This window comes from Rhodococcus sp. G-MC3 (assembly GCF_030063335.1).
Classification (GTDB): Bacteria; Actinomycetota; Actinomycetes; order Mycobacteriales; family Mycobacteriaceae; genus Rhodococcoides.
Genome location: NZ_JASISW010000003.1, coordinates 56731 through 111974 on the forward strand (window position 1 = coordinate 56731; position 55244 = coordinate 111974).

At 63.3% G+C, this 55244-nt stretch carries 58 protein-coding genes and 2 pseudogenes (2 of these 60 only partly in view); 31 read left to right on the forward strand and 29 right to left on the reverse strand.

What is annotated here, in order from left to right:
• Nucleotides 1-399: the final stretch of a low temperature requirement protein A gene (locus QMK17_RS03730; RefSeq protein ID WP_283507097.1), read on the forward strand. It extends 861 nt beyond the left edge of the window; the window shows 399 of its 1260 coding nt (coding positions 862-1260); its start codon lies off the left edge, out of view; the stop codon is at nucleotides 397-399.
• A 126-nt stretch (nucleotides 400-525) separates the two neighbouring features.
• Here QMK17_RS03730 and QMK17_RS03735 read toward each other — a convergent pair whose 3' ends face one another.
• Together QMK17_RS03735 and QMK17_RS03740 are read right to left on the reverse strand one after the other, a co-directional pair.
• Nucleotides 526-1065: an FAS1-like dehydratase domain-containing protein gene (locus QMK17_RS03735; RefSeq protein WP_283507098.1), complete on the reverse strand. Its 540-nt coding sequence runs from the start codon at nucleotides 1063-1065 to the stop codon at nucleotides 526-528.
• A gap of 141 nt (nucleotides 1066-1206) precedes the next feature.
• Nucleotides 1207-1656 carry an SRPBCC family protein gene (locus QMK17_RS03740; protein WP_283507099.1) on the reverse strand — a complete coding sequence of 150 codons (450 nt, stop codon included), beginning with the start codon at nucleotides 1654-1656 and terminating at the stop codon, nucleotides 1207-1209.
• 401 nt (nucleotides 1657-2057) lie between these two features.
• Here QMK17_RS03740 and QMK17_RS03745 point away from each other — a divergent pair, with 401 nt between their 5' ends.
• Nucleotides 2058-3233 carry a sensor histidine kinase gene (locus tag QMK17_RS03745; protein ID WP_283507100.1) on the forward strand — a complete coding sequence of 392 codons (1176 nt, stop codon included), beginning with the start codon at nucleotides 2058-2060 and terminating at the stop codon, nucleotides 3231-3233.
• The gene (locus tag QMK17_RS03750; RefSeq protein WP_283507101.1) at nucleotides 3230-3868 is read left to right on the forward strand and encodes a response regulator; all 639 of its coding nucleotides are present in this window, start codon (nucleotides 3230-3232) and stop codon (nucleotides 3866-3868) included. The genes QMK17_RS03745 and QMK17_RS03750 overlap by 4 nt, the downstream gene beginning before the upstream one ends.
• On the opposite strand, the gene QMK17_RS03755 is transcribed toward QMK17_RS03750, so the two are convergent.
• The 7 genes from QMK17_RS03755 to QMK17_RS03785 form a co-directional block, all read right to left on the reverse strand.
• Nucleotides 3865-5382, reverse strand: a complete 1518-nt coding sequence (locus tag QMK17_RS03755) for a multicopper oxidase family protein (protein WP_283507102.1) — start codon at nucleotides 5380-5382, stop codon at nucleotides 3865-3867. The genes QMK17_RS03750 and QMK17_RS03755 overlap by 4 nt on opposite strands.
• A 227-nt stretch (nucleotides 5383-5609) precedes the next feature.
• Complete coding sequence (locus QMK17_RS03760) at nucleotides 5610-6941, reverse strand: alpha/beta fold hydrolase (protein ID WP_283507103.1); 1332 nt, start codon at nucleotides 6939-6941, stop codon at nucleotides 5610-5612.
• Nucleotides 6942-7102: 161 nt separating this feature from the next.
• Complete coding sequence (locus tag QMK17_RS03765; RefSeq protein WP_442972690.1) at nucleotides 7103-8533, reverse strand: flavin-containing monooxygenase; 1431 nt, start codon at nucleotides 8531-8533, stop codon at nucleotides 7103-7105.
• Between the two features lie 56 nt (nucleotides 8534-8589).
• Entirely contained in the window at nucleotides 8590-9528 is a 939-nt protein-coding gene (locus tag QMK17_RS03770) for a patatin-like phospholipase family protein (protein WP_283507105.1), read from the reverse strand.
• Nucleotides 9525-10412 carry an SDR family oxidoreductase gene (locus tag QMK17_RS03775; protein WP_283507106.1) on the reverse strand — a complete coding sequence of 296 codons (888 nt, stop codon included), beginning with the start codon at nucleotides 10410-10412 and terminating at the stop codon, nucleotides 9525-9527. The genes QMK17_RS03770 and QMK17_RS03775 overlap by 4 nt, the downstream gene beginning before the upstream one ends.
• Entirely contained in the window at nucleotides 10409-12064 is a 1656-nt protein-coding gene (locus QMK17_RS03780; RefSeq protein ID WP_283507107.1) for an AMP-binding protein, read from the reverse strand. Before QMK17_RS03780 ends, QMK17_RS03775 begins: the two co-directional genes overlap by 4 nt.
• On the reverse strand, nucleotides 12064-13032 hold the full coding sequence (locus QMK17_RS03785) for an SDR family NAD(P)-dependent oxidoreductase (RefSeq protein ID WP_283507108.1): 969 nt from the start codon (nucleotides 13030-13032) through the stop codon (nucleotides 12064-12066). Before QMK17_RS03785 ends, QMK17_RS03780 begins: the two co-directional genes overlap by 1 nt.
• Nucleotides 13033-13095: 63 nt before the next feature.
• Between QMK17_RS03785 and QMK17_RS03790 the strand changes: the two genes are divergently transcribed.
• Nucleotides 13096-13710 (forward strand): TetR/AcrR family transcriptional regulator, encoded by a 615-nt coding sequence (locus tag QMK17_RS03790; protein ID WP_283507109.1) that lies wholly within the window; start codon nucleotides 13096-13098, stop codon nucleotides 13708-13710.
• Between the two features lie 30 nt (nucleotides 13711-13740).
• On the opposite strand, the gene QMK17_RS03795 is transcribed toward QMK17_RS03790, so the two are convergent.
• The 5 genes from QMK17_RS03795 to QMK17_RS03815 are packed head-to-tail and all read right to left on the reverse strand — an operon-like array spanning nucleotide 13741 to nucleotide 18880.
• Nucleotides 13741-14496: a MerR family transcriptional regulator gene (locus tag QMK17_RS03795; RefSeq protein WP_283507110.1), complete on the reverse strand. Its 756-nt coding sequence runs from the start codon at nucleotides 14494-14496 to the stop codon at nucleotides 13741-13743.
• Between the two features lie 51 nt (nucleotides 14497-14547).
• The gene (locus QMK17_RS03800; protein ID WP_283507111.1) at nucleotides 14548-16053 is read right to left on the reverse strand and encodes a flavin-containing monooxygenase; all 1506 of its coding nucleotides are present in this window, start codon (nucleotides 16051-16053) and stop codon (nucleotides 14548-14550) included.
• On the reverse strand, nucleotides 16050-16976 hold the full coding sequence (locus QMK17_RS03805; RefSeq protein ID WP_283507112.1) for a ferritin-like domain-containing protein: 927 nt from the start codon (nucleotides 16974-16976) through the stop codon (nucleotides 16050-16052). Before QMK17_RS03805 ends, QMK17_RS03800 begins: the two co-directional genes overlap by 4 nt.
• A gap of 2 nt (nucleotides 16977-16978) precedes the next feature.
• Nucleotides 16979-17851, reverse strand: coding sequence for an SDR family NAD(P)-dependent oxidoreductase (locus tag QMK17_RS03810; protein WP_283507113.1), 873 nt, complete (start codon nucleotides 17849-17851; stop codon nucleotides 16979-16981).
• A 21-nt stretch (nucleotides 17852-17872) separates the two neighbouring features.
• Entirely contained in the window at nucleotides 17873-18880 is a 1008-nt protein-coding gene (locus QMK17_RS03815) for an alpha/beta hydrolase (protein ID WP_283507114.1), read from the reverse strand.
• A gap of 141 nt (nucleotides 18881-19021) precedes the next feature.
• Between QMK17_RS03815 and QMK17_RS03820 the strand changes: the two genes are divergently transcribed.
• The 5 genes and pseudogenes from QMK17_RS03820 (at nucleotide 19022) to QMK17_RS03840 (ending at nucleotide 25195) form a co-directional block, all read left to right on the forward strand.
• Nucleotides 19022-20089: a ferredoxin--NADP reductase gene (locus QMK17_RS03820; RefSeq protein ID WP_283507115.1), complete on the forward strand. Its 1068-nt coding sequence runs from the start codon at nucleotides 19022-19024 to the stop codon at nucleotides 20087-20089.
• 161 nt (nucleotides 20090-20250) lie between these two features.
• Complete coding sequence (locus QMK17_RS03825; RefSeq protein ID WP_283507116.1) at nucleotides 20251-21609, forward strand: MCE family protein; 1359 nt, start codon at nucleotides 20251-20253, stop codon at nucleotides 21607-21609.
• 66 nt (nucleotides 21610-21675) lie between these two features.
• Nucleotides 21676-22383 (forward strand): TetR/AcrR family transcriptional regulator, encoded by a 708-nt coding sequence (locus tag QMK17_RS03830; RefSeq protein WP_283507117.1) that lies wholly within the window; start codon nucleotides 21676-21678, stop codon nucleotides 22381-22383.
• 182 nt (nucleotides 22384-22565) lie between these two features.
• Nucleotides 22566-23537: an AurF N-oxygenase family protein gene (locus QMK17_RS03835; RefSeq protein ID WP_283507118.1), complete on the forward strand. Its 972-nt coding sequence runs from the start codon at nucleotides 22566-22568 to the stop codon at nucleotides 23535-23537.
• An 8-nt stretch (nucleotides 23538-23545) separates the two neighbouring features.
• A pseudogene (locus tag QMK17_RS03840) lies at nucleotides 23546-25195 on the forward strand (FAD-dependent oxidoreductase).
• A 139-nt stretch (nucleotides 25196-25334) separates the two neighbouring features.
• Here QMK17_RS03840 and QMK17_RS03845 read toward each other — a convergent pair.
• The gene (locus QMK17_RS03845; RefSeq protein ID WP_283507119.1) at nucleotides 25335-26294 is read right to left on the reverse strand and encodes a ferritin-like domain-containing protein; all 960 of its coding nucleotides are present in this window, start codon (nucleotides 26292-26294) and stop codon (nucleotides 25335-25337) included.
• A 91-nt stretch (nucleotides 26295-26385) separates the two neighbouring features.
• Here QMK17_RS03845 and QMK17_RS03850 point away from each other — a divergent pair, with 91 nt between their 5' ends.
• The 4 genes from QMK17_RS03850 to QMK17_RS03865 all read left to right on the forward strand — a co-directional run bounded on the left by QMK17_RS03850 (nucleotide 26386) and on the right by QMK17_RS03865 (nucleotide 29419).
• Complete coding sequence (locus QMK17_RS03850) at nucleotides 26386-26514, forward strand: hypothetical protein (RefSeq protein ID WP_283507120.1); 129 nt, start codon at nucleotides 26386-26388, stop codon at nucleotides 26512-26514.
• A gap of 47 nt (nucleotides 26515-26561) precedes the next feature.
• Nucleotides 26562-27266, forward strand: a complete 705-nt coding sequence (locus QMK17_RS03855) for a hypothetical protein (protein WP_283507121.1) — start codon at nucleotides 26562-26564, stop codon at nucleotides 27264-27266.
• A gap of 413 nt (nucleotides 27267-27679) precedes the next feature.
• On the forward strand, nucleotides 27680-28429 hold the full coding sequence (locus QMK17_RS03860; protein WP_283507122.1) for a class I SAM-dependent methyltransferase: 750 nt from the start codon (nucleotides 27680-27682) through the stop codon (nucleotides 28427-28429).
• Between the two features lie 207 nt (nucleotides 28430-28636).
• A complete protein-coding gene (locus tag QMK17_RS03865; RefSeq protein WP_283507123.1) occupies nucleotides 28637-29419 on the forward strand; it encodes an anti-sigma factor in 783 nt (260 codons plus the stop codon).
• 41 nt (nucleotides 29420-29460) lie between these two features.
• Here the strand turns inward: QMK17_RS03865 and QMK17_RS03870 are convergent, their stop codons facing one another.
• The 5 genes from QMK17_RS03870 to QMK17_RS03890 are packed head-to-tail and all read right to left on the reverse strand — an operon-like array spanning nucleotide 29461 to nucleotide 34140.
• Nucleotides 29461-30489 carry a zinc-binding dehydrogenase gene (locus QMK17_RS03870; RefSeq protein ID WP_283507124.1) on the reverse strand — a complete coding sequence of 343 codons (1029 nt, stop codon included), beginning with the start codon at nucleotides 30487-30489 and terminating at the stop codon, nucleotides 29461-29463.
• Entirely contained in the window at nucleotides 30486-31307 is an 822-nt protein-coding gene (phnE, locus tag QMK17_RS03875; RefSeq protein ID WP_283507125.1) for a phosphonate ABC transporter, permease protein PhnE, read from the reverse strand. Before phnE ends, QMK17_RS03870 begins: the two co-directional genes overlap by 4 nt.
• A complete protein-coding gene (locus QMK17_RS03880) occupies nucleotides 31304-32110 on the reverse strand; it encodes a phosphonate ABC transporter ATP-binding protein (protein WP_283507126.1) in 807 nt (268 codons plus the stop codon). The genes phnE and QMK17_RS03880 overlap by 4 nt, the downstream gene beginning before the upstream one ends.
• Nucleotides 32107-33015, reverse strand: coding sequence for a phosphate/phosphite/phosphonate ABC transporter substrate-binding protein (locus tag QMK17_RS03885; protein WP_283507127.1), 909 nt, complete (start codon nucleotides 33013-33015; stop codon nucleotides 32107-32109). The genes QMK17_RS03880 and QMK17_RS03885 overlap by 4 nt, the downstream gene beginning before the upstream one ends.
• A gap of 15 nt (nucleotides 33016-33030) precedes the next feature.
• The gene (locus QMK17_RS03890) at nucleotides 33031-34140 is read right to left on the reverse strand and encodes a TIGR03364 family FAD-dependent oxidoreductase (RefSeq protein WP_283507128.1); all 1110 of its coding nucleotides are present in this window, start codon (nucleotides 34138-34140) and stop codon (nucleotides 33031-33033) included.
• 170 nt (nucleotides 34141-34310) lie between these two features.
• On the opposite strand from QMK17_RS03890, the gene QMK17_RS03895 reads away from it, so the two are divergent.
• Both QMK17_RS03895 and QMK17_RS03900 read left to right on the forward strand, forming a co-directional pair.
• Nucleotides 34311-35054: a GntR family transcriptional regulator gene (locus QMK17_RS03895; RefSeq protein WP_283507129.1), complete on the forward strand. Its 744-nt coding sequence runs from the start codon at nucleotides 34311-34313 to the stop codon at nucleotides 35052-35054.
• Entirely contained in the window at nucleotides 35051-35746 is a 696-nt protein-coding gene (locus QMK17_RS03900) for a phosphonatase-like hydrolase (RefSeq protein ID WP_283507130.1), read from the forward strand. Before QMK17_RS03895 ends, QMK17_RS03900 begins: the two co-directional genes overlap by 4 nt.
• A gap of 204 nt (nucleotides 35747-35950) precedes the next feature.
• On the opposite strand, the gene QMK17_RS03905 is transcribed toward QMK17_RS03900, so the two are convergent.
• The 3 genes from QMK17_RS03905 to QMK17_RS03915 all read right to left on the reverse strand — a co-directional run bounded on the left by QMK17_RS03905 (nucleotide 35951) and on the right by QMK17_RS03915 (nucleotide 38202).
• Nucleotides 35951-36772, reverse strand: a complete 822-nt coding sequence (locus QMK17_RS03905; protein WP_283507131.1) for a transglutaminase-like domain-containing protein — start codon at nucleotides 36770-36772, stop codon at nucleotides 35951-35953.
• Nucleotides 36773-37021: 249 nt separating this feature from the next.
• A complete protein-coding gene (locus QMK17_RS03910; protein WP_336620127.1) occupies nucleotides 37022-37336 on the reverse strand; it encodes an MFS transporter in 315 nt (104 codons plus the stop codon).
• The gene (locus QMK17_RS03915) at nucleotides 37300-38202 is read right to left on the reverse strand and encodes an MFS transporter (RefSeq protein WP_283507133.1); all 903 of its coding nucleotides are present in this window, start codon (nucleotides 38200-38202) and stop codon (nucleotides 37300-37302) included. The genes QMK17_RS03910 and QMK17_RS03915 overlap by 37 nt, the downstream gene beginning before the upstream one ends.
• Before the next feature lie 299 nt (nucleotides 38203-38501).
• Here QMK17_RS03915 and QMK17_RS03920 point away from each other — a divergent pair, with 299 nt between their 5' ends.
• The 3 genes from QMK17_RS03920 to QMK17_RS03930 all read left to right on the forward strand — a co-directional run bounded on the left by QMK17_RS03920 (nucleotide 38502) and on the right by QMK17_RS03930 (nucleotide 40657).
• A complete protein-coding gene (locus QMK17_RS03920) occupies nucleotides 38502-39509 on the forward strand; it encodes a fumarylacetoacetate hydrolase family protein (RefSeq protein WP_283507134.1) in 1008 nt (335 codons plus the stop codon).
• Nucleotides 39510-39539: 30 nt separating this feature from the next.
• Nucleotides 39540-40217, forward strand: coding sequence for an FAD-dependent monooxygenase (locus QMK17_RS03925; protein ID WP_283507135.1), 678 nt, complete (start codon nucleotides 39540-39542; stop codon nucleotides 40215-40217).
• A 71-nt stretch (nucleotides 40218-40288) separates the two neighbouring features.
• Nucleotides 40289-40657: a hypothetical protein gene (locus tag QMK17_RS03930; RefSeq protein ID WP_283507136.1), complete on the forward strand. Its 369-nt coding sequence runs from the start codon at nucleotides 40289-40291 to the stop codon at nucleotides 40655-40657.
• A 392-nt stretch (nucleotides 40658-41049) separates the two neighbouring features.
• On the opposite strand, the gene QMK17_RS03935 is transcribed toward QMK17_RS03930, so the two are convergent.
• Complete coding sequence (locus QMK17_RS03935; RefSeq protein WP_283507137.1) at nucleotides 41050-41985, reverse strand: NADP-dependent oxidoreductase; 936 nt, start codon at nucleotides 41983-41985, stop codon at nucleotides 41050-41052.
• 122 nt (nucleotides 41986-42107) lie between these two features.
• On the opposite strand from QMK17_RS03935, the gene QMK17_RS03940 reads away from it, so the two are divergent.
• From QMK17_RS03940 to QMK17_RS03950, 3 genes are all read left to right on the forward strand, one after another.
• On the forward strand, nucleotides 42108-42581 hold the full coding sequence (locus QMK17_RS03940; RefSeq protein ID WP_283507138.1) for a MarR family winged helix-turn-helix transcriptional regulator: 474 nt from the start codon (nucleotides 42108-42110) through the stop codon (nucleotides 42579-42581).
• Between the two features lie 271 nt (nucleotides 42582-42852).
• On the forward strand, nucleotides 42853-43020 hold the full coding sequence (locus tag QMK17_RS03945; RefSeq protein ID WP_283507139.1) for a hypothetical protein: 168 nt from the start codon (nucleotides 42853-42855) through the stop codon (nucleotides 43018-43020).
• Nucleotides 43021-43114: 94 nt separating this feature from the next.
• On the forward strand, nucleotides 43115-43342 hold the full coding sequence (locus QMK17_RS03950; RefSeq protein WP_283507140.1) for a hypothetical protein: 228 nt from the start codon (nucleotides 43115-43117) through the stop codon (nucleotides 43340-43342).
• Nucleotides 43343-43804: 462 nt separating this feature from the next.
• Here QMK17_RS03950 and QMK17_RS03955 read toward each other — a convergent pair whose 3' ends face one another.
• Nucleotides 43805-43963 (reverse strand): hypothetical protein, encoded by a 159-nt coding sequence (locus QMK17_RS03955; protein ID WP_283507141.1) that lies wholly within the window; start codon nucleotides 43961-43963, stop codon nucleotides 43805-43807.
• Between QMK17_RS03955 and QMK17_RS03960 the strand changes: the two genes are divergently transcribed.
• Nucleotides 43962-44942 carry a sigma-70 family RNA polymerase sigma factor gene (locus QMK17_RS03960; RefSeq protein ID WP_283507142.1) on the forward strand — a complete coding sequence of 327 codons (981 nt, stop codon included), beginning with the start codon at nucleotides 43962-43964 and terminating at the stop codon, nucleotides 44940-44942. The genes QMK17_RS03955 and QMK17_RS03960 overlap by 2 nt on opposite strands.
• 46 nt (nucleotides 44943-44988) lie before the next feature.
• Here the strand turns inward: QMK17_RS03960 and QMK17_RS03965 are convergent, their stop codons facing one another.
• On the reverse strand, nucleotides 44989-45459 hold the full coding sequence (locus QMK17_RS03965) for a YkgB family protein (RefSeq protein WP_336620123.1): 471 nt from the start codon (nucleotides 45457-45459) through the stop codon (nucleotides 44989-44991).
• Between the two features lie 459 nt (nucleotides 45460-45918).
• On the opposite strand from QMK17_RS03965, the gene QMK17_RS03970 reads away from it, so the two are divergent.
• Both QMK17_RS03970 and QMK17_RS03975 read left to right on the forward strand, forming a co-directional pair.
• Complete coding sequence (locus QMK17_RS03970; protein WP_283507144.1) at nucleotides 45919-46371, forward strand: hypothetical protein; 453 nt, start codon at nucleotides 45919-45921, stop codon at nucleotides 46369-46371.
• A gap of 2 nt (nucleotides 46372-46373) precedes the next feature.
• Nucleotides 46374-47156: a cyclase family protein gene (locus QMK17_RS03975; RefSeq protein ID WP_283507145.1), complete on the forward strand. Its 783-nt coding sequence runs from the start codon at nucleotides 46374-46376 to the stop codon at nucleotides 47154-47156.
• Nucleotides 47157-47171: 15 nt separating this feature from the next.
• Here QMK17_RS03975 and QMK17_RS03980 read toward each other — a convergent pair whose 3' ends face one another.
• On the reverse strand, nucleotides 47172-48101 hold the full coding sequence (locus tag QMK17_RS03980; protein WP_283507146.1) for a LysR family transcriptional regulator: 930 nt from the start codon (nucleotides 48099-48101) through the stop codon (nucleotides 47172-47174).
• 222 nt (nucleotides 48102-48323) lie between these two features.
• Between QMK17_RS03980 and QMK17_RS03985 the strand changes: the two genes are divergently transcribed.
• From QMK17_RS03985 to QMK17_RS04010, 6 genes and pseudogenes are all read left to right on the forward strand, one after another.
• Nucleotides 48324-49085, forward strand: a complete 762-nt coding sequence (locus tag QMK17_RS03985) for an SDR family oxidoreductase (protein WP_283507147.1) — start codon at nucleotides 48324-48326, stop codon at nucleotides 49083-49085.
• A gap of 43 nt (nucleotides 49086-49128) precedes the next feature.
• Nucleotides 49129-49404, forward strand: a complete 276-nt coding sequence (locus QMK17_RS03990; protein ID WP_283507148.1) for a hypothetical protein — start codon at nucleotides 49129-49131, stop codon at nucleotides 49402-49404.
• A 265-nt stretch (nucleotides 49405-49669) separates the two neighbouring features.
• A complete protein-coding gene (locus tag QMK17_RS03995) occupies nucleotides 49670-50236 on the forward strand; it encodes a CsbD family protein (protein WP_283507149.1) in 567 nt (188 codons plus the stop codon).
• Nucleotides 50237-50344: 108 nt separating this feature from the next.
• Nucleotides 50345-51292, forward strand: a complete 948-nt coding sequence (locus tag QMK17_RS04000) for a YihY/virulence factor BrkB family protein (RefSeq protein WP_283507318.1) — start codon at nucleotides 50345-50347, stop codon at nucleotides 51290-51292.
• Nucleotides 51293-51393: 101 nt separating this feature from the next.
• Complete coding sequence (locus tag QMK17_RS04005; RefSeq protein ID WP_283507150.1) at nucleotides 51394-51801, forward strand: YciI family protein; 408 nt, start codon at nucleotides 51394-51396, stop codon at nucleotides 51799-51801.
• A pseudogene (locus tag QMK17_RS04010) lies at nucleotides 51802-52939 on the forward strand (RNA polymerase sigma factor).
• Between the two features lie 46 nt (nucleotides 52940-52985).
• Here the strand turns inward: QMK17_RS04010 and QMK17_RS04015 are convergent.
• Nucleotides 52986-53540, reverse strand: a complete 555-nt coding sequence (locus QMK17_RS04015; protein WP_283507151.1) for a TetR/AcrR family transcriptional regulator — start codon at nucleotides 53538-53540, stop codon at nucleotides 52986-52988.
• A 93-nt stretch (nucleotides 53541-53633) separates the two neighbouring features.
• Between QMK17_RS04015 and QMK17_RS04020 the strand changes: the two genes are divergently transcribed.
• Complete coding sequence (locus QMK17_RS04020) at nucleotides 53634-55073, forward strand: FAD-dependent monooxygenase (protein ID WP_283507152.1); 1440 nt, start codon at nucleotides 53634-53636, stop codon at nucleotides 55071-55073.
• Between the two features lie 8 nt (nucleotides 55074-55081).
• Here QMK17_RS04020 and QMK17_RS04025 read toward each other — a convergent pair whose 3' ends face one another.
• Nucleotides 55082-55244 carry the end of a MarR family winged helix-turn-helix transcriptional regulator gene (locus tag QMK17_RS04025; protein ID WP_283507153.1) on the reverse strand. The gene runs 299 nt beyond the window's last position, so only the last 163 of its 462 coding nucleotides appear in the window; its start codon lies off the right edge, out of view — the gene reads right to left on this strand; it ends in the stop codon at nucleotides 55082-55084.

Sequence of the window (55244 nt, forward strand, 5' to 3'; positions counted from 1 at the left end):
ATTCAGGGGGACGACCGCGCCGTCGAGAGCGGGCGCGCCGACGGTTACGTCTACGGCCACCTGCCGATCACCATGGGTGTTGCTTTGCTGGGTGTGGGGATCGAGCAGTACGTTCTGCATCCGGTTGGGGAGCTGACCGCTGCCGGGCGGTGGGTCCTCTGCGCCGGGGTGGCGGTGTTCGTCGCCGGAGTGTGCGCCATCCTCGGGTCGAGTTCGAGCAACTGGAAGACCATCGTTCCGTGGCCCGCATTGGCCATACCCGTAGTCCTGATCGTCGGGCTCGTCGACAGTGCAGCGCCATTCGCGTCGGCGATCGTTCTCGCAGTCGGTTCCGTATTCGCCGTTGCCACCGGTATCGTCCGGCGTCGCCGTAGTGCCGTCGACACGACCGAGACCTGACACGCCTACTCCCACAATGCACGCGGGTCCACGACAGCCTCAGGCGAGCTGAACTGAAACGCCGGGCGCACAGGCTCTCGCTATGAAGGCCTTTCTCGTCCATCTCCCGGAGATTTCGGTGGATGCTTACCCGGGTGGGTTCGGGGGTGGGCTAGCCATCATGATGCGATCGACGACGTCCATGAACCCGTCGGGCATGGACGTTTCGATGGAGGCAACGAGTGTGGTCGTCGCTTTGAGGATCGGCTGATTGTGTTGATCGAAGATGTCGTTTTCGACGATCATCAGATCTGCACCGGATGCTCGGCGTGCCGAGACGAGGGTGACTTCGCAGCTGAGCCGGTCACCGGCCTGCAGTGGTCGGTGGAATGCGAATCGTTGATCGACTTGGAGGACCTGCGGTAGCGCGTAGCAGTTCAATGCCTCTTCGAACATGCGGCGCTGGGCGACGAATGCGACGAGGGACATGAATGTGGGCGGTGCGACGAGCGCGGGATGACCGAGCGCTTTGGCAGCGTCGATGTCGAAGTGTGCTGGGTGGAAGTTCTGCACCGCTTTCGCGAACTCGGAGACTTTGGCTGCGCCCACGTCGTAGACATCGTCGATGCGGTAGCTGTGGCCGACCATGGAACGGACTTGTGCGGGCACGTCGTCGACCTCGTTCATGCTTCCTCCACGTACGCGTAGGACGGCACCCGCTTCGAGCGTGTCGGTGTCAGCTCGGGCGTCATGTGCTCTCTTCTGTATATCGGTGCGGTACTGGTGCTTCGGCACCAATGGGTCGAACTGAAGCTGACTCACAATCTGTCAGGAGTTCTGGCGAGTCTCCACACGTTCGCGCAGTGTGCGGTCCGTCAACGAGATTCCCTGGTTGATGAACGGCTCGACAACCTTTGCCAGAGCCTTGCCGGTGAACCCTCCGGGGAATTCGTACCCGAATTCGACGTTGGCGGTGCAGTGGCCGTCGTCGATCGCGGTGACGCTCCAGCGCGAACTGGTCTCGAATCCAGCGACCGAGGACAGGGAGAACACCGATCCGTCGACCCACTCGACGATGTCGACGGTGGACTTCAGAGTTTTCGGGCCGAGCTTCATCACGGCGTCGAAGCGGTCACCGACGGCACGGTTCACTTGCCCGACAGGCGTGAACGAGGTGACACCGAACATCCAGTCCGGGACGTTTTCGTGAGCGGCGAGGTAATCGAACGTCTCGGCCGCTGAGGCTGCAATGTCGATGTTCCTGGTGATGATAGGCATGCGATTCCTTCTGTTTCGGTGGGCTGATCACTCGAGGTGGGAACCGTGCAGCCAGTTGGCTGCGAGGCTTCCCGCGGTTCCTCCACCGAAATGGCGGGCGGTCGTCGGTGGCTGGACTGCTCGACAACGAGTAGCAACGCGCGCCCGGCCGTGCGGACGGCAACGCCCACGGAGTCGATCGTCACTGCTCGAATTCCCTTCGATGGAGTTCACCGGCTCAACCGACCAAACTATACGCCATTTGCTACTGGCACAGTATTCGATGATGATTCAGGTTTGCCGTCGAAGCAGGTGGACTACCGACTCGCACAAGAACACTAGTGCCCTGTCCGGCGAGTACTCCTGCGACTACGATGACACCCCTATTCTTCCAGCTCACGGTGGGTCCTTACTGTGGTGTGATGATGGACATTCGGCTGCGCAGGGTGATTCGCTTTGCTCCTGTGGTGCTGGTTCCGCTTCTGCTGCTCAGCAGCACCTTCCCCGGTGAGTTTCGGGTGTCGCTGAGTTACTGGCTTCTGGGGTGCGTGTCGGCGGCAATGTTCATCGTCGGTGATCGGGCGCCGCTGGCCGTGTCGATCACGTTGTCGGTGCTGTCGGTTCCCATGTTCGGTGCACAGGCCTGGGGAGTCTCGGAGCTTGTTCCGTATTTGGGTGCGGTGTCTCTTGGCGAAGTTGCGATTCGAGCCTCCCTCGGATCCCGAGTGATCGCGGCTGCGGTCTGGTCTGCTGCGTTTGTTCTCGGGACATGGCTCGACGACCCCGGTCTCTTCTGGCGCTGGGCTACGGTCGTCTCAACTGTGCTGTTCGTCGGGCTACCGTTGATACTCGGCCTCTACATTCGGTCGCAGCGCGAGCTGGCGGCGACCTATCGGGAACGCGCCGCAGACGCAGAAGCTCGGACTGCAACCGCGGCGGCCGGTGCACGTTCAGCTGAGCGGACGGCCGTCGCAAGAGAATTGCATGATCTTGTCGCGCACCACATGGCTTCGATCGTGCTGCGGATAAACGTGGCACGACACGTGCTCGGAGGTGCTGACCCACGGGTCGATGCAGTCTTCGATGACGTTTATCTCACGGCGTCCCACGCGTTGGCCGACATCCGCCGACTCCTTACCGCGCTCCGCGATCCGTCCCTGCACGAAGTGCCTCTTGTAAACTCAGGGGCCGTGCGATCCGAAATCTTTGCGGCCATAGAACGCACCAGGCGCGGCGGGTACGAGGTGATGGCACACGTCGACGCGGATATCAGCGAACTCGATGCGATCAGCAGACTCTCGCTGCTCAGGGTTGTCCAGGAGTCGTTGACCAATGTCATGAAGCACGCGGCCAGCGGGTCGACGGTGAACGTGGAGACGATTCGTAGGGGCGCAGGATTTGCGGTCCGAATCGTCAACAACGGAGTTGAGACCAATCGGCTGATCGGCGAAGGTTACGGAATTATCGGGATGAAGGAGCGCATCACACTGGTGGGCGGGCAACTTGCTACAGCGGCAACAACTGACGGGTGGGAACTCGATGCGTGGATCCCTGCCCGGGCCGAGGCCTCTGCCGGTTTGCCCGGGTACGAGCTGTGATTCGGCTGACGATCATCGACGATCAGCGGTTGGTCCGAGCCGGCCTGCGCATGCTGTGCGAGTCGACACCGGATCTGAGAGTGGTGGGCGAGGGATCCAATGGTGTGGAGGCAATTCGGCTGGCTGCCGAACTTTCACCCGATGTGATCCTGATGGATCTCGGCATGCCCGGTCTAGGGGGCGTAGAGGCGACGGGGCAGATCGTCGCGTCGTACCCTCGGTCGAAAGTTCTGGTGCTGACAACTTTCGACGACGACGAGCATCTCTATCCGGCATTGGCCGCGGGGGCCGCCGGATTCCTGGTCAAAGACACTGCGCCGGAGGACTTGTTGGACGCTATCCGGCGAACGGCCGACGGCGAGTTCCTGTTCTCGCCACAGCTCATGCGTCGAATCGTCGACCGCGCCCTCGCCGCCGCCCCCGATGATTCCACCACGGCATTCGCGCCAGTTTCACTGACCGCGCGCGAGCACGATGTCCTGGAGCTCGTAAGCGAAGGTCTGAGCAATCAAGAAATTGGAGATCGATTGCACATCGGCGTGACCACGGTGAAATCACACGTTTCGAATCTGATGGAGAAGACCGGGTGCGACAACCGGGTTCGTCTCGCTATCTTCGCGCAACGCACTGGTTAGCTGTGCATGTCGACGTGATTCGGCATGGTTCCCGTGCTGAGCGGAATGGTCTGCGCGGGTTGTGCACCGGGCTCGACCACCACGAACTGTCCCATCATTCCCTGGTCTTCGTGCATGAGTAGATGACAGTGGTACATGTAGGGCTGTGTCGAGTCGGCGTAACGGCCGAATGTGAGCGCTAACCGAATCCGTTGACCCGGCGGTGTGTACACGGTGTCCTTCCATCCGCTGAGCTCGGGCGGCGGAGGCGTTCCGTCGATGTCGATGATCTGGAACTGGGCATCGTGTACGTGAAAGTTATGTGGCCAGTTGTCTACGTTTGTTACGGTCCACACCTCGGTGGTATCCACGACGGATGTGAAATCGATTCGGTTCATATCCATCCGTCGGCCATTGATCATGAACCATTGCAATTCGAAATCTCGTTCCGCCGCCGGGCTTTCGACCTCCAACTGCGGTAGGACCGCCAGAACCGTGGGGAGTGACGGTGAAGCTTCGAGTTGTTGTTCTGCGCGCAATTCGAGTATGTCGAAGGTGTCTTCGAAGCCGAAGGCATCTGCGGATTCCTGATCCACACCACCGCGACCATCGATTGGAAACGTCCGCAACATCGAGTCGGTCCCCGCATCGATGTGCACTAGCACCTCGACGCGTTCGCCCGGGCTGATCTGAATCCTGCTCAACGGCAGGGGTTCCGATAGAAGACCGCCGTCAGTCGCCAGAAGATGAAATTCGCGGAAGTCGTCGAATCCGAGGTTGTACAAGCGTCCAGATGATCCGTTGAGGACGCGGAGACGTATGCGCTCGGTCGTGACAGTAAGGGACGCGCCGGCTACGCCATTGGTGATGATGGTGTCACCCAGCAGACCAATATCGGTGGAGTCCGATTCGTCGAGGCTGCCGTCCGGCTCGAACCGACGGTCCTGAATGATGAGCGGCACGTCGTCCACTCCGTACTCCTGGGGGAGTCCGACGGAATCGGAACTATCGTCGTCGATGAGGAAGATCCCCGCGAGCCCTCGGTACACGTGTTTCTCCGTCGAACCGTGCGGGTGTGGGTGGTACCACAGCGTTGAGCTGGGCTGGTCGACGGTCCAGGTCGGTTCCCATAGAGCGCCGGGTTCGATGGTCTGATGGGGGCCGCCGTCGAATCGGGCCGGTACGTGCATTCCGTGCCAATGCACACTTGTCGGTTCGGGCAACAAATTCTTGACACGGAAAGCCACGGTTTCACCGCGACGAGCACGCAACGTCGGCCCCAGCACAGAGCCGTTGTATCCCCACGTGGCCGTCGTTTTACCTGCGAGCATCTCAGTTGTGCCTGCCGCCACTTCGAGGTGAAAATGGCGGGTACCGTTCGCGTCGACAACGGACTCGGCTAGGGGCGGAATCGGCAGCGGCCGATTTGTCGGCGCTCTCGCTGGTTCATTCTCGGTGACGACGCATCCGGCGAGGATCACGACCGGTGTCGCGGCAAGGCCTGTCAGAAAGTGTCTTCTCGATAGCTGGTTCACAGGGTTCCTCGTTCGAGCTGGGGTATCGGGGGTATCCCGACGTTCTCGAACCAGTCTTTGCGATTCGGACCATCGTTTCCTCCGCCCCAGGGCGGCCGCGCACCGGTCTGCATCTCCTACCCAGGTACCTGGCGCAGCGTCGAAGCTGTCAGAAACCGGGATCCCGAACGGTGATCGACGGCAACGGGATCCCGTATCAGACCGTCTGGTCGCTGGTTAACGAGCGATCAGGGGCCGGTCAGTTCGGATGTCGATCCCGCGCAGCTGTTCGCGACGGGTGCGCCGGACAGACGGTCGTTGACCCAGCCAATCGCCTCAGCCGTAATGGGTAGGAACGGGAGCAGATGGCCGATCGCCAGGCTCGGAAACACCGGTGGGATCCAACGGGTTTCCTGATACTCGACATCGGCGCCCTTGTCACACCAATCGCGTACCAATTGGCGGACCTGTCCGATAGGGATCACATCGTCACTACCTCCGGATGCCACGAGCACCGGCGCCATCGGCTTGCGGTTCCCGATGCGCTGCTCCTCGATCCGTTTCCTGAAGTTGGGGAGTACCGCGAGGAGTTGCTCACCTGAACGGCCGCCCGTGGTGTACGTCGGGAGTGACCGATAGAAAGTTCTGAGGACGGTCTCGATGATGCACGTATCGGCGACCTCCCGAAGCATGGCTTGTCCGGCCGGGTTGATGGCTGAATCGATCTCGGCGCGGGTGTCGGGATAATCGGCATAGATTCCGTTGATGACGTAGCCGACCAGCCCAATTCCCACTCCGCCGGGCATACCGTTGCCGAACGGCCCCTTGACTACCGATTGAGAATTGATCAGGGCCGCCACCAGATCAGCGGGCGGTGCCCCAGAGTACGTGCCGCGGATCGGCAGCTCCGGTGCATACTCTGCCTGCGACTCGGCTGCCGCAGCGGCGGCGCCACCGCCCTGCGAGTATCCGAACACGATCGTCGGTGTTGTCGCCGTGACTCCGGAACCGGGAAGTCGTTGTGCCGCACGGATCGAATCCAGAACGGCGTGTGCCTCGGACGCGCGATTGACGTAGTCGTGCATCGCGGGTGTGCCGAGGCCTGCGTAGTCGGTCACTACCACCGACATCCCCTGTGCCAACAGTGGATAGATCGACACCGCTTCGTACTCGGCCATCACGTCGAGGGGGAAGGTGTAGTGGATCAGCTGGCTCATCAACTTCGACGGTGCGCATTGGTCGCCCTGGCCTTGGATTCCGACCGCTACCGCGACGACGGGCCGCGGCCCTGGACCACTCCATGGCTGACTCGACTGGATATAGGTACCGGTCACCGCGTTCGGACTCCCATTGGCGTCGGTGCTCCGATACATCAACCGGGTCGCGGTGCCGGGGATCTGCCCGGTCGCGTTCGGCAACGCGAGCGCGATCGTCATCGGTTCCGACCGGATCACGTCACCCGGCTCGCCGTTCGGCAGGGGGCTGGGAGGCGTGTAGAAGGCTTCACCGACCGATGCGGCAGCGGGAACCGCGGACGCGGTGGGCGGCGAGACCAGCCCCGGGATCGCGGCCGCAACCAAGGAGGCGAGTGCTAACCAACGTGTAGCTCGAGTTCGGCGACTTCCGGTCATCGGTGTGATGCCCTTCTGATAAGTGGAGATCTGTTGACCCTTGCGAGTGAGAAGGCTCGACTTCCGCGACCACTCGGGCCTGTATTCCGGTAGCGGGCCGGCGCACGAGATCACGCCGTGGGTGACACCGTCGAGGTGATGCACTCGAAGTGGAAGTGCGCATCGTCCGGAGTTTTCAACATCGTGGTCAGCGTGGACCGGGTGAAGGGCCAGAGGTCGATGTTTCCGCCCTCGGTGAAGTACCACGAGTTGCAGCCCGTGTTCCAGACCGTAGGCACCATGGCTTCGGCCACCTGCCGGTTGAATTCGGCGGTCGCCTCCTCGGTGACCTCGACGGTATCCAGTTCGCCCCGGCGGAATCGTTCCAGCCACTCGACGATGTAGCGAGCGGTGACTTCTGCGGAGTACTGCAGGGATATGGAGCCGGTGGGGGAGTTGGGGCCCAGTACGGTGAACAAGTTCGGCAGCCCGGGAATGGCCGTCATCCGGTATGCGCGCGGCCCGTCGGCCCAGATCTGGTCGAGCCCGCGCCCGTCGCGCCCCGTTACCCGCATCGGACGCATGTAGTCGTGCGCCCGGAAACCGGTGGCCAGCACGATGACGTCGGTGGGGTGCTCGCGCCCATCGGCGGTCCGGATTCCGTTCGAAGTGATCCGATCGATCTTGTCCGTGACCAGCTCTGCGTTGGCCGCACGCACCGCGCGGTAGTAGGTGCCGGATATGACCTGCCGCTTACAAAGCGGCTGGTAATCGGGTGTGAGATCCTCGCGCAGTCGCCGGTTCCGGATCTGTCCGCGCAGGGACAGGCGGGCGTACAGCTGGGCCGTGCGCCGCCGCCAGGTGTCGTGTATGACCAGGTCGGGCAAGATCGCCGAGCCCCACAACATCATGTCGTACAACCGGTTCTGTAGGCCAGGCATTCGAGTGAACGCCGCGGCAACGATGCGCGGTTGCCGCAGTTTCATGGGTGCCCACAGCACCCACTGCGGCGAACGTACGAAGTGAGTCAGAGACTGCGCGGCCGGTTGCAGAGCCGAGACCACCTGGACCCCAGTCGATCCGGTGCCGATGACGGCTATTCGCTTACCGTCGGTCTCGAGTGCGTCGTCCCAGCGGGCGGTGTGCACCACCTCGCCGCCGAACTCGTCGAGGCCCGGGATGTCGGGCGTCGCGGGATTGTGCAGCACACCGGTAGCGCAGATTACGAAGTCGGCGCCGATCTGCTCGCCCGAGTCGGTGACGATAGTCCACCGCCCGGACGCGTCGTCGAAGTCGGCCGACACCACCGTCGTGTTCAGTCGAATTCGATCCGTCAAGCCGAAACGTTCGACGACGTCCCTGTGGTATTTCTGAATCTCCGGTCCCGAAGCCCAGATCGATGACCAGTCCGGCTTCGGCGCGAAGCCGAATTGGTAGAGCTGCGAGGGCACGTCGCAGGTGAGGCCGGGGTAGCGGTTCCAGTGCCAGACGCCACCGACGTCGGATCCCTTCTCCAGCACCTGAAATCGACTGAATCCCGCCCGCTGCAGTGTGTATGCCATCGTGATGCCGGCGACGCCTGCACCGATCACGACGATCTCGGGTTCGCGAACAACGGTCACGACATGACCTCCTCGGCATAAAGCGCCCTCGTGACGGTTCGCCGCGAGGTCTCGATGGCGTCGGCAAACGCCGTAGCTCGGTGTTCACGGGACATGAAGTTGCAGCCGAGGGCTGACAGGTCGTCGGCGTCGGGAAGGATCGGGACCACGCGAAGACCTGACTCTCTCGCTACGGCGATCTCGCGGTCGAGGACGGCTGACATCGGTCGGCGCAGTGTGAGTTGCTCCAACCGCCCGCCGATGCCTCGGCCGCGCACGCCGGGCGCGGACGCCATGGGCGCGATGACGTAGAGCACGTCGATCTCGGTGGGGTCGATCAAATCGACAGACGCCGTGGATGCGACGCCCCCGTCCAGGAAGGTGCGCCCGCCGATCGTGACCGGTGGCATCCAGCCCGGCACCGACCATGACGCGCGAAGTGCCTCGTGCGCGGCCACTTTCGGTGCGCCAAGGGCACCGAAGGCGGTGCGGGTTCCCGTCGCAGGCTCGAATGCGACAAGCCGCGCGCCCGGGTGGGGGAGCCAACCGTCGGGGCCGGCGATGTCGTCGGCGAGCTCGCGCAGGAAGGTGGTGTCACCGCGGCCCCTGGGGGCGAGGCCGGCGATCGCCGCGTGCCCGCCCGCGCCGCGGTGCCGGACGGTTCCGAGATGGGTGAACGCAGGAAAAGGCAGGGGCGGAAAGCTTTTGGGCACTGCTTCGATGTGTCGCCGCAAGACGTCGTTTACGGAACGCCCCGCCTGCATTTCCGCGAGGTCTTCTGCGGAGTACCCGCCGGCCAGCATCGTGACGATTTCCGAACCTGCCGAGGTTCCCTGGAGGACGGTGGCGGTTCGCGGGTCCCACTCGAGCTCGGTCGCGAGTGCTGACAGGGCTGCGATAGCCCAGGCACCGCCTATCGTGCCTCCGCATCCGATGGCCAGCCCGACTCGCGTCATCGGCGCATCTGCTTCGACTCGTCGCTGTGCTGCGCGGCGTGGCGGGCGATGCGATCGAGGTAGGCACCGCGGCCGACGGGGTCGGTGGTGAGCGCCCTGCGGTCGTCGATGCGCTTGCGCGCGAAGCGTTCGATCGGCTCGGGCGTCAGTGCTGACACCAGGGTCCAGCCGGGGCCGACCCATTTGGGCACCGAAGTCTGGGCGGCCTTGGTCGACAGGGTCCCGATCACGGCGTCGGCGACGTCCGAGGGATCGACCGTGGGGAGTGAGCCGCCCAGCTTCGTGCCGGAGCTGAGTTCGGTGCGGACTGCTGCGGGGAGGATGGCAGAGACACTGACGCCGGTGCCGTCGTATTCGCGTCGCGCGCCGAGCGAGGCGCCGAGGGCCGCGTACTTGCTGGCGTTGTAGGTAAGCATTCCCGGGATTGCGATGCGGCCCGCCATGGAGGCGATGTTCACGATGTGTCCTTGCCCGCGGGCGATCATCGACGGGAGCACAGCGCGCATGCCGTTGAGCATGCCTCGGACATTGACGTCCAGGATCAAGTCGGTTGTCGCCTCGTCTTCCTCCAGGAAGTGGCCGAGGGGCATGACACCGGCGTTGTTCACGAGGGTGTCGATGTGCCCCTGCGCGCTGAGAACTTTCGCCGTCGCCGCAGCCCAAGAGTCGCGGTCGGTGACGTCCAAGTGGATCGCGTGGGCGCCAGGGATAGTTGCCGCGGTCTCGGCGGCAATATCGGCGTCGACGTCGGCGATAAATACAGCAGCACCGCCCTCGGCGAAGCGGCGGGCGGTTTCTGCGCCGATTCCGCGAGCCGCGCCGGTGATGATGACCGTTTTACCCTGCAGGTCGACGCGGGGGCGAATGAGGTTGAGCGGGTTCATCGGGAGACATCCTTGCTACTCGTGTGGTCGATCAACTTGTGTCGCAGAACTTTGCCGCTGGGGTTGCGGGGAATCGCCGTCAGCGCGACGAACCGTTTGGGGACCTTGTACCGCTCGACGACGCCACGCAAGTACGTGGTGAGCGCGTCGTGGTCGACGATGGCGTGCTCGGCAGGAACGACGAACGCCCGCAGCACTTGCCCGAATTCAGGGTCATCGACGCCGATCACAGCCACGTCGGCGACGGTGGGGTGATCCGCGAGCGCGTGCTCCACCTCGAGAGGGAAGACGTTCTCCCCGCCGGAGACGATCATGTCGTCGGAGCGGCCACTGAGGAACAGCAGCCCGCTCTCGTCGACGTAGCCCACGTCGCCGGTATCGACGTACCCATCGATCACGTCTTTGGGCGGCGTCGGTGTGCGTGGGTCCGGGGTGTAGCCGGAGTACCCGAGCGGGCCGCGGACCAGGATGCGGCCGGGCTCGCCGGTCGCGGCGAGGCTGCCCCGCTCATTCACGATGCGGATCGAGACGCCGAGTGCGGCGCGGCCCGCCGTCGTCGGAAAACGTAATAGGTCGTCCGATGTCGCGATGCTGACGACCCCGGCCTCGGTCGAGCCGTACCCGTTCACCAGGATGTCGCCGAACAGGCGTTGAAACCCCGAGACGGTCACGCCCGTGATCGGGGCGGCACCGGTCGCCGCCGTCCGTAGGTGCGCGTTGGGTGCCACGGACGCCACGGTGGATGACGCGACAATGCGCTGCAGCATCACCGGTACTGCGAACAAGACGGTGACGCGATGGCGGATCAGGTCGTCGAGAACAGTGTCGACGTCGAACCGGCAGTGGGTCACCGTCGTGATCCCCAGTGCGATGGAGCCCAGCACGGCCAGTAGCCCGAAGCCGTGAAAGAACGGCGGCCCGATCAGGGCGACGTCGCCTGCTCGAAGGTCCGCACGGGCGGCGCCGGTGGCAGCGAGCCGAACGATACTCATCGGACGGATCGAACGTGGCACTCCCTTCGCCAGTCCAGTCGTCCCTGACGTGAGCAGCGTGATGCGGCCGGGCCGCCGCGCCAGGCGAGTCGGAGTCGCTCGACGCGTGAGGATCGCCGCCAGAGAGTGGCCGCTGCGCGGGTCCGGGTCGAGGTCGGCAACGATCAGCAGTCCGGCGAATGCACTGGCGTGGATCGCCTCGGCGTATTCACTGTCGTACACAAGGACGTCGGGCGCGTGCCGCTCGAGTAGTGAAGCAAGCTGCGCCGGAGTCAGTTCCGTGTTGATGGACACCGTCTCGGACCCGATCATCCCAGAGGCAAGGAAGCCGATCAGGAAGCCGCGGTGGTTGCGACACAACACGCCCACCGACCGCACCGGGGTCGCGGCCGCGCCCAATTCGGCGGCCAGGCTCAGCGTTGCTTCGTACAGCTCGGCGAAAGTTATGGCCCCGTCATCGTCGATGACTGCCGTGCGATCGGGATACCTGGCGGCGGACAAGGCGAGCAAAGTGGCCGGGGTGGCCCCGTGGCGCCAGAGCGCGGCGCCCATTCGGGCGAGCGCGGCGGGGGGTGGGGTGAGGGCGCCCGAGCGTGCAGCGGCGGCTGCCGCCTGCAGCCACTGCCGCCGGCTGCCTCGACTCGATACGTCGCGGGCCATCAGACAACGCTTTCCGGTGCGGCCGCTGCGGCATCTCGCTGCTTTGCCATGGCGCGCTGGAATGCAGCCTCCGACGCCGCGCTCTCACCGCTGCGCCGGTCCGAAAGCGAGAGCACCACACTCATCGGGCCCTCGAACGCCACCCCCAGGACGTGAGTCAGGCTGGTGCCGCGCGGCGCCATGACTCGCGGTCGCCGAGTGATGGCGTACGCGAGGACGCGCGCCGCCTGGGTGGGGGTGTGCCCCGGTGACTTGCTCACCCACCCGGTGGCGACCATCCTGCTTTTGATGTGTCCCGCATACACGGTCGTTACGTCGATGCCGTCGCGCTTCGCCTCCAAGCCCACCGAGCGCAGCCAGATGTCGAATCCGCCTTTGCATCCGAGATAGAAACCCCAGCGAGGTGCCGCGGGTGTCATCCACAGACCGGCAGTGGCAATGTTCACGATCTGACCACCGCCGTTCGCCTTCATGCTCGGCAGCAGCGCCAGCGTGAGCCGCATCGGGCCGGTGAAATTGGCTCCGACCATCGCGTCCATGTCCGAGATTCGCTCGGCGCTCCGATAGATGCTGCGGCGCAACGATTTTCCAGCGTTGTGAACAAGGATGTCGATCGGGCCGTGTGTGCGAAGGAGCTCCTTCGCGAAGGCGTCGATCGCAGGCATGTCCGATAGATCGAGCGGACACGCGTGAGCGATCCCGCCCGCGGCCGTGATCTCCGCGGCCACCTCGTCGAGCCGTTCCGCGCTGCGCGCGACCATCACGACGATCGCTCCGTGTGCGGCGAGCAGGCGGGCCGTCGCTTCTCCCTGGCCGAAGGACGCGCCGGTCATCAGCACCGTCTTGCCCGCAACTGTCCGGCGTATGCGTGCGTCGTTGCGCTCCATCCGGGGCCCGATGAGCGCGAGCACGGCGCGGTCCATCAAACGTGCAATACCGGTGGTCCCGGCCATTTCAGATAGCGTCATAATTTGAGATTATGGCATTATCTGAAACTAGTCAACATACTGCGGCGCGGTACGATGACGGCCGTGACTTCGACCGCGAACTCCCGTCTGGCGACCCAGGCGCTCACCCGTGCGCAACTGAAGACGTGCGCACGAGAACTGCTGCTCGACCACGGCTATGCAGCTACCTCGATCGCGCAGATTACGCATCGCGCGGGGTTCACCACCGGCGCCTATTACTCGAATTTCGCCAACAAAGCCGAGCTCACCCTTGAACTGCTGAGCGACCTGCAGGCCGAGACCCAGCAGCAACTGGAGAAGATTCTCGCCGTCGAGAACACCGTCGAGCGCATCGGCGCGTTGCACACCTGGGTCGAGGAAACTCTGACGTCGGGGTGGCCGAGGCTGGAGCTCGAATTTGCGCTCGCCAGCCGCGGCGACTCAGCGCTCGTGGATCGGGAGGGTGAGCGCAACCGCGATGCGGCCCGCAACCTGGAGAGTTCCCTGGAGCGGCTCGCGCCCGCGCTCACCGACGGGCCCGTGCCGATTCGCCGAATCGCGGAAATCATCTTGGATATCGCATACGGACTCGCGGTCCGCAAGATCATCGACCCACAGGTGACCGCCGACCACTTGTTCCAGACGATCTACGTTCTCGCCGCGGCAGTCGGCGCGGACGCGCCTTCTCGACAGCAGTAAACCCCGGTCAGGTAAATCCTGCCCGGGGCTCTACGAGGCTGTGGTGCGGACCGATCTCGGCATGTTGTCCACCGCGACCTCTAGATATTCGCCGAGTTGCTCGTGCAAGTTCTCGTCGAGGGTGCGGCCCAGGATGGAGTGCACGGATTCGACGGCTAGGGTTCGCATGATCTCGAGCATGCGCGTCACCCTCCGCACGTCCTCTCCCTGCGGGATCCAGCCATCGCCATACTGATCGACGATGTGTTCTCTGACGGTCGAGATCATGGACTTGGAGATGGCGTCCACAGCAGAATGGACGCGCGCATGGATGTTCAACAGTTCTCTGATACCGAAGCCGTGTTCCATCAGGGAAGTGAGGCCGTTCAACAACTTCGGGTCCGTGAAGGTGCACTGGTCGGAGTCCACGCGCGCGAGCCCGAAATCGATCAGGCGTTGGAATTGAGCAGGATCTCCGACTATCGCCTCGGCATCGGTGATCGAGACGGTGACGGTATCCTCGCTGGACGACCACAGCTCGGTGACAGCGCGCTGCAGGCCCAACACTTCGGTGAGGTCCTTGCCGCTTTCCCAACCGTCGATGAAGTCGGCAATGTGCGTCGAGGTGAATCCGCGCTGCAGCAGAATGTCGATCAGACGCAGGCGGGCCACATGCGAATCGTCATAAATGCCGACCCGCCCCCGCTTTTGCGGCGGCGGGAGCAGGCCACGTTCGCGGTATGCCCGCACATTGCGCGTTGTGGTCCCGGCGGCACGGGCGAGCTCGTCGATGCGATAGTCCGTCATCGAACAACCCCTTTCACGTGCCCGTGCCGCCGTTGTGGTGCCCTGCCGCGATCAGATCGTCCCGGCAACAAGATCGTCGTCGGGGGCCGCAACGTTCGCAGCCGTCACCGAGTAGTCGGGCAGCACGACCGTCTCGAGCTGTTTGACATACTGCGTCGCGAAGCCGGGGAACATAGTGGCATTGAACCCGTCTTCGGTGAGGTACCAACTCGAGCAGCCGGAGTTCCACGTCGTCTTGGTCAGCCGCTTTTGCAGCTCGTCGTTGTACTCCTTCTGCACGCCTGCACGGACGTCGAGCACGAAGTTCTGGTTCACCGCGGTAGCGATGGCATCGACGATGTAGTCGATTTGCGCTTCCATGTAGACCAGCGCCGAGCTGTGGCCCGGTCCCGAGTTCGGCCCGAATGTGAAGTACATGTTGGGGTATCCCGACACAGCGATCGACTTGTAGGCGTACGCGCCCTTGCTCCACTCATCGCCGAGGACGCGGCCGTCCCGTCCGGTGACCGGAATCGGAGAGCCGGTCTTCGACACGTCGAATCCGGTGGCGAACACGATCGCGTCGAATTGGTGCTCGATACCCTCGACCGTGCGAATTCCCTTGGCTGACATGCCGGCGATAGGCCACGTGACCAACGTGCAGTTGTCCTTCTGCAGAGCCGGGTAGTACTGGCTCGTCATCAGCAACCGCTTGCAGCCGGCCCTGAACTCCGGTGTCAGCTGACGACGCATCCACGGGTCACGGACCTGGCGGCGCAGGTGCAGCTTGGACACACCCTCGACTACACGCGTCAGCGGCGACTTCCAGACCACGCCAAGCGCGACGGATTCATGGCCCCAGAACCAGGCTTTGCGGGCGAGTGACTGCGTGAACGGCAGTCGTCGGTACATGGTCCGTGTGATCTGCCGGGTTCCGAGGTTGGCACGTGGGAGTACCCATCCCGGTGTGCGCTGGAAGACCTTCACCGATTCCGCGACGCGGACCAACTCCGGCACGATCTGTACCCCGCTCGCGCCCGTGCCGACGACGGCGACTTTCTTACCCGTGAAGTCGTAGTCGTGGTTCCACCGGGCGCTGTGGATCTTCTCGCCCTCGTATGTCTCGATACCGGTAATTTTCGGGAGGCTGACGTTCGCGAGGGGTCCCGATGCCATGACGACGGTGCGAGCGAACACGGGTTCGCGATCGTCGATGGTGATCTCCCACAGCGACAATTCCTCACGCCATGTCAGATCGACGACGTTGTGTTCGAATCGGAAGTACCGACCCAGGTCGAACTTGTCGATCATCGAATCGATGTACCCGAGGATCTCCTCGCTACCGGAGTAGGTGTGCGACCAGTCCGGGTTGGGGGCGAAGCTGTAGGAATACAGACGCGAGGGAATGTCGCAGGCCGCGCCGGGGTAGGTGTTGTCTCGCCACGTACCACCGGGCCGGGTCCCGCGCTCGAGGATGGCAATATTGCCGATTCCCTGCTGGCTCAATCGGACAGCGGCGCCGATGCCGGCGAACCCGCCGCCGATGACTGCGACGGACAGTTCTTCACGGGCGGTCATGCGACGGGCTCGTAGGTGAGTTCCTTCGACCAGGTGGGCTGGCTTCGGAGCAGACGCTTGGGGTATTTGGCGGTCAGGGTGACCATCGAGTCGGCCAAGCGGTGATACGGGTGGGCGCGGTTGATGACGACACTTCCGTGCCAGCTGATGAAGCGATACATGGGCAGTCGTTTCGGGAAGGGGGAGCGCTCACCGACCTTCTTGAACCTCTTCATTGCAGTGTAAAGACGCTCCTCGTCCACACCCATCTCGACGATGTTGTCGCGCATCTTGTTCAGCAGCGGTATGTAACGCAGTGTGCCGATGATCAGTGACGGGTTGAGCCAGGCGCCCACGGTTTCGACAAGAATCTTGCGCATCTTGGCGTGACCCAGAAGCTCGATCACCTCGAAATCGACTGCGAGGTGTCGTGACTCGTCTGCGTTGATGCGTTTGAACACTTCCTGACAGACCGGGTCGTCGATCTCGTCGACGATGAATTTGACCAGCGCACCGTCGAGCGCGACCTCGAGCATCGGGATGACGGTGCCCAACACGGCGAGGGGCGTCCGATCGGAGTACTTGTCCAGCCAGTCGATGATCAGCTTGACGTTGACGTTCGGCTGCGGGATCTCGTCGTTCGCGAGCATTCCCCAGCGGCGCATGAGAGCCAGCTCGGCGTTCGCGTGCTTCTGCTCCTCGGCGTGGAAGTGACGGTAGATATCACGCAGCGTCTCGGTCGGAGCTTTGCGGGCCATGGCTGCAAAGCCGCGGGCACCGACGTTCTCGATCCACATGAGATCGGCCATGAAGGGCTTGAGTTTGGCGTGCAGTTCGGGGCCGATCAGTTCGGCGCCAGGAGCGTCCCAGTCGATATCGGCAAGGGCCCATTGACGGTCTTTGATCTTGGCCAGCATGGCGTCGAAATCGAAATTTTCTGACATCGTCATTTTCCTGTCGTAGAGCGTAATTCGGGAAGGGACTGTTGATCAGGTTCGGTCGCCATGAGGCGGTTGAGCAGACCGGCGCCGCGCGTGTACAAGGTCGGGACGAGTCGCTTGGCAAGCCAGATCGCTTTGGCGTCGAGCTGTGGAACGACATACAAACGGCCTGCGTCGAAGGCGTCGAGCGTGCCGACGGCGACGCGTTCGGGCGAGAACCCGGTCCAGCGCATGAGTTTTTGCGCCAGTTCCGACTTCTGGGTGGTGATGCGGCCATCGACCGCGACGTTGGTTTTGACGAACGTGGGGCACAGCACGCTCACGCGTACACCGGTTCCCGACAGTTCCGCTGCGAGGGTCTCGGAAAGGGACATGACCCCGGCCTTGCCGACGTTGTACGGTCCCATCGTCGGCGCAGCCGCGAACCCGGCGGCGGAAGCGACGTTGATGACTCCGCCGCGGCCGGCGGCGCGCAGCAGCGGGACGAAGGCCTCGCACCCATGGATAACGCCCCACAGGTTGATGCCCAGCGCCCAGTTCCAGTCTTCGAAACCGATGTTGCCCACCGGTTGTCCGCCGATACCGACGCCGGCGTTGTTGATTACCACGGTGGGGGCACCGCCGAACTCGAGTTCGGCGAAGAGTGCGAGGTCCTGCACCTGCGTCTGCACGGAGACGTCGCACTGCACTGCGTAACCCTGCCCTTCGAGAAGGCGAACGGTCTCCTCGGCGCGCGCGAGGGAGATATCGGCGCACACCACACGGCCTCCGCGCCGTGCGAGTTCGATCGCGAACGCGCGACCGATGCCGCTGCCGGCACCTGTCACCACGGCATCGGCGCCATACGACGGCGATGGGGTCGATCGTAGTCCAAACATGGCTTCTCGTTTCGTATTATGTTATGACGCAGACTGTTTCGACGAGTCAGACGATGTACCGTGGAGCTGGGCGTGAATGAACTGCGATGTCCGCCGCAATGCCGACGCGGCTTCGGGTGAAATACGGGGGAGCGCCTGGAAGACGTGCATCTGATCGGGCCAGATTTCGAGCTCGCACGTGCTGCCGTTGGCCTCGACGAGGGTGCGCAGATATTCGGCGTCGGCGACCAGCATCTCGGCGCCGCCGGCCTGCACCATGAAAGGCGGCAATACCGTTCCTGCCTCGACCGCCAACCGCAGGCGCGGAATATCGGATTGTTGGCCGTGGGTATAGAGGCCGGTGAGCGCTCGCGCACTGGCAGCGGAGATCATCGGATCCCGTTGTGTGCGCTCGCGGCCCTCCGCCAGTTCGAACGTCAGGTCGATTAGTGGAGAGAAGAGAACCACGGCCGCGGGCTGAGGCACGGACCGCCGTGCGTTGTCTATGACGAGGTCGAGTGCGAGGTGTCCGCCGGCCGAGTCGCCCGCGACGACGATGTTGCCGGATTGGTAGCCCTGCTCGAGTAGCCACCGGTACGCCCGCTCGATGTCGTCGGCGGCGGATGGGAAAGGATGCTCCGGCGCGAGTCGGTAATCCACGACGAAAACGGGCAGATTCGTCTCACGCGAGAGACGTGAGGCCAGACCTCGGTGCGTCCGCGCGGAACAGATCGCGAATGCGCTGCCGTGCAGGTACAGGATCACACCGGCATCGGTGCCGGACACCTCATGGCTGTTGTTTCGGGTGGCGTCCACCCATTCGCCGACGATATTTTCGTGGTCGACGGCCGTGATCGTAGTTCCGCGTGCAACGCCGCCGCTCGCCCGCATCGCAACCTCGACCAGCACTCTGGCCATTTTCACGCCGCCCCGGTCGTACGGGAGCCGTGAGGCGATCGGGCGAAGCGTCAGCGCCGTCGTGCGCGCCGCGCAGCGTGATCGCCAAGATCCTCGCAACGGCAGGCTGGAGCGTGTTGTGCTCGTGGACATGCCTCATATAGTCACAGCCAACTGTGCCAGTTGTCAATGGCCTATAGTTTATTGAAATAGTCCTGAGCGGAATCGGCTCGGGCTGAAACAGGGAACCAACATCGGCGGGCCGAGTGCTTGCGACAAGAGGGGATATCCATCGTGACGATTGAATCGGTGAGCGCTGCCGCCAGCACTGATGCGCGGACACTTCGCCTGGAGGTCGCCGAGGTAGTCCCGGAGACGTCCGACGCTGTCACCCTCGTCTTCGCCCGTTCCGACGAGGGCCATCCTTCGTTCGACTACCGGCCAGGACAGTTCGTGACACTCGAGATCCCGCACGGCGACGGCGAATCCCTCGCCCGCTGCTACTCGCTCTCGAGCAGCCCCGACGTAGACGATCTACCGGCGATTTCGGTCAAGCGCACGACCGGCGGCTACGCCTCGAACTGGTTGTGCGACAACATCACCGTCGGCTCCACCTTGGTGGCACTCCGGCCCGCGGGCACGTTCGTGCCGCCGAGGTGGGACAAGCCACTCGTCCTCGCCGCCGCCGGAAGTGGGATCACCCCGGTCATGTCCATACTCAAGACCGCATTGGCGGTCCACGACCAACACGTCGTGTTGATTTACGCAAACCGCGGTTCGGACTCGGTGATGTTTGCCGAAACACTCGATAGCTTGCTCCACCGTTACCCAACCCGCCTCACGGTGATCCATTGGTTCGAATCCGACCGAGGTCTGCCGACCGATGAAGGACTCCGGGACCTCATCGACCCAGAGCCCGACGCCGACGCCTACCTCTGCGGCCCACCAGCGTTCATGGATCTCGCGCGCACTGCCCTCATCGCCGCAGGACTCTCGCCCGACGCCATCCACCGAGAAGTGTTCACCTCGATCCAAACCAACCCGTTCCGAACCGGAACCGAAAGCCGCCCAGGCACCCCGTCCCAAGTCGGTACGCCCGTTACTGCCGAGGTCGAAGGCGAGCAATACTCGTTTTCTTGTCCACCCGAGACCGTGCTTCTCGATGCGATGCTCGAGCAGGGGATCGACGCCCCGTTCGTATGTCGCGAGGGCACCTGCGGTGCCTGCGCTTTCACTCTGAAGTCCGGCGAGGTCGACATGCGTGTCAACGAGACTCTCGACGACTACGAAGTGAACAAGGGCATCAGGCTCGCGTGCCAGTCCGTCCCGACATCCGACACCGTCGACATCGTCATCGATTAGCGCTACGACACGACACAACGGTGTTGGCGGCTACCTCGAGCAACCTATCCAAATGCGAAAGTGTGTATAACACACGGTTACGTTAATATCCGTGAAATGACCAAACGAGATCCGTCTTCGTCAGATGTCGATGCTGGGGTTCACCTCAGCGGGGACGCCGAATGATCGACGAGCCGGCAACGATCAAGCGGCGCCTGCTGGGTGTGTTGTTGTTCGTGATGATCTTGGTGCTCGTCGGATGGTCGATCACCTCGTACAGCAAGACGTTCGAAGAAGTCGTCAGGGTCGACCTGATCACCGACTCGGTGGGGAACGCGCTACCTTCCAGCGCCGACGTCAAAGTTCGCGGTCTGATCGTGGGCGAGGTCAGGTCTGCGTCCTCGGCCGACGGCGTCGTTACCGCGCACATGGCGATCGACCCCGACAAGGCGGAGCTGATCCCGTCGAACACCACCGCACGGTTGCTACCGAAGACACTGTTCGGCGAGCGCTACGTGGCGTTGATGATTCCCGAAAACAACACCGCGTCACCGATCACCAACGGCACCGTGCTCGAGCAGGACACCAGCGGGAGCGCCATCGAGGTCGGCGAACTGCTGGACAATCTCCTTCCCTTGCTCGAAGCAGTACCGCCGCAGGACCTGGCGAGTACCCTCGGCGCGCTTGCCCAGGGTCTTGGTGGCCGCGGCACCGAGTTGGGAATGACCATCGACCGCCTCGACAACATCTTCAAGGGCCTGAACACCGAGTTACCGGACATCCAAGAAGATTTGCGCGGTGTGGCGGACTTCACGCAGACGTACGCCGATGCCGGCCCACAGCTGATCGACGCGTTGGACAACCTTTCTGTCACCGGAAACACAATCGTCGAGCAGCGTCCGGCAGTGGATACGTTGATCTCCTCGCTGACGGCGACGAGCGCGTCCACGGCCGATTTCCTGCAAGCGAATTCTCAGAATCTGATTCGCATCTCCGCGGACTCGCGAGAGGCACTGGATTTGCTGGCCGAGTACTCACCCGCTTTCGGCTGCACCTTTGCCCAGTTCGTGCCTATCGTGGAGCGCGCACAGAAAGTCATCGGCGTCGGCGACGAACATGCAGGCATCAATGTGACGATGCCACTGGTCAATCCCCGCGGCAGATACCTGCCCAACCAGGATGAGCCGCGCTTCTTCGACGATCGCGGACCTGCCTGTTACACGCCGGCCGATACCGATGCCGGGGAGTTCTTTCCGCAGTACCCGGGTGGTTCACCGAACGACGGCTCCTACCAGGTGCCGTCGAGAAATCCTGGACCGCAGGACCTTCCGAAGCTTCCGTCCCCGCAGTACGCAGCACTGCCCGGAATCACGGACTCGACCGAAGTCAGCTACGTTGGTTCGGATTTCGAGCGTGACACCCTGGCCGTGATCTACGGCGAGGCAACAGGAAAGTCCCCGCAGGAAGTCCCTTCCTGGGTGACCTCGGTCGGTGCGCCCGCGCTGCGGGGAAGCGAAGTCACGTTTCAGCCGGCGCCGTAACTGCGAGTTAGGGTATTTCCTCGCGACGGTGGTCGATTCTCGGCAGCAGTGAGATGATTCGGTGTGATGAACACCGAGCATGCGAAATCCGGCGACGGTCGAAAGCATCGGTGGACGCAGCACAATGCCGACCGTCGCCGAGATGTGATCAACGCTGCCCTGGCGGTGCTCGAACGTGATGACCGACCAGGGGAATGGGTGACTGCCCAGCAGATTGCCGACGAGGCGCACATTCATCGCACCGGCATCTATCGGCACTTTGCCGACCGAGCCGACCTCGACATCGCTATCCAGCGCACAATCTGCGACCAACTTCAGCACACGTTGACCGCGTCGGTAGTTCTCGAAGGTATGCCGCGATCGGTGGTGCAACGCACCGTGGCTACATATGTGGAATGGGTGGTAGCTCACCCGGCGTGGACCTACGTCATCGAGCAGAACGTGGCGGGCACCACCGAATCACCACTGCAGGAGACGATTGCTCGTGTCGCCGACCAGATCGAGACTGCGGTGGAGGGCTTCCTTGTGCTCGTCGACGCCCAGCTCACCAGCGCCGATCTCAAACTGGTAGGACCGTGGGTATCGAGCCTGATCGCCGGAGGCGTCGGTGCCGTGCGGACTTGGCGGACGCAGCGCGATGCACCTCCCCTCGAGACCGTCGCCGCCTTCATCGCGGACACCATTTGGCTGCAAATCACAGGCTTGGGTGCATCGCGGGGGATTCACATCCCCAAAGTGCCGTTGGAACGGTTGTACAACGGTGCTCGACTCTGAGTTTTGAGTCCTCGTCCAACAGTGTCCTGCGTGTGATCTGCACGTCGCACATGTCGGGTACGTCAGGTGCCGTGAACATCTAGCCGCGACGTGATTGTTTGCACGCTACACAGAGTTGCAGTAACTTTACTGCGACAGCCTGTCGCATTGACTCGGCTCGTCCAACGGAAGGTTCACCTGCCATGACGACTTCGGCCACGGCCCGTGCTGACTACGAGCAGGCTTTGCGAGTACTGTCCGACGCATCCGTTCACCAGCACTTCGATGCCTTCATCGACATTCCCTGGGATGATCCTGACTACGCGATAGTGCCCAACGATCCGCGCTGGATCCTTCCGGCGGCGGATCCACTCGGTGCTACGCAGTGGTACCGAGCACAGAGTCTCGAACGGCAGATAGAGATCGGCATGTATCGGCAGGCGAACATGCTCAAGACTGGTTTGCAGTTCGAGCAGATCCTCATTGCCGGCATCATGAATTTCGCGCTCCGGCTTCCCAACGGTTCACCGGAGTTCCGCTACTCCACGCACGAGGCCACCGAGGAGTGCCACCACACCCAGATGTTTCAGGAGTTGGTGAATCGAATCGGAGTGAAAGTGCCTGGTGGTCCGCGATGGTTCCGCGCGCTGGGACCGCTGTTGCCCGTCGCCGCTGGGCCGGTGCCGTTCGGCTTCTTCGTCGGCGTATTGGCGGGGGAGGAGCCTATCGATCATGCACAGAAAGCGGTTCTCCGCGCCGCCAGTGCGCAGCACCCCCTGATGACTCGCGTGACGCAGATTCACGTTGCCGAGGAAGCGCGGCACATCGGCTTCGCGCACCAGTATCTCGAGTACAAGGCGCCCAAGCTGAGCAAACGTCAGCGGATGATCATGTCCGTCCTCACACCGGTGATCATGCGCGTGCTGTGCGATGTCATCATGAAGCCGAGCAAACAGGTGCAGCGCGAGATGGGCATTCCCCGCGCGGTGGTGAAAGAGGTGTGGTGGAACAGCGAGGAGTCGCGGAAGGTGTTGCGCGACATGTTTGGAGACGTCCGGATGCTGTCGGAGGATCTGGGCCTGATGAACCGCGTTTCACGTCGTGTCTGGCGAGCGACTGGCATCGATGGTCGTCCGTCACGGTTCCGTAGCGAGCCTGCGTCCGCTGCGGCCTGACCGACACCATGCCACACGTCGTCACCCAGTCCTGCTGCGCCGACGCCTCGTGCGTCCTTGCGTGCCCGGTCAACTGCATTCATCCCGCGCCTGGGGAGCCAGGGTTCGGCGAAACCGAGATGTTGTTCGTCGACCCGGCTTCCTGCGTCGGATGTGGCGCGTGCGTCACTGCGTGCCCGGTCGGTGCCATCGTCCCGGACTCCGCGTTGTCGCCTGGGCAACTACCGTTCTCAGTCCTCAATGCCGAGTATTACGAGACGTCGCCGCACGCCGACCGCGCCCCGCTGGCACTTGTGCCTCAGTAGCGTCGCCTGCGTAGACGCGGACCGTTCCGCGTCGCGGTCATCGGTGCCGGACCGGCCGGGCTGTACACCGCGGACGAGTTGCTCAAGCATCCAGAAGTAGCGTCCGTGGACGTTTTCGACGCGCTACTGACGCCGCACGGGCTGGTGCGACACGGCGTTGCGCCAGATCACGTCAGCACGAAGCGGGTCACCGAACTCTTCGAATCGATCGAAAATCAGCCGGGTTTTCGCTATGTGCTGGGAGTGGAGGTGGGCACCGACATCACCGTCGATCAGCTCGGCTCCGCGTACCACGCGGTGGTATACGCCGTCGGGGCCTGCGCCGATCGCGCGCTCGGGATTCCCGGCGAGGGCCTGGAGGGTTCGCTCGCTGCAACCGAAGTGGTGGGCTGGTACAACGGCCACCCCGACCACAGCGGCGCCGCCGTTCCGCTCAGCCACGAACGCGTCGTCGTCATCGGCAATGGCAACGTCGCGCTCGATATCGCCCGCGTCCTCACCCGAGATCCTGAGTGGCTCTCGGCAGCAACTGATCTCGCTCCGGGAGCGCTGGGCCAGTTGAAGGCATCGAATGTGCGAGAGGTCCAGATCATCGGACGACGTGGCCCCGCCGAGGCGGCGTTCACCGCCCCGGAGTTGATCGGACTGGGCTCGCTTCCCGACATCGACATCGTCGTCGATGCCGACCCCGCCATGCTCGAAGGTTCCGATCAGCGCAGCAAGCTACTCGCGGACCTGGCCGCCCGGCCCCGCCCTGACGACTCGACCCGCCGTCGTATCGTGTTGACTTTCGCGTGCTCCCCCGTGGAAGTCCTTGGAGACGGCGGCCGTGTCAGCGGAGTTCGCGTCGTGCGGAACGACCTCACCTGCCACCCTGACGGCACCGTCACCGCCACACCGACGGCGGATGAGCGGACCATCGCGGCAGGCTCGGTGATCCGGTCGGTCGGGTTTCGCGGCACCCCGATTCCCGGCTTGCCGTTCTCCGAGACAGGGACAGTCCCGAACGATCACGGACGGGTGGCGCCCGGTGTGTACGTGGTGGGCTGGATCAAGCGCGGCCCGCGCGGTTTCATCGGAACCAACAAGACGTGCGCCCAGGACACCGTGGAGCAGATACTCGATCACTTCGACAGTGCGATCGAGGAGCCCACTCGGTTGCCCGATGCGCTGCCGGCCGCGACGTGCCCCGATGCCGGCGACCTGGCCGGTTGGCGACGCCTCGACTCCGCCGAACGGGAGCATGGAAGTCGAACAGGACGACCTCGGGTCAAGATCGTCGACCCAGCCCAGCAACGGGTGGCCGGGCGCAGTCCCGGAAACGCGAAATCTCGGCGACTCGCACGCGCCTGAGCTCTCGATGGTGAGCTGGTCCCGTCGTACCGCCGCGACGACGGGACCAGCAAGTCGAGCCGTTGTGCCGTGCTCACGTGAGGTGCGCGCGGCGTTTCGTCATACTCTGGGCCGCTGACCGAAGTATGACGATGTCGGATTATCCTCCGCTGGTGTTGAGTTCGCCGTTGACACCGGCCGGGAAGAAACCGCCCGACCTGACCGGCGCCGGGTTCAGGTACACGATGTTGAGGACCTGACCGGGTGAGCGTGAGAACGCTATTCCGTTGGCGTCCAACGGAACCAAGTTTGCGGCGCCGTCGACAGAGATTCCCTGATCCAGATCGTCCGGTCCATCGAGGCTGTCCCTGGCGTCGGAAATTGCGTTCGCCGGAGTCTCGAGCCCGAGCGAGTACAGGCTCGTGCGGATGATGCCAGCGTGGTACGCCTCGGCTGCGAGGATGCCAGCGGCGGCTTCGAGATACGTTTTGTTCGATACCAGCGGGGCTGCTCCCTTGTAAGCGGTGACGCCGACATCTTCGAAGATGAACGCGCCGAGCAGGAAGTTCTGCTCGTTGGCGTAGACGTCGAACGTCTCACCAGCGCCGATCAGTCCGGCTGCCATCGCTGCCGCATTGAAGCTGGCGTCGAGATCGATCGCAGGGCGAGCGACTGCCGCGCTACCGAGCGCTCCGCGTAGGAAGGCAACGTGATTGAGCTCGTCGAATGCAATTTCCTCGGCGTAGGCCTTGATCAGCGGACTGTCGAACTTGACCTGACGACCTCCGGTGACAGGGCCCGGAGTTCCGGTGCCCCCCACGAGGGTGTCGGGCAGTCCGGCCCCGGTAACGGCCCGTTGGTAGAACTCGGCTTCCAGGTATTCGAGGTTGAGGGCGAAGTTCAAAATCGCTGCGTCGGAAGGTCCTTGACCCGGCATTCCAGGGATGTTCGGACCGTCGGACGATCCGAAGGGAAATGCGGATGCGGCGCCTGCGCCCGCAGTCATCGCGACACCGGCACCCAAGCCTGTCAGTCCGGCTGCCCGCATGAAACGTCGTCGATCGAGACCGTTCTCGGAGCTACTGGTGATGGCCTTGGTGATGAAAGTTCTGTCGAACATTATGCGGTCGTGCCTCTCGTCCGAAGGGGAAATGCATGTTGGCGCCCCCGCGGACGGGATAACAGTAGCGTCTCGAACGATTGTCAGCACCATGAAGTCGAAAGAATTCTTCCTTCGCGGTCAGGGCCTGACATCAGGGCGTGATTCGACGAACCGAGGGGACGGACAGCAAAGCGGTTTCCGGCAGATGACCATCCGCGGCGGCCTGGGCGACGAATGACTCATATCCGCCGCCCACAACACTGGCATGATCGAAAGGCTCACATTATGTTCACCGTCCGTAAAGCCGCTGCTGTCACTGCTATCAGTGCACTGAGCTTGCTTCCCCTGGCTGCCTGCTCCTCCGACGACTCCTCCTCTTCCTCGCCGGAGACGACCGCCGCCTCGAGTCAATCCGAGTCTTCCTCTGGCGCAACGACATCAGCCGAGCCAAAACCTGCCGCAGAGGTCGCTTCGCTGACCGGTGTCGACACCGCGGTAGCACTCGATGCAGGCTTCACCGGCGCGCTGACCAGTCTCGGCTTGACTCCGGGCACTGTCGGCACCGCGACGCTCACCGATGGGTCGCTGCACTTCCCGATCACCGGCGGCAACGTCAAGTACTGGGAGCCTGGCACCGTCGACCCTTACGTGCAGGGCAAAGTCATCCACAACGGCAGCGGTTTGTCGTTGACCGCGGGTGACACCGTCGTAGAACTGACCAACTTCGACATCGACCCGGGTACCTCCATTCTGACCGGTGACGTCATGGTCAACGGCGCAGAAGCTGCAGCGGACGCTGTCCTGTTCGACCTGGACGGACGGACTTTGCAGCCGTTGGCAACCGGACCCAACGACACCGCCATCCTGCAGGGCACCGAGGTCAAAATCTCTGAAACCGCCGCCGGCTTGCTCAACGACACCTTCAAGACCGACGCCGTGACCCCGGGATTGCTGGTCGGTATCGCCACCATCACGATCAACACCAAGTAATTTTCCTAGCCGAACTGTCGTTCGGTGAGACCGGCACGGACTTCTCCGGTGAAGGTGCGCATGACGCCGCACCTTCACCGGAGAACGCGTTTGGAACATCGATCGGGCTGGGCTGACGGCCTGAGCTGAACGTGCCCGGGTGAATTCCGCAGGGCTCCCGACGCCCGCTACGAGGCTGAGCTTCCGGTCGCCTTAGGCCTGATCATCGACCGTGGCGGAAGTGTGGCCGCCTGGATGCCGAATACCACTCAGCAGCTTGAGCACTCGTGGTACCAGAGCGCGCGGCACAAGGCATGACATTTCACGCAACACCTCGGGCTGTTGAACCTGAGAGGCAGAGAAGAGAAGGACATGCAATGCAGAGACTGCACCGATGTCGCCGCGCCCTTACCCGGTCGGCGGTGTAATCGAAAGTGAGTGAATCCCTCGGCAGCGATGCCGTCACCACCACCACCGCCGACACCACCGGCGCGCGCACTGCTGTGTTCGCTGCCGAGAACGAGGCGGCCAACATCGGCGACGATGTAGCCGATGCGGTCCTGACGCGCGCGATTGCCGGTGAACCGAGTTGGATGCAGCACTCGGACGGACATCGATCGGAGCTGCCTACCGGGCGATGGATGGGCGGTACCTGGTCCACTCCACAAGACCGCGCGTTCGATGAGGTGATACTCGATGCCTGCTCCGGCCCGACACTCGATCTCGGGTGCGGCCCCGGGCGGTTCACTGCAGCCTTGACACGATTCGGAACTCAGGCTGTCGGCATGGATACCTGCGCTGCTGCGGTAGCGATGACTCGTGCACGCGGAGGATGTGCTGTCGAAAGTGACGTCCTCGGGCCGCTACCCGCTGCTGGGCGATGGTCGACGGTACTGCTCGCCGACGGAAATGTCGGCATCGGCGGCAATCTGAGCCTCATGCTCGAACAGGTTGCCGACGCGCTGGAGGTCGGGGGTCGCGCGGTGATCGAGGTCGACGCCCCCGGTACCGGTCACCATTACCATCGCAGGCGTTGGCACACCGACACGATCATCGGGCCGTGGTTTCCGTGGGTCAGCGTCGACGCCGACAGCCTGGCCGCACACGCGCCCGCAGTTCGACTCCAGTTCACGGACCATCTCTCCGTCGGTGCGCGGCACCTCGTCTTCGCAACACGGCACTGAAGTCGTGGCGCACCGCGGGTACGGGCGCGTGACCGCACCGGAGCGAGTTCAATCCGATTGCGGCACAGCAACGAATCACTGGTACGCATCCCGTCGTCGCAAGTTCTTCGCCGATGGATGCCCATACGCGCGGAGGTGCCCGGTGATCGGTTCAGGACTTCAACCTCCGACGTACCCGAAGGGTCAAGCCCCACGAGGAGTGCGGTGATGACCAACGTCGTCGATTTTCCCGAACCCCACCGACGTCTGCTTCTGGACTCCGCATACCTGTACGCACTCGACTGCCTCGACGCCGACGAATGCGCCGACATCGACATCCAACTCGCCGCCGCCGACAGTGCTACTCGCCGAGCATTCTACGGCGACGTGCGGGCGTTACGGGAGGCCCTCGCGCTCGCTGCGGCGCCGGGCCAGTACCCGCCTCCGGTCCAACTACGCCTGCGCACATTGCATGTACTGGCCAACGAACCTGCCCAGGATCGACGGCACGGCAACCCGGCCATCAACGCACACATGCGAGACTCGCGCACATCGGCCGGACGGCGGTGGCGTATCCCGGTTGCTGCTGCGGCCGCAGTGGTCATCACACTGGGCGCGGTTGTCATTGGAACCGAACCGTTCGCCCCCGAACCTGCGGCCCCGACAGGGTCGGATGGATCGAGCAGTGTGATCGTTGCCGACGACACGAGAACCATCACCACTCCCGTCGACGGAGGCGGGACGGTGCGCATCGACTACTCCCGTAACCAGCATCAAGCGTCGGTGAACTTCAGTGGCGTCCCCGCCCCGCCCGACGGTTCGGTTTATCAGATGTGGCTTCTCGACGGCACCCCACACTCGGCGGGATTGTTGTTCGGAGCCCAACCGGACGGCAACCACCCACTGACGACACTGCTCGGCGGCGCCACGACATTCGCTGTCACGATCGAACCCGCAGGGGGGTCATCGACACCGACCTCGCTCCCGATCGTGCGCGCCGACCTGATCTGACAAGCCCCCGGCGGGACGACATCCGCACACTGGCATGTGATCTAGGGGGACTCGGGTCGGAGGGCACTGCGGACCTCGGACGCACCCGAGGCAAAGGCAGTGCCGATCTCTTCCAACGCGTAGGGCTCACCGACGGCGCCGGCGAGTAGCCCCCCTGACGGTGTGCGCCGCAGAAACTCGATGGCCTCGACGAGGTCGATCAGCGCGTAGTTGTGACTGCCGACGACCGTCACGAGATTGCGCACGATCGACTCGGGATTCAACTCGACCGCAGCACCGGGGAATACCGATCCGACCAACGCGATCCGTCCGGCCAGTTCGACGACGTCGAGTGCAGCGGCCACGGCGGACGTGCTGCCGGACAGTTCGAAGATCGCATCGGCTCCGAGCCCCACGTCGGCCAATTCACCCGGCGTACAGACTGCGCTCGCGCCGATCTCCGACGCGGATGCACGACGTGAGGGGTCCGGATCGCAGGCCACTACCGAGGCAGCTCCGCGGTCGAGCGCATATGCGATGGCAGTCAGTCCGAGCATGCCGCAGCCGAGGACCACCACGGCGTCGCCCTCGGCCAATCCGATTCGCCGTGCCGCGCAGACGACGGTAGCGGTGGCGCACCCCGCAGGTGCGAGTAGTGCAGCGGGAAGATCTTCCGGGACGACGACAATTCCAGTCCCGGCGAGGAGGTGTACGTGAGTTGCGAAGCCGCCGTTCAAAGTCCACCGGTCGGTGATGGGTTCGTGCCCGTACTTGCGGGCGTCGAGGCATTTCTGTGGTACTCCGCGGGCGCAGCGCGTGCATGTGCCGCACGCCGTCCCGACGGTCCACACCACCCGATCTCCGACCTCGACGGTCGCTCCCGGACCCACACCGACGACGCGCCCGACACTTTCGTGGCCCAAAACAGTAGGTACCGGTGTCGTGCGATGTCCGGCCACAGTGTGCAGATCGCTTCCGCATACCGTCGACAGTTCGACCTCGACCAGTGCTTCGCCGTCGCCCAGGTCCGGTAACGGCACCGGCAGGAGGGAAAATTCGCTGCCCGACCACACGGCGGCGAAAGCCGTCATGCTCCGAGCCGCTTGCGCACTGCGCCGCTGAGCAGATCGACAGCGACGACGAGCACCAGAACCATCAAGATGTAGGTCATCATCTCGTCGAATCGGAACAGTGAAATCGATTGGTTGATCAAGAATCCGATGCCACCTGCCCCGACCAAGCCGAGAACGAGCGAGGACCGGACGTTGACGTCGAGGCGGTAGAGCAGTAGTCCGGCGAACTGCGGAACGACGGTCGGCAGGACCACGTGGATGGCCACCTGCGTGCTCGACGCGCCAGCGACGCGCAGGGCCTCGATGGGACCCTGGTCGATCTCTTCCATCGCCTCGGACCAAAGTTTGGCCATGACCCCTGTGTTGTGCAGGATGATCGCGAGTACGCCCGCGAACGGTCCGAGCCCGACGGCGGTGACGAAGATGAGCGCGAACACGATGTCGGGCACAGCTCGCAGAAACGACATGATGCTACGAGCGGCCTGGTATACGAACGGGTTTCGATTTGTGGAGCGGGAGCCGAGTACGGCGAAAACGATGGAAAGCGGGATGGAGAACGTCGTGCCGACGAGTCCGATCGCGAACGTGACGAGACATGCCTCGATGCCCGGTTTGACCACCGTTGTCCAGGAGAAATCTGGTGGGAAAGCGGATCCGAGGAACGAGGCGATGCCCTGCCACCCACTGACGAGTGCAGTTGCGGATACGTCGGTCTCCTCCACTGCCCAGATGTGCACCGCGATCAACCCGGCGACGAGAGCTGCGCCGACGACAAGGCCCATTCGGCGACGAGGGTGTGGGGGTACCTTCAGGCGCCTGACGTCGAGAGTGGTCATTGGTGGCGTCCTTCCGAAGTGTCGGGACTGTACAGCGCGGTGATGGTGTCGTCGTCCAAGTCGTAAGAGGCGCAGGAGAATGCGATGCGTCCCTGATCGAGCCCGACCATGCGGTGGCAGTGACGCCGGGCAAGGTCGGGCTGATGTAGAACGGCGGCGACGGCGATACCGTCGGACGCCAATGACGCCAGCAAGGTCATCACCTGTTCGGCCGATGCCGGATCGAGTGCCGAGACGGGCTCGTCGGCGAGTAGGACGGGTGCGCGTTGGCACAGTGCGCGGGCGATGGCGACGCGTTGTTGTTGGCCGCCGGAGAGTCGGTCGGCGCGATCGTGTGCACGGTCGGCGAGCCCGACACGGTCGAGGCATCCCATCGCCTCCTCCCTCAGGTCGCGGCCGAAAACTGCGGTGGACCACGACCTCCGCAGCGACAACCGGCCCAGTGCGCCTGCACAGACATTGTCGAGCACCGACCGTCGGCCGACGAGGTGAATCTGCTGGAACACCATCGCGGCCCTGCGGACACGATCCCTGACAAGTGCGGACTCACCGCCGATCTCGATGGTTCCACCGTCCACCGACGTCAGACCTACGACGCATCGCAGCATCGTCGATTTGCCGGACCCGTTCGCGCCGAGGACTCCCACCAGTTCGCCGGCATGGACGTCGAGATCGACACCGTGCAGCACGGTGCGCGCGCCGAAGGATGTGCGCAGCCCGCGAATCGACAGAGCCGGTGCGTCCCGTGATCCTACGAACGAGACTGTGCCGCTGACATTTCCGGCAAGGATGTCCGTGGTCATCCCGCGTCCTTCGATGTCAGTCCTAGTGCGTCTGCGAGGTCGAAAAGTGGCTGATACGTGCTCTGGTCGACGGGCAGGAGCTGACCGGCCGGGTCGACGTCGAGCAGCGCACCTGCCTCGGCGACGGCGTCGGGCGGCAGGTCGACCAGCGCGTCGGCGACGGCCTTCTGGAACTCTTCACTGGTACCGCCTGCGACGGTGATGGGGTCGTTGGGGATCGGGTCGGATGTCCACACCTGACGGAACTCTGACGTGTCGAACTGGTCTTCCCCGGTCGAGGTGGCCAGCTGCTGGGAATTGATCTCGGCGGCGTCGACCTTGCCGTTGGCCAATGCCAGTAGCGCTTCGGGATGTCCGCCGGCGTAGGTAATCTTGACGTCGGAGTCCTGCATGCCGCTGTTGCGCAATGCCATTCGCGGAAGCCCATCACCGGAGGTGGAGCCGGGCTCGGAGAGCGCGAGTGTGCGTCCGCGTAGATCGTCGATCGAGTCGATATCGGAGTCCTTGGGCACCCAGATACCGGCGGTGTAGGTGGAAAGCCGTCCGGCGGCCGTCCCGAAGGAGGCGAGCGCGCGGGCGTCGGCCTCCTGGCTCGCGAACACGTAACCGAGGGGGCCGAAAACGCCGAGCTCGAGTTGACCGTTGCGCATGGCGAGGACCTCGGCGGCATAATTGTCGACGACGGTCACCTCCACGGGGCAATTCAGCTTCTCCGACAGAGCGTCGCCGATGACCTGGAAGGCCGGGGTCAGCTTGGCGGGATCTTCGAAAGGCTCCACACCGAAGCGGATCTTGCCACCGGGACAGGTGGGGGATTCGGCGGCGGAGCTCGAGCTGTCGCCACAGGCGGTGAGGGTGAGAGCGAGGGCGGCGAGCACGAGGGCTGCATGCCGGGGCTTGAACATCGGTTCTCCTAGAGGTCAGAACGAGTCGACAATGGTGGGGGCGAGGCCGAACGCGGTGGTCATGCCGATGCCGGAGGTCACCGACACCACCCTCACGTTCGGCGCGGGGGAGGCGGTGAGGAAGTCGGTGCGCGGGCTGGTGGCGTAAATCCCGCGCCACCGGCGCAGGACGGTCAGCGGTGTTCCGAACAGTCGTGCGCCTTCGCGCAGCAGCAGTTCGGCATTGCGTTCCTCCTCGAACGGGGTGTGGGTCCGTGCGTGGTGGTGGGTGTCTCCGAGGACGATGGCGCCATCGGGGCGTTGGGTGAGCATGAGATTCATGACGACGTCGAGCAATTCCGGGGAATCGGTCTCCATTCGTGTGCGCACAGCGGTGGCCGACGGCATGGCCGCGAGCCCGTCGTATCGCAGCATGGACAGCCCGGTGAGTATGGCCGGGTCGATGACGACGCCTCCCGGTGGGGCGATTTCGAGCATCTGGAGGCGGCAGCGTTCGACGTTCCATTCGGCTGCGATGTCGGGGAAGAGTCTGTCGACGTCGTGGCCGACGGAATGAACCACGTGCCTTCCGCGAATGTCACCGCGCGAGGTATGCACGATGGGTTCGGCTGTGTCCATTGTGATCTCGCCTACGTGGGTGTTCCAGAAGAACTCGACTCCCTCCGATGTCAGCCACTCCGCGATCGCCGGCACTGCTTCCCTCGGATCAACTCGCAGGTCGAGGGGAAGGTGTGCAACTCCGAGGCCACCGATCGGCCCCGCGGCGTCGTGAAGCGTCACCTGCTCGGATCCGCGTTCGGCGGCGAACTCCTCGAGTACTGCGAGTTCGTCTGTCGCACGGGCGATGACGAGCGTCCCGCATTCGCGTACCTCGAATCCTGCCTTTCTGCCGAGCGTCAGCCACCGCTCTCGTGCTGAGAGTGCAAGTGTCAGCGCGTGTCCGGATTGTGCTGTGGTGCAGATGTGTCCGAAATTGCGGATGGACGCGCCTACGGCGCGGTCGTCGCGTTCGATCACTGCGACGGACATGCCGCGCAGCACCGCATCGACGGCATGGGCGAGGCCGACGATGCCGGCACCGACGACGACGAGGTCGAACGGATGGTGGGGGGTTCGGTCGATCATCACGAGAGGTAACAGTTCCTCGTGTGGAGTTACCCGTCAACGGTTGAAAGTGAGTTGTTTGAACAAGTTCACCGCACGTTCACATCCATCATGCAGCATCGTTTACAGTCAGGTTCAAGTAATGGACTGAATGGCACAGAGTTGTTCAGTCAGGTTGGAGGCCAGTCTCAGTGACACTTCCGTTGCATTCCCGCGTCGCCGATGCTCTTCGTATGCAGATCGTCGACGGCACCCTTGCCGTCGGAGCAGCTCTGCCGTCCGAGGCCACGTTGTGCGCGAGGTTCGAGGCATCGCGCGGCACGGTGCGAGCGGCTCTGGCCGCGCTACGTCACGAGGGGATGATCGCAGGCGGCCGGGGACGTCCGCCGGTGGTGTGCGATACCGCCGTCGCGCAGTCTTTCGAGACGTTCATGTCCTTCACAGCGTGGGCGGAGGCGATCGGCCGAATCGCCGGCCAGCGAACTCTGGAGGTGGCACGCCGCGGGGCGAGCTCGGTGGCAGCGGCGGCCCTCGGCCTGGAGGTGGGCACTCCCGTCATCGAAGTGATTCGGCTTCGCACACTCGACGGCATGCCGGCGATGCTCGAGCGATCGAGTTTTCTCGAATCGGTCGGGCGCACACTGTTCGACTTCGATCCCGACTCCGGCTCGATCTACGCGTATCTGATCGGTCAAGGGGTGGAACTGCACGAAGGCAAGCACACCATCGATGCCGTTGCTGCCACGGACGTCGACGCGGTGCACCTCGACATCGACCCCGGCGCGCCTCTGCTTCGCGAAAGACGCAGAGCCCTGGATCTTTCCGGAACTCCACTCGAATACGCCGACGACCGGTATCGACCCGACCGAGTTGCGTTCACCATCGACAACACCCGATCCGCGCACGACCTACGCATCGTCAAGGAGATTTCGTGACCCACTCACGCTCGTTCGACCTCGTCGCCCTCGACATGGCAGGCACCACCGTGGACGAGGGGGGCCTCGTGTACGAGGTGCTCTCGCAGACCGTCGTCGCCGCCGTTGGCAGGCCCCTTCCAGCCGAGCTGCTGGGGATGTGGAAGGGGACCAGCAAGCATGAAGCGATCGCGGGATTGCTCGACGCCCTGGATGCGCCCGCCGATTCCGAGGCCGTCGACACGGTTTTCGAAGACTTTCGTGCGCGCCTGATCACCGCCTACCGCGAGACCTCACCGAAGCCCGTGGCAGGTGTACCGGAAGCGCTGCGTGCACTTCGAGCGCAGGGCGTGAAAGTAGCGCTGCAGACCGGGTATTCCGCGGACATCGCCGATGCGATCCTCGTCGGGCTGGGATGGACCGTCGGCGCCGGTGACGATGACACGGTCGACGCGCTCGTGACGTCGGATCTCGTTGCGGCAAGCAGGCCAGCGCCCTACCTGATCTTCCGCTGCATGGAGGCCACGGGCGTGACCGATGTTCGACGCGTCCTCGTCGCTGGGGACACTCCCAACGATGTTCTGGCCGGATACAACGCGGGTGTGGGATTTGTCGTCGGTGTACTCAGTGGGTCCTTCGGCGAGGATGTACTGAGCAAGTCGCCGCTGACTCATCTGTTGCCGAGCCTGGCAACAGTCGGAGAGTTGATGTAAGGGCTTGTGATCTGTCCCGAGACTTCGGACCCTGAGTTCTCGAATCCCGCAACGTACCTGCCCACCGCGCGGTCGAAGGGTCAACATCGCTAGCAGGCTGCCATGACGGATCCGCCTGGTAAATAGCTGAAACTGGCAGTCGATTGGCAGCTGGGTGCGCACACCTACAGATGGTGAGCTGTTGCCCACCAGCGTCTTCGAGAGCTAGGTGAGAGAAACCAGCTCGGTGATGTCATCGGTGGGAAGCTCACCGTCGACGACCGCGGTGACGACTGCGTTGTTGAGAGTGATTGCGCCCTTGCGGTTGTCGAGAAAAGCGGTGTCGGCCGCATCGCGGCCGGTGGCAATTCGGACCAGTGTCGACCGCGGGGCGAGGCAGGTGGCGTCGACCACGCGCCATGTTCCACCGACGAAGCCTTCGGCGACGGCGTGAAAGTCCATCGGTTCGCAGCCGGGGGCGTAGACGGCAACGAGGCGAGCTGGAACGTTCAGCGCGCGAAGCATGGCCACGACGAGGTGGGAGTAGTCGCGGCACACTCCTGCGCCCGCGAGGAGGGTGTCGACGGCTCCGTCGATCGGGTCGCTGCTGCCCGGCACGTAGTTGAGACGCGCACCCGCCCAGGATGCAACCTTCTCGAGCAGTTCTTCCGAGTCGGCGTAGTCCCCGAACTCCGAGGCTGCGAATCCGTAGAACTTGTCGGCCTCGGCGTAGCGGCTCGGACGCAGGTACACCGACATGTCGTGGTCGGTGACCGGCGCGGGGTCGGTGTTGCCGATGATGGTGGCGTCGTACGCCACCTGAAGGTTGCCGACTCCGGCCTCGAAGACGTGGATGCGGTTCCCGTGGACACCGGAGACCTCTTTGGCCGAGATCGACTGACCGTCGAGGACGAAGGACAGCGATTCGATGACCTGGGTGCCCGGGTGCGGTGCCACGGCGATCTGGAATTCGAGGGTGGTGTCGGCGGTGATATCGACATCGAGGCGGGCGGAAACGTCGCGTTTTAGCACGGCAGCATCTTTCATCGAACGAAGGGTGGCGGGTGAGGGGCGCGGCACGCTGGTACCCGCAGGACTCACGGGCAAACGTTGGTTGCTGTGGGTCTCGTCACCCCCGAGGGCAACCCCGGAATCCTCAACCTGGTGAGAACCGGGCTCGCCACGACGCGTCCGACCTTGGAACAGGAGCCGGGCCTCGGGCGCACAGTGGTGACCTAACGGAGTCAGAACGCACTTGCTGCCGGTCTGCTCGCGATGAGCGCGGATCGGCCGACATCAGAAGGCCGGGATCGAGTGGCGCACCGATGGCAAGCGCGCCGCGACCACCGCGAGCACGAGGGTGAGAACACCCGCAACGACGAGAGCCGACGACAATCCTCCGGTCACCGTGCCGATGGCGAGAATCACCAACGCCGACAGGAACTGACCGATGAACAACGAACCGGTCCACGCACCGGTGCCTCGTCCACGCTCCTCGAACGGCATGGCTCCCAGTACCCAGGTCAGCAGCGTGGGGAGCAGGATTCCGCCGCCCGCGGAGGTGACCACACCGCCTACGACCACCATCGCGGTGTTCGGTGCGAGCCCGATCGCGACGACGCCTGCGCCTGCGGCAAGGAATGCGCTCGGCGCAACCTCTTTGGTCCGAACGTCCCGAGCTTGCCGAACGAGATCGCCCCGAGCGCTGTGCCCAGTGCCGCGAGAGCACTTACCGCACCGATGGCCCCAGATCCGCTGACGCCGACGTTCGACAGGGCGTAGGGGATCTCGACGATCGGTATGTAGAACACAATCCCGCCGAACAGGGTGACGGTCAAGGGGGCCAGGAGCGGACGCCATTGGACCGGCTGCAGGGTGGGGTGCGTCTGATCTTCGGTCGGTGCACTCGGCTGCCACAGCAGCACCGCGACCGAGCCTGCGAATACGATTCCCGACGCATACAGCCAGAACGGCGTCCGCCAACTCGACTGTGCGAGAGCGCCGCCCAAGCCGATGAAGACGACGGCCGAGAGGGAGCTGAAAACGACTTGCAGCCCAAGATAGCGTGCGCGTGTTCTTCCCTCGAAATAGTCGGCGATCAAGGTCGTGGCGCATGTCATGATCGCTGCCTCGGCAATACCGACCCCGACTCGACTCGCCACGATGGAGACGAGTGAATCCAGATAGAGCGGAGCGGTTCCGAACAGTGCGTACATCAGGAGCGAGATCTTCATCAAACGAATGCGGCCGACGGCGTCGACGATCCGGCGTGCACCGAACGCCAACAGTCCGACCATGAGTGCGGGTGTGGTGATGACCAAGGGGACGAGCCATGTCGCTGAGGACTGGTGCGAGAACTCGTCGAGAATCTGCGGTTGTGCGGGCGAGAGAAGGACGGCGCCCAGTACCGAGAGGCAACTGATCGCAATGAGAAGTGTCCCCTGCAGTGGGCCTTCGGTTCGCTGCGAATCAGTCATCTGCCGAGGTTGGGAAATTTCGTGTGTCATGCAGGCTCCATTGAGATCAGGGCTCCACTGGCGATGCGGAACGAAGTGACTCGGATCACGAGGTATTCGAAGTGTGATCGAGTCGATCGGTCGGTGGAAATCACAATTTCTTGGTGCCGGTATCAGTCGGATTGATATCGACCGCCATAAACACCAGTGATACCAAAGATCAGCAATTGACTGTTCCCTGATGCCCGGAGGCACGCGAAAGTGGAGGAGGTCACACATTCGCCTTGCTCGATCACCGCCAGGGAGCGTCGAGCGAACTCGTGAAAGAAGCTATCGCCGTGGATATCGCAGCACTGCCCATTCCCACCTTCGCGCTCGCCACCGTGCTTATCGACGGTCGACCGCATGCCGCACTGCTGGCAGGCGGCGCGTTCCTCGATCTCGACAGCGTCGCCTCCGAACTGCAGTTGCGCGCACCCATCAGTACCCGTGACGTCCTCGACGACTGGGAGCGCACATTGCCGATCCTGCGATCGCTCGCCGGTGCGTCCACCGGAACGTGGGTCGCGTTCGACGAAGCCGAGATCCTGGCACCGGTCGAGCCGCGCCAGATTGTGCAGGCCGGCGCGCACTACCGAACCCACGTCATCGACCTGGCGGTCAAGCACGCCGACATCTCGAACGGGCGGACCGAAGACGAGGTGCGCGCCGAGACCGCAGCAATGATGGACAAGCGCGCATCCGAGGGTGAACCGTATTTCTTCGTGGGTCTGCCTTCTGCGGTCACCGGGCCCTACGACACAGTGACGCTCCCACCGGGCACAACGAAAAACGACTGGGAACTGGAGTTGGCTGCCGTCATCGGTCGCCGTTCGCGCCGGTTGAGTGTCGACGAGGCACTGGACGCGGTTGCCGGCTACACCATCGTCAACGACCTCACTTACCGTGAATTGGTCTTTCGCCGAGACATGCCGGAAATCGGCACCGACTGGCTCCGCGCAAAGAACGCTCCCGGCTTCCTCCCGGTCGGCCCCTTCATCGTTCCTGGTGAAGAAACCGGTCCGCTCTCGGAACTGCGTCTGACGCTGGAATTGAACGGCACGGTCATGCAGGACGAGTCGACCAAGGACATACTCTTCGATGTCGCCCAGTTGATCTCCGCGGTCTCGCAGACCATCACCCTGCTACCGGGTGATCTCGTTCTGACCGGTAGCCCGGCGGGTAACGGCATGCATTGGGGTAGGTTGCTGCGCGACGGCGACGTCATGACATCGACCATCACCGGACTCGGCGCCCAGCGCACACCAGTGGTCGGGACGACGAGATGACATCGGCACTGCACTCCGTACTCGTGATCGGTGGCGGAATCGCCGGCACGGCTGCTGCAATCGGATTGGCGCGCGGAAGGCGTCACCGTCGATCTGGTCGAACGTGAATTACGCACGGACAACTGTGGATCCGGCATCACCCTGCAGGGAAATGCGCTCAGAGTTCTTCAAGATATCGGAGTGTGGACTGCCGCCGAGGCGTCCGGGTACGGATTCGAAGCGCTCGGACTCCGAGCACCGGACGCCGACGGAACGCTGATCGTCGAATTGAACGACGCACGCACCGGTGGACCAGATCTACCGGCGATGATGGGGATGGAACGCCCCGTTCTGGCCCGCATCATGCGAAACGCGGCGGAGGAGGCCGGGGTCAAGATGCGGTTCGGCGTCACCGTCCGTTCGCTGGCGCAGAACGATTCCGGTGTGGACGTGGAGTTCTCGGACGACGGCCGCGGGCGTTACGACGTGGTGATCGGCGCGGACGGAGTGCGTTCGTGGACTCGTCGCGCTGTGGGGATCGATCTGGAGCCGACCCCGACGGGCATGGGCATCTGGCGCCTTACCGGCCCACGGCCCCCGTCCGTCACCCGAACCGATCTGATCTACGGCGGAGCCGGATATATCGCGGGATACTGCCCCACCGGCGAGGATTCGCTGTACGCCTACATCGTCGAAGACGCGCAGGATCGAACTGCGCGATCGACATGATCGGCGGACCGCACCTCGTCGATGCGTCCAGCACGCAGCCGGCGTAGACGAGCGCTTGCGCGGGGCGTTCGGTGCCGACCCCACGATGGGCCGAAAACCACGAGGTTTTTCTCGACGCAGAGCCAGTTCTGGCATCCGAGATGAGGTGCCTCGCAGCGAACCGAGAGCTAGAGATCGGCGCCATCGACGTCAAGCCCGCGACGGAGCTCGCGACATGGTCGAAGCGAGAGCTCCGCGACCATTTGGACGAGTCGTCTTCCGGTAGCCCGCGCCGTTCCAATGAACTTGATGTCGATGCGCTGGGAATCGGCTCGGCTATGATCGCGACTGCGTATATGCAAAAGGCAGCAGGAGCAGTCGCCGTTCTCGATGCCCGGGAAGGGGTATTCCGGCGGCGCGAACGTGACCGCCGGCACGACGTCGAACCGGTTTTCGGCTGACGAAAGAACGTCTCTTGGTAGCCCCCGAAATCCCCTCCGGGATGGGCTGAAACCTACGCCTACACTGCAAGACTCTTATGTAAGGTCCTGAAGTCTCAGGGCTACTCTTCAAAACCAATTGTCGCAGAACCACTTTCGGGCCCTGTGTCGTTGCAGTGTATAGATTTCTTACAATCGGCGCCGAACCTGCAGCCGATTGCTGAACGGTTTCGGTGCCCGATTCTCACGGCAAACAGGCCCGACGGCAGCGCTGTATGCCATCGGGCCATCGATGCCTGCACTGATTTCATCCCGTCGTTCTGCGCGGTCCAGGATCCACGACACGCGACCTAATCCCGCCCGTACATGTCGGTGACACTTCTAGGTCCGGTAGACCGTCCGACGGGACTTCCTCAACTAAGTGAGAGGACGGTCTTGCCCGCGAGTCGCCCCGCCGCCGCGTCCTCGTGGACCGCGCGCAGCTGGTGGAGGGGGCGTCGGTCGGCGATGTCGAGCACGAGGCGGCCTTGATCGATGTGGGCGACGAGGTCTGCCAAGTGCTCACCGCTGGGCGTCACCCACACGTTCGCCGACCGGGTGGACCGTTGGTCGTCGGTCGGAATGGCTCCGGCTGAGCTGACCGCGATTCCGCCGTCGGCGACGAACGCGGTCAGCTTCGCGAGATCTTCCGGTGCCAGGCGGACGTGGTTGATCACCACCTCGAACGGCCCGCCGACTACATCCGGCTTGGCATCGAGATTGAGGGGGGCCACGACGTTCAATGCCCCGCGGGCGCGAAGTCGATCGGCGTGCTGCGGACCATCGACAGCAGTCACCGCGGCGCCGGCACCTGCGGCGAGTTGCACTACGAGGCTGCCGACGGCACCCCCGGCACCGTTGACGAGCACGGTCTGGCCTGCGCTGATACCGCCGAGCTCGATTACGGCCTGACGCGCTGCAAGTCCGGTGAGGGGCAGCGCCGCCGCATCCGTGAGCGGTATCGTGCTCGGCGCAGCGGTGATGTGGTTGGCCGCGATTACCGCGAACTCTGCGGCACCGCCGTGCGCGTCGAGCGGGAACATGCCGACAACGGAATTTCCGACTCGAAAGCCGTCGACATCGTTGCCGAGCTCCACGACGGTGCCCGCGACGTCCAGTCCCGGTGTGATCGGAAGCGGTGTGGGAATCGCCTCCGCCAACAGTCCGAGTCGGATGTGGTCGTCGACAGGGTTGAACGATGTCGCGGCGACTTGGACGAGCACCTCGCCCGGACCCGGGATGGGCCGGTTCACTGTCTCTTCGCGAAGAACGTCGGTTCCCCCGAACTCGTGATAGCGGATGGCTTTCATGTGACTCCTCGAAATTGTGTGGATCGGTACCTATAACCCTGAGTTGCCTAGGCAACTCAGAACAGCATTGCTAACTTGCCTAGGCAAGTCAAGCCGGCCGACTGGAGGTACGCTCGCATGCCATGACAACTTCCCCTCGATGGCTCGACGATGATCAGCAGGTCGTCTGGCAAGATCTGCTCTCGATCATCATCGGGCTGCCCGCGCTGCTGGATCAGCAACTGGAGCGCGACTCGGGCACCTCGAACTTCGAATACAGCGTTCTTGCCCGTCTCTCGATGACGGACGAGCGCACGATGAGGCTCAGCGACCTCGCGACCCTGTGCGACTGCACTCAGCCGCGCCTGTCTAAGGTGATGGCGCGCTTCGAGCGCAACGAATGGGTTCGTCGCTACTCCGACCCGGGCAACGGTCGGTACACGCTCGCTACGCTGACCGACGCCGGGATGCGCAAGGTTGTCGACAGCGCACCAGGCCATGTTGATCGCGTGAACGAGTTGGTGTTCGATCGGCTCACCGCGGCGCAGCAGCGCAACCTCGGTGCGGCGCTGGCCCGGATCGCAGGCACGGTACGGGAACAGCTCGGCCACCACTGACGAGGACTGCATCAGGTCGAAGCCAGCCTGGAACTCTGTGGGAAGGGGAACCGGCGGCTCGAAGAATGTCAGCAGAGATCACGGCCTTCACCACCGAATTTGCGGCTCGCGCGTGCCGTCACCGATGAGACGCGCCGGCAGCGGTTCGGCCGAACGAACGGTCTGGCTCCACGGGCACGGTGGCGCCGTCGGTACTACCAAATTGACAGACACGACGACATCCACCACTGCAATTTCAGTCTGATAAGTCAATAACCGGTACGGCATTGCCATGGCACGCCCACGCAAGTTTATCGAAGCGGATGTCGTCGCTCTCGCGGGTTCGCAATTCATGGCCACCGGTTACGGTGGAACTACTCTCGACGATCTCGTGAAAGTGACCGGACTGGGGAAGCGGAGCCGCAACAACACGTTCGGGGCAAGCGAGAACAGTTCTTGAAAGCACTCACGGCCGAGTCCGCCGATGCGGTGGCGGCGGTCGACGAGGCATTGGCGAATGCCGAGTTGACCCGATCGAGCGGATTCGCGCTCAGATGCTGAAACTGGCGGGCGCGTTGAGCAGTGAACACGAGGTCGGCTCACTCTTCATCACCGCCACCGTGGAGATGGTGCAGTGCGATTCGGATGTCGCTGGCACGGCTTACGCCGCCTACGAGGCATTGCGTGAGACCTATCGTCGCTGCATAGGCGATGCGCAAGAGTCTTCTGAGGTGGCCCGGGAGTCGACGCGGGATCGCTGGCCGCCTTCTTCGTTGCAATGACCCGTGGCATGGAGGTTTTGGGAAATGCAGGCGTCGACAGGATTGAGCTCACCGGTATCGCGATCGCCTCTTTGCGCGTGTTGCTTACGGACGTAAGGTTAGGGCCGAAATCCCAGCTGTCGCCGCGCAGCAACGCGCTGAGTCGAGTACCGGTCGGACGCGTAAGCGTATGAGCACGAACACTGCTCAGCACTGCTGGTTACTGGAAAGTTCATAAATCCTGAGCCGGCTGGTCGACCAGACGGACAAGTCCCATTCAGGGGGTGGCTCGACTCGGTGATGCAATGAACGCGAGAGACGAGCAGGTGGACGGCACTGGTGCAGTTCAGAAGAATTTTCGAATCGATCAGCGGCTTTTACACGAAACGGGGATATTCGCGCGAGCTGCGGACAACCAATCGACTAGTCGACATAAGGAATTCAGTATCGGTGGTGAACCGCCGGCTCGTTATTGACTTGATGTCAGGTCTTCCTGACGTTGCGGTAACTGCACGTTTCACGCCAATCGAGCAGGTGATGGTTGACGAACTCGCTGTCGTTGTCGGAGTCGACACAGATCAAGGGGAACTGCAGGATCTGAACCGCACCGGCGAGTCCGGAGCTTGTTATGGTGTGGTTCATGCGCGGAGTCGGCAGAGCGGATACCTCGCTGGGGGATGCTGGTGCTATTGCTGCCCTGAAGAGTCACGACGACGTCGGTGTCCGTCAACTGGTGGAGGCGTGGACCCCCAGCATGTTGCGCCTGGCCCGCGAGTACGTGTCAAGTGATGCCTCGGCGGAAGATGCAGTGCAAGACGCGTGGATTACTGTGCTCTGTCAAATCGAACGCTTCGAGCGTCGTAGCGCGCTGCGTACATGGGTGCTGGGGATTGCCATCAACACTGCCCGTCGCGCGGCAGGACGGGAACGCCGCACCATTCCGTTTTCCGCGATCCAGAGAGCGGAGCGCGATGACGAAGCTCCTGCTGTCGATCCTGCACGCTTTGATACGCGAACCGGGCACTGGGCGTCGCCGCTGCCGCGGTGGGATCTGCTGCCCGAGGAGCAGTTGACGTCCGCCGAGTTGCGTGGCGTCATCGACAGTGCCATTGCGGCGCTATCGGCACGTCAACGTGCGGTAATGATCGCCAGGGACGTGCTGGGCATGTCGACTGACGAAGTCGGCGAGCTATATGGACTTGGCACTGGCAATCAACGGGTACTCCTGCACCGAGCCCGAGGCAAAGTCAGGGCTGCTGTCGAAACTCACGAGGCGACGAGCACCGAGTATCCGAACACAAAGTCGTTCGAATCGGAGACGGCACGGGAGAGTCGTTCGATAGCGTGGCCCGGACCACGTCGTGCAGTGCCCGGCGAGAACCTGGTGTGCAGGCAGCTTGTGGAGCTAGTGACCAACTACCTCGACGGGGGCCTCGACAGGGGAATGCGGGACAGCGTCGAGGATCACCTGGCGGGATGCGGTTCGTGCAGGGGATATGTCGCTCAAGTGCAACGCGTTCTCGACGTCACCGTTGGGATAGTTCCGAATGTATCGCCGCAATTGGTCGATCAGCTCACTGCCGCTCTCCGCAACGTGGCTTTCGCACGCACCCATCCCTGAATGCGGTTCGGTCCTTCCTCGCAGCCGACAAAGAACGCCGCACGAACTAATTCTGCCGGATGGCTTGCAACGACTCAGCGGTGACGAGGAGGGAAGCAGCGAGAAACACGCTGTCTTTGATCAGGAACTGGCCCACCATCGATAGTTTCGGGGCGCCGTGGTCTTCTTGCCAGACCCCGGGTGTCGTAAACAAGAAACTCAGGGTTGTGGCAAACATTCCAACTGCTCCCAACCCGCCGACCACGGTGGCTCTGGGCGCAAGTGGCTTCGCTGCGATCAACGCTCCCAACGCGATCTCGGTAACTCCCACCATCTTTGACAGCTTCTTCTGACCGAACTTCCTCAGGAAGGGCGCAAACAGTGGACTCGAAGAAACTAAGGGTTGGATATTCGCCACCTCGTAGTCCTCGAACTTCAAAGTGCCGATCCACATTACATTCATCGCCAGTGCGTAACGCATGGACGAAGCTCCGACCGACTGAAGTACCTGGGCAGTGTCAGTTTGTCTCTTCATCATTCTGTTCCTTCGTGAGAGGCCGCGCGGCAGCCGTTGGTGATGCAGACGCCAAGTCGCCGAGGCTGAAAATCGTCTCTGGCGACACGAGGTCTGCAAAAAATGTTGTCAGAACTTAGTCCCGCCATCGAGCCGTTCGTTACAGGAATCGACGAAGCAGTTGCGTGCGTCTGCGGGTAGCTTCGCACTCCGTGTCTGCGAGACCACCAGCCGCGCTGCGCGGATACCGTTACGAATGGCAGCTGTTCGCCCGATCGGCGCGATGCGTCCGATTGGCCCGACGCGCTGCCCATTTCGGGGCGCTGGCGTCGGCGCTGCCGTGGACGGGGTCGATGGAGGCAGTGTTCGCGCGCCGCGACGCGGTCCTGTTGCTGCTCGCCGGTGCAGGTTTGTCGTACACCGCGATCGCAGCCCTCGACCACACTGCTGTCCCAGCACCTTCGGGTCGATACGTTTCCGGACATGACCGCAGCGCCGGACCGGGCAGGCCCGGTCGCGGTGTCGATCGATGGATGGGGACACATGCCGTTCCCACCGTCCTCGATGTCGCCGGCTTCGGTTGCCGACGTGGTGCGCGCACATACGATCGGGCAACCACCCCGACGTACCCCGGGCCGCATCCCTCCGCCACGCTGCCAGCTCGACAACGATCACGAGTCGACTCTGCCGGCCGCGGTGATCGAGGTGTCGGCCGATCTCGATGCGGGCTACTACAGCGCCGGTGTCGCTGCCCGCTGGCGTGCGCACACCGAGTTGGCCGAAATCCCCTCGCTCGTCGACGACGTCGAGGACCGCATCGAACAACTCCTTCGACGCACTCTCAATCTGATGGACGACCCGGAGGTCACCGAAAGACGAGCGCGTGCGGCCGATGAGGGGTTGCGGGTTGATCGGCCGTTTCGGGCTGGAGCGTGAGCATGGAAGGGCCACAGAAGGGGTGGCGCCGACGGACCAACCCGGTCCACACGATGCTCGACACCGGAACGGATGCGGTGGCCGGGGTTCAGGGCTTTCCACACGGGATCGGCGGCGCCGACGACGTGGTATCGATGCCATTGCAGTGTTCGACGCAATGGGACGGGCTCGGCCACATCTTCGATCACGGTAAAGCTTGGAACGGGCGCGCCGCAAACGAAGTCGTGACGTCGCTCGGCGACAGTGTGACCGGCATCGAAACGGTGGCCAACGGCATCGCCGGGCGGGGAGTGCTTCTCGATGTCGGTCGTCATCTGGGCATCGACGGCGAGCTGCCCGACGGTTTCGCCATCACCACCGAGCATCTTCGGAGCACGATCGAAGCACAGGGAGCCTCCTCCGAAATCCGTCGTGGAGACCTCGTTCTTGTGCGCACGGGGCAGCTCTCGCGAGCTCGACGGGACGGGTGGGGTGACTACGCGGGCGGTGCGGCGCCGGGCCTGTCCTTCACCACCGCAGACTGGCTGCACGACAGCGAGATCGCTGCCATCGCGACGGACACGTGGGGTTTCGAAGTGCGGCCCAACGAGTTCGATGACGCGTTCCAGCCGCTTCATCAGGTGGCCATCCCCAACATCGGATTGTTCCTCGGAGAAATGTGGGACCTGGATGCATTGGCGTCCGACTGCTCGCAAGACCATGTCTACGAGTTCTTTCTGACTGCAGCACCGATACCGGTGACGGGTGCGGTAGGTGCGCCGGTCAATCCGATTGCCGTCAAGTGACCGGACAATCGATACCTACGGTGCTTCGGTGGCCAACACCGCAGCACGGACGACCAGGTTGCGCAGGAAAGCATGCTCCGGGTCGCGGTCGTACACCGGATGCCACCACATGGCCTCGACCAACGGGCCCACGTCCACCGGACACGGGAGGTTCCGCAGGCCGACGTTGAGTGGTAGCAGGTTGACCAACCGCTCCTGCAGCAGTGCGATGCGCCTACTCCCGGCGATCAAGGACGGCACCGTGAGGAAGCTTTCGGTGATCACCTGCACCGTGGGTTCGATACCCATCTGCCGAAGATGCCGGGCAGCAGGCGTCGATGCCGTCTGACCGTGATAGACGAGAACCCAAGGCAAGGTTCGTAAATGGAGATCGGTGATCTCGTCCTCGATCTCGGTGTTGTCCGAGGCAAACACGATGACCCATCGATCGGTGTAGAGGTCGCGGTGCGGTAGATCGGTGACGAAACCGTGAGGCATCAGCATCAAATCGGCTCCCAGCAGCGATTTGTCCGCCTGCGCCACCACGTCAGGACTGGTGGGGGCGAACCGGAGTCGAGCGGACGGCGCCGTTTCGCTCATGAGCGTTGCCAGTGTGTCGCCGATGACGCTGATGTTGTAATCGCTGACGATCAAGCTGAATTCGCGAGTCGAACCAGCTGCGTCGAAATCGGGTTGCGCTGAAAAAACTCGCTCGACGCCGTCGAGTGCAAGGCGGGTTCGGCTGCGCAAATCGGCTGCAAGGGGAGTCAATCGGTACTCGTTGCCGGCCCGGTAGAGCAGTTCGTCTCCGAAGTGACGACGCAGGCGAGCGAGTGCAGCCGACAACGCGGGTTGGCTCAGGCCCAACTGCTGCGCGGACTTGGTCACGCTTCGGTTCTGTAGCAGTGCGTCGAGGGACACCAGTAGATTGAGGTCGAGACTGGCTACGTTGAAAATCTCACGCATGCCCACGACTCCGATTCGATGACGAGGCCGCCGGGTAAGTCCCGCAGCCTCACCAGCATTGCGTACTGGTTGCTTCAGAGGCAAGCCCGCGCGGGCTGTGCAGTATCGAGGCTGCCACCGGCACCGAGTGACGGCGTCTACGGTGTGGAGAAACTCTGTATTCGAGAAACTCTGTATTTCGAGAAACACTGATTTTCAAGACACTGATTTTCAAGACACTGGATGTGGAGGGTCGCATTGACCACACGTGAACGGGTTGTGCTCGTGACCGGGGCTGGGTCCGGCCTCGGACGGGCGATGGCGACGGCTCTGCTCGACGCCGACCATCATGTCGTACTGGTGGGCCGCAATACCGAAAATCTCGAGGCAACGGCCGTCGGGCACGAGCGCGCAGTGGTCCATTCTGCCGACGTGTCCTCGGTCGAGGAAGTTCGCGAGCTGTTCGCGTCGGTGTCCGAGCAATTCGGCAGGCTTGATGTTCTGATCAACAACGCCGGGACGTTCGGCCCGTCGGGAAGTATCGACGAGATCGAACCCGAAGCGTGGAGCGCGGCCGTTGCTGCCAATCTGACGGGCGTTTTCCTCTGCGCACGGGAAGCGGTTCGGATCATGAAGGCGCAGGATCCTCGCGGCGGCCGCATCATCAACAACGGCTCGATCTCGGCGCACACCCCGAGGCCGGGGAGCGTTGCGTACACCGCGACCAAGCACGGGGTAACAGGTCTGACCAAGTCGATTTCGCTCGACGGTCGGGACTTCGACATCTGTTGCAGTCAGATCGATATCGGCAATGCGGCCACCGACATGACCGCGGGTATCGGACGCGCTGCCAAGCAAGCCGACGGGACATTTCGACCGGAACCGACATTCGACCCCCGGCATGTCGCGGACACCGTCGTGCACCTGATCGATCTGCCGCTCGATGTCAACGTCCCGACGCTGACGATCATGGCGAACCGGATGCCCTACGTAGGGCGCGGCTGAGGAAGCGCGGACGTCCCGGCTCGGCCCGCTACTCTGGATCGTCATGAGCGCCGAGGAGATGCCAGCGGAAAGTGATCGTCACGATTCCACGCGCGAGGCAATTGCAGTGATGACAGCGTGGGCCGACGGCGCGGACGGCGTGGTGTTTTCGGCCGAACAGATCATGCGAATCGCCGAAGAGGACGACGACGGCATTTCGACGCTGGTCAGTGGACTCGTGAACCTGGCCGGAATTCTGCTGGTCGAACACCAACAGGTGACGGGCCGGGAACCGGCTCGAACGTTGCAGGCAGTGGCCGCGAAACTGAGTGAGTTGTAGCAGTTCCGGTCTCGTTTGTTGCATTGAGTGTTTCCATTCGACGTTTCCATTCGACCAGGCCGGGTACAGAGAGCTGGATTCGATCACCGTCGAAACGCCGACTGTGGTCGATACGTATGTACAACCAGTCGTCGCCGCGCGTGATGTGCTGTAGATCACTACATGTCGACGTTCGTGTGCGACGACGAGATCCGACCAACCTTTCGACGGTGACGCGCCAATCGGCCGAACCCCGAAACATCAGACGACTGCAAAGGAGCAGGCAATGGCCGACTTCATCGACAAGGCACAGCACAAGGCCGAAGAACTCGCGGGCGAGGCAAAAGAGGAAGCCGGAAGGGCGACCGATAACGACGACCTCCGCAGCGACGGGGCTTCGGACAAGGTGAAGGCCAATGCTCACCAGGCTGCGGACAAGATCTCCGACGGCTCCGAGACGGTAGCCGACATGGTCTCCGAGGGCGCCCACGCTGCGCGCGAGACGGTCTCCCAAACTGCAGACGAGGCCGCAGTTGGGGCATCCGACGCGCTCGACACAGCCAAGGAGACAGCCTCGAAGATCGCCGATACCGCCACCACCACCGCGTCGGAAGCCGTCGACACGGTTTCCGATCTCGCGGACAAGGCAGCGTCGAACGCTCGCCAGTACGACGTCCACGACGCGGTCGAGACAGCCAAGTCACCGCAGTTCGCTGTCATTGCCGCTGCTGTCGTCGGCGCGGCGGTAGTTACCGTGGTGCTTCGCCGTCGCAATCGTCGTCGCGACATCCCGCAGGTTCTGGCGCAAGCGCCTCGCGCAGTGCGCAAGCTTGCCGAAGCCGCCCGCGGCTGAGTCCCGGCAGCGCAGTACATCGCGTCCGTCCGGCACTCGAGGGGGGTGTCGGACGGACGCGTCATGAAATATCAGGAGCTATGACGTGAGCGTTGGAATCGACCGATGATGGTCACCCGAGTAGACGAGTTCCAGCGCAGGCATCCGTCGGCAGGATTTCCGCTCGCAGTGATCTACAAATTTCTCGACGACCGAGGCGGCTACCTTGCCGCGTTGATCGCGTACTACGCCTTCCTGTCGCTGTTTCCGCTGCTCTTGCTGTTCACTACGCTCCTGGGAATTGTCCTCTCCGGTAATCAGGAGCTGCAGGCGCAGATTCTCGATTCCGCGATGAGCCAAATTCCCGTGATCGGCGATCAACTGGGCCAACCGGATCGCCTCAGTGGCGGAGTCACCGCGATCGTGATCGGCGTCGTCGGATCGCTCTACGGTGGCCTCGGAATATCGCTTGCGGTGCAATACGCGATGAACACAGCGTGGTCGGTGCCGCGCAACGAGCAACCCGACCCACTGCGAGCGCGGCTGCGGGGTCTGCTCTTGCTCTCCACCACCGGGTCCGCGATCATCGGCCTGACCGTTCTCAACGGTATTGCATCTTCAGGAGTATTCGGTTTCGCCGGAGGCGCCCTGGCGTTGGTCGGCGCAGTCGTTGTCAATGCCCTCGTCTTCTCGGCGGCGTTCACAATCGGGACGGCCCGTGCATTGACCATCCGCGACGTTCTCCCCGGCGCCATCATCGCCGCAGTGATCTGGCAGGCTCTGCAATCGTTCGGCGGTATCTATATTCGCTACGTGGTGGGCAACGTCAGCACCAGCAACGGTATCTTCGCGATCGTTCTCGGGCTGCTCGGATTCTTATACGTCGCATCGATGCTCGTCGTGCTCTGTATCGAGATCAATGCCGTTCGGGTCGATCATCTGTATCCCCGTGCGCTCCTGACGCCGTTCACCGACAACGTCGAACTCACCGAGGGCGACAGGAATTCCTACACCGGCCAAGCGGAAGCGCAGCGCAACAAAGGTTTCCAGGACATCGTCGTGACCTACGATCAGTAAACAGTCCAGAATTCTTCGTCAGTCGTGTCGAGAACCGCCGTCTTGCTTCGTCCCAGGGGTGAATGCAGCAAGAATGGCTGCAACGACCGAAGGGGACCATCATGGCGAAGTACCTGTTTCTCAAGCACTACCGCGGGGCTCCCGACTCGATCAACGGGGTGCCGATGGATCAGTGGACACCTGCGGAGGTCGACGATCACATGCAGTACATGAACGATTTCGCAGACAAGCTGCGGACCACCGGCGAGTTCGTCAGCAGTCAGGCGCTGCGGCCAGAGGGGACGTTCGTCCGCTATGACGGCGAGGGCAAGCCTCCGGTCACGGACGGCCCGTTTGCGGAGACCAAGGACCTGATCGCCGGGTGGATGATCATCGACGTCGACACCTATGAGCGAGCACTCGAACTGGCAGGGGAGTTGTCGGCCGCGCCCGGCGCGAACGGCAAGCCGATTCACGAGTGGCTAGAGGTGCGCCCGCTCATGGGTAACCCGATGACGATCAACGAATAAGTGGACGAGCTTCTGCTGCGGGATCTCATTCCCGCAGTGATCGGCGTTCTCACCCGTCGCGGATTGGATTTCGCGACGGCTGAGGACGCCGTGCAGGAGGCACTGATCCAGGCAACTGCGGCATGGCGGGAGAAGATGCCGTCAGATCCGAAGGGCTGGCTCGTCACCGTCGCCTGGCGCAAGTTCCTCGACGCTCACCGTGCCGAAACGGCACGTCGCGATCGTGAGCAGCGGACGTGGGCCGAGCCTGCACCTGGACCGTCGGAGATCGCCGACGACACCCTGCATCTCTTCTTCTTGTGCGCATCCGTCGCTGACGCCCGCATCGGCGGTAGCTCTCACGTTGCGCGCGGTCGGGGGACTCACCACCAAGCAGATCGCCGAAGCCTATTTGGTGCCGGAATCGACGATGGCTCAACGAATCAGCCGGGCCAAGAAGACGGTTGCCGATGTGAGGTTCGACCGCCACGGTGATCTCGCGACGGTTCTGCGAGTGCTCTACCTGGTGTTCAACGAGGGTTACACGGGCGACGTCGACCTTTCGGCCGAGGCGATTCGGCTCACTCGCCAGGTCGAATCCATGACCGACGACGAGGAGACCTGCGGGCTGCTGGCGCTGATGCTGCTGCATCACGCGAGACGAAGTGCACGCACTCGCCCCGACGGCAGCCTCGTTCCACTTGCCGAGCAGGATCGGTCCCGGTGGGACACCACACTCATCGCGGAAGGTGTTGTGGTCTTGCAGAATGCACTGCGACGCGACCGCCTCGGAGAGTTTCAGGCCCAGGCAGCGATCGCGGCGTTGCATGCCGATGCGCCACGCGCCGAGGAGACCGATTGGGTGCAGATTGTCGAATGGTACGACGAGTTGGCGCGAATATCGGAAAGCCCTGTGGTGCAGTTGAATCGGGCTGTGGCGATCGGCGAGGCCGATGGTGCATCGGCAGGTCTTTCAGCGCTACGCGACGTCGACCCGACGGTTCCTCGTCATTGCGCCGCATCCGCCTATCTTCACGAGAAGGCCGGTGACGCCGAGGCTGCCGCCCGGTTGTACACCGAAGCCGCAGAGCGCGCCCCGAACCTTGCCGAACGTCACCATCTGACGATGCAGGCAGCGCGACTACGCGACGGGCTGTGATTCTGACGGGGCTGTGATTCTGAAGGGGCTGCCGAAAAACGTCCGGTCAGACAATGATGCCGGTCAAGTACCGCGTGAGTGTCGGACCGACCCATTCGACAACCTCGGCGTGCGTCATCTTCACCAGGGGCGGGACGCGCAGCACGTAACGCGAGAACGCGAGTCCGAGTATCTGGGATCCGGCGAGTGCGGCCCTATCACCATGGCGATCGGGCGTGATCGCAGTGAGCGCGGGGGAGACCTGATCGACGAATACTGCCAGCATCGTCTGTGCTGCAACCGAACTCGTGGCCGATGCGCGGAGCAGCGACAGGAAGGTGCCGTCGTCCTCCCAGACATCGAAGAACGTAGGCATCAGGGCTGCGGCGAGATCCTCGGGTGCGAGACCCCGTAGATCGGGTAGCCGAAGCTCGAAGGTCGCGGCTTCGGCGAACAGGGCGTCCTTGGTCTTGAAGTAGCGAACGACCATGGCGGCGTCGACTCCGACGTCGCCTGCGACGGCTCGCATCGTCGTGCGTTCGTAGCCTTCGGCGCCGAACCGAATGCGCGCGGCGTCGAGGATCGCTGCACGTGTGGTCTCTGCTGAGCGGATTCGGGACATGGCCCCCAGCGTAGTCAACACTCGTTGACCTGACGGCAGGTTAGGTCTAACGTCGGAAGTCAACAACCGTTGACCGACAACCAGGAGTTCGTCATGGATCATGCAGACGTCATCGTCGTAGGAGCTGGACCCGCAGGATGCATGCTCGCGGGGGAGCTCGCCTCTGCCGGTCGATCTGTGCTCGTCCTCGACAAGCATTCGGCTCTCTCTCCTCTGAGCAGGGCGTTCGGGGTTCATGCCCGCACCCTGGAGGTGCTCGATTCCCGGGGAATGGCCGATGAACTACTGACCACCGGCGCCCGGGTGGGCGGGTTGAAACTGTGGAACGACACCACGCTCGACCTCACGGTTCTACCGTCGAAGTACCCCTTCCTGCTTTCGACGCCGCAGACCAACGTCGATTCGCTGCTCGAGCGCTACGCCCGAGGCGCGGGTGCGCAGATACGCCGGGGCGTCACCGTGACGGGCGTCGAGCAGAACGATGCCGGTGCGCGCGTACACGGAACCACCGCCCGAGGCGAGGCAACGACGTGGTCTGCGGACTACGTCGTGGGCGCCGACGGTGTGCGAAGCGTCGTGCGCGAGGCCATCGGGCAAGAGTTTCACGGACGGGCACTGTTGCAATCGATCATGCTGGCAGACGTGACACTGGCGAACCCGCCGCAGGGAGTCATCAACATCGACGCGGGCCGCGATTGCTTTGCGTTCGTTGCACCGTTCGGCGACGGGTGGTACCGAGTGATCACCTGGGACCGTGCCGACACATCGAGCGACGAGGACCCGATCGATGAAACGTCGATGCGTGATGTTCTCACCCGAGCTCTGGGCACGGATTTCGGGTGGACGGACGTACGCTGGACCTCGCGATTCCGCTGCGATGAGAGGCAAGTCGATCAGTACCGGATCGGGCGAGTACTACTCGTCGGCGATGCTGCCCACGTGCATTCCCCTGCGGGAGCGCAGGGGATGAACACGGGAATCCAGGATTCGTTCAACCTGGGGTGGAAGCTTGCCGCTGTTCTCGGCGGAGCGGACGAGTCGATACTCGATACCTATCAATCCGAGCGGCATCCGGTTGGAAAGCTTGTGCTGAAGACATCCGGTGCGACCATCCGCATGCTTCTGCTGAAGTCGCGGGTCGCACAGTGGGTGCGGAATCATGTCATCGGCAAGGCGCTTCGAACACCGCGCATCGCTACCAGGATCGCCGCAATGTTCTCCGGGGTAGCAATCGAGTACGGGCACGGCGGCCCACATCGACTGATCGGGACCCGAGCGCCCCAGGACGAGGGGCTCGCCGAGGCGCTGCGAGCCGGGCGTTTCGTGCTTGTCTGCCAAACCAACGATCCTGATGTTGTTTTCGAGGGGCCTGTCCTACGGGTGCCGGGAGATGGTCCGGCGCTGCTGGTCCGTCCGGACGGCTACGTAGCGTGGGCCGGTTCGATTGCTTCGGGTGCCGCAGGCGCCGGGGGGTGGCACGACGCGCTCTCGCAGTGGGGTGGTCAGCGCCCGGCGCACTCGCGTGCGCTCTAGCTGTTGTCTTACTTTTTGTGCTGCATATCTGTGCGTATGTCGCTGAATGCGCGCCCGATCACCCTGACGTCGTCTTTGCCGAGAGCGTCGAACATGCACGCGCGGACGGTCGCAACGTGTCCTGGACTCGATTCGGCGAGCTTGTTCGCTCCGGCGTCGGTCAGTTGGGCC

What these genes read in the sequence shown, in the direction of transcription:
- QMK17_RS03735 (WP_283507098.1), bottom strand. Translation starts at nt 1,065, where the DNA reads ATGAACGAGGTCGACGACGTGCCCGCACAAGTCCGTTCCATGGTCGGC.
- QMK17_RS03740 (WP_283507099.1), bottom strand. Translation starts at nt 1,656, where the DNA reads ATGCCTATCATCACCAGGAACATCGACATTGCAGCCTCAGCGGCCGAG.
- QMK17_RS03745 (WP_283507100.1), top strand. Translation starts at nt 2,058, where the DNA reads ATGATGGACATTCGGCTGCGCAGGGTGATTCGCTTTGCTCCTGTGGTG.
- QMK17_RS03765 (WP_442972690.1), bottom strand. Translation starts at nt 8,533, where the DNA reads ATGGCATACACACTGCAGCGGGCGGGATTCAGTCGATTTCAGGTGCTG.
- QMK17_RS03770 (WP_283507105.1), bottom strand. Translation starts at nt 9,528, where the DNA reads ATGACGCGAGTCGGGCTGGCCATCGGATGCGGAGGCACGATAGGCGGT.
- QMK17_RS03775 (WP_283507106.1), bottom strand. Translation starts at nt 10,412, where the DNA reads ATGAACCCGCTCAACCTCATTCGCCCCCGCGTCGACCTGCAGGGTAAA.
- QMK17_RS03780 (WP_283507107.1), bottom strand. Translation starts at nt 12,064, where the DNA reads ATGGCCCGCGACGTATCGAGTCGAGGCAGCCGGCGGCAGTGGCTGCAG.
- QMK17_RS03785 (WP_283507108.1), bottom strand. Translation starts at nt 13,032, where the DNA reads ATGACGCTATCTGAAATGGCCGGGACCACCGGTATTGCACGTTTGATG.
- QMK17_RS03795 (WP_283507110.1), bottom strand. Translation starts at nt 14,496, where the DNA reads ATGACGGACTATCGCATCGACGAGCTCGCCCGTGCCGCCGGGACCACA.
- QMK17_RS03800 (WP_283507111.1), bottom strand. Translation starts at nt 16,053, where the DNA reads ATGACCGCCCGTGAAGAACTGTCCGTCGCAGTCATCGGCGGCGGGTTC.
- QMK17_RS03805 (WP_283507112.1), bottom strand. Translation starts at nt 16,976, where the DNA reads ATGTCAGAAAATTTCGATTTCGACGCCATGCTGGCCAAGATCAAAGAC.
- QMK17_RS03810 (WP_283507113.1), bottom strand. Translation starts at nt 17,851, where the DNA reads ATGTTTGGACTACGATCGACCCCATCGCCGTCGTATGGCGCCGATGCC.
- QMK17_RS03815 (WP_283507114.1), bottom strand. Translation starts at nt 18,880, where the DNA reads ATGTCCACGAGCACAACACGCTCCAGCCTGCCGTTGCGAGGATCTTGG.
- QMK17_RS03825 (WP_283507116.1), top strand. Translation starts at nt 20,251, where the DNA reads ATGATCGACGAGCCGGCAACGATCAAGCGGCGCCTGCTGGGTGTGTTG.
- QMK17_RS03830 (WP_283507117.1), top strand. Translation starts at nt 21,676, where the DNA reads ATGAACACCGAGCATGCGAAATCCGGCGACGGTCGAAAGCATCGGTGG.
- QMK17_RS03835 (WP_283507118.1), top strand. Translation starts at nt 22,566, where the DNA reads ATGACGACTTCGGCCACGGCCCGTGCTGACTACGAGCAGGCTTTGCGA.
- QMK17_RS03845 (WP_283507119.1), bottom strand. Translation starts at nt 26,294, where the DNA reads ATGTTCGACAGAACTTTCATCACCAAGGCCATCACCAGTAGCTCCGAG.
- QMK17_RS03850 (WP_283507120.1), top strand. Translation starts at nt 26,386, where the DNA reads ATGAAGTCGAAAGAATTCTTCCTTCGCGGTCAGGGCCTGACATCAGGG.
- QMK17_RS03855 (WP_283507121.1), top strand. Translation starts at nt 26,562, where the DNA reads ATGTTCACCGTCCGTAAAGCCGCTGCTGTCACTGCTATCAGTGCACTG.
- QMK17_RS03865 (WP_283507123.1), top strand. Translation starts at nt 28,637, where the DNA reads ATGACCAACGTCGTCGATTTTCCCGAACCCCACCGACGTCTGCTTCTG.
- QMK17_RS03870 (WP_283507124.1), bottom strand. Translation starts at nt 30,489, where the DNA reads ATGACGGCTTTCGCCGCCGTGTGGTCGGGCAGCGAATTTTCCCTCCTG.
- phnE (WP_283507125.1), bottom strand. Translation starts at nt 31,307, where the DNA reads ATGACCACTCTCGACGTCAGGCGCCTGAAGGTACCCCCACACCCTCGT.
- QMK17_RS03880 (WP_283507126.1), bottom strand. Translation starts at nt 32,110, where the DNA reads ATGACCACGGACATCCTTGCCGGAAATGTCAGCGGCACAGTCTCGTTC.
- QMK17_RS03885 (WP_283507127.1), bottom strand. Translation starts at nt 33,015, where the DNA reads ATGTTCAAGCCCCGGCATGCAGCCCTCGTGCTCGCCGCCCTCGCTCTC.
- QMK17_RS03890 (WP_283507128.1), bottom strand. Translation starts at nt 34,140, where the DNA reads ATGATCGACCGAACCCCCCACCATCCGTTCGACCTCGTCGTCGTCGGT.
- QMK17_RS03905 (WP_283507131.1), bottom strand. Translation starts at nt 36,772, where the DNA reads ATGAAAGATGCTGCCGTGCTAAAACGCGACGTTTCCGCCCGCCTCGAT.
- QMK17_RS03915 (WP_283507133.1), bottom strand. Translation starts at nt 38,202, where the DNA reads ATGACTGATTCGCAGCGAACCGAAGGCCCACTGCAGGGGACACTTCTC.
- QMK17_RS03935 (WP_283507137.1), bottom strand. Translation starts at nt 41,985, where the DNA reads ATGAAAGCCATCCGCTATCACGAGTTCGGGGGAACCGACGTTCTTCGC.
- QMK17_RS03940 (WP_283507138.1), top strand. Translation starts at nt 42,108, where the DNA reads ATGACAACTTCCCCTCGATGGCTCGACGATGATCAGCAGGTCGTCTGG.
- QMK17_RS03945 (WP_283507139.1), top strand. Translation starts at nt 42,853, where the DNA reads ATGGCACGCCCACGCAAGTTTATCGAAGCGGATGTCGTCGCTCTCGCG.
- QMK17_RS03950 (WP_283507140.1), top strand. Translation starts at nt 43,115, where the DNA reads ATGCTGAAACTGGCGGGCGCGTTGAGCAGTGAACACGAGGTCGGCTCA.
- QMK17_RS03960 (WP_283507142.1), top strand. Translation starts at nt 43,962, where the DNA reads ATGCGCGGAGTCGGCAGAGCGGATACCTCGCTGGGGGATGCTGGTGCT.
- QMK17_RS03955 (WP_283507141.1), bottom strand. Translation starts at nt 43,963, where the DNA reads ATGAACCACACCATAACAAGCTCCGGACTCGCCGGTGCGGTTCAGATC.
- QMK17_RS03965 (WP_336620123.1), bottom strand. Translation starts at nt 45,459, where the DNA reads ATGATGAAGAGACAAACTGACACTGCCCAGGTACTTCAGTCGGTCGGA.
- QMK17_RS03970 (WP_283507144.1), top strand. Translation starts at nt 45,919, where the DNA reads ATGACCGCAGCGCCGGACCGGGCAGGCCCGGTCGCGGTGTCGATCGAT.
- QMK17_RS03975 (WP_283507145.1), top strand. Translation starts at nt 46,374, where the DNA reads ATGGAAGGGCCACAGAAGGGGTGGCGCCGACGGACCAACCCGGTCCAC.
- QMK17_RS03980 (WP_283507146.1), bottom strand. Translation starts at nt 48,101, where the DNA reads ATGCGTGAGATTTTCAACGTAGCCAGTCTCGACCTCAATCTACTGGTG.
- QMK17_RS03985 (WP_283507147.1), top strand. Translation starts at nt 48,324, where the DNA reads ATGTGGAGGGTCGCATTGACCACACGTGAACGGGTTGTGCTCGTGACC.
- QMK17_RS03990 (WP_283507148.1), top strand. Translation starts at nt 49,129, where the DNA reads ATGAGCGCCGAGGAGATGCCAGCGGAAAGTGATCGTCACGATTCCACG.
- QMK17_RS03995 (WP_283507149.1), top strand. Translation starts at nt 49,670, where the DNA reads ATGGCCGACTTCATCGACAAGGCACAGCACAAGGCCGAAGAACTCGCG.
- QMK17_RS04000 (WP_283507318.1), top strand. Translation starts at nt 50,345, where the DNA reads ATGGTCACCCGAGTAGACGAGTTCCAGCGCAGGCATCCGTCGGCAGGA.
- QMK17_RS04005 (WP_283507150.1), top strand. Translation starts at nt 51,394, where the DNA reads ATGGCGAAGTACCTGTTTCTCAAGCACTACCGCGGGGCTCCCGACTCG.
- QMK17_RS04015 (WP_283507151.1), bottom strand. Translation starts at nt 53,540, where the DNA reads ATGTCCCGAATCCGCTCAGCAGAGACCACACGTGCAGCGATCCTCGAC.
- QMK17_RS04020 (WP_283507152.1), top strand. Translation starts at nt 53,634, where the DNA reads ATGGATCATGCAGACGTCATCGTCGTAGGAGCTGGACCCGCAGGATGC.